At 62.2% G+C, this 57,671-nt stretch carries 51 protein-coding genes and 1 tRNA gene (2 of these 52 cut by a window edge); 13 read left to right on the top strand and 39 right to left on the bottom strand.

Going from position 1 to position 57,671, the window contains the following annotated elements:
• The 4 genes from recJ to IB267_RS01135 all read right to left on the bottom strand — a co-directional run.
• A protein-coding gene (gene recJ, locus IB267_RS01150) for a single-stranded-DNA-specific exonuclease RecJ (protein ID WP_192446082.1) crosses the window boundary here: on the bottom strand, positions 1 to 367 show its beginning. Its footprint begins 1,436 nt before the window's first position; only the first 367 of its 1,803 coding nucleotides appear in the window; its start codon is at positions 365 to 367; the stop codon falls past the left edge of the window.
• 237 nt (positions 368 to 604) lie between these two features.
• Positions 605 to 1,927 carry a homoserine dehydrogenase gene (locus IB267_RS01145; protein WP_043611645.1) on the bottom strand — a complete coding sequence of 441 codons (1,323 nt, stop codon included), beginning with the start codon at positions 1,925 to 1,927 and terminating at the stop codon, positions 605 to 607.
• An 87-nt stretch (positions 1,928 to 2,014) separates the two neighbouring features.
• Positions 2,015 to 3,232, bottom strand: coding sequence for an LL-diaminopimelate aminotransferase (locus tag IB267_RS01140; RefSeq protein WP_034796568.1), 1,218 nt, complete (start codon positions 3,230 to 3,232; stop codon positions 2,015 to 2,017).
• A gap of 126 nt (positions 3,233 to 3,358) precedes the next feature.
• A complete protein-coding gene (locus tag IB267_RS01135) occupies positions 3,359 to 3,667 on the bottom strand; it encodes a hypothetical protein (RefSeq protein ID WP_043611643.1) in 309 nt (102 codons plus the stop codon).
• Between the two features lie 109 nt (positions 3,668 to 3,776).
• Here IB267_RS01135 and phaC point away from each other — a divergent pair, with 109 nt between their 5' ends.
• The 4 genes from phaC to radC are packed head-to-tail and all read left to right on the top strand — an operon-like array spanning position 3,777 to position 8,011.
• Positions 3,777 to 5,615, top strand: a complete 1,839-nt coding sequence (phaC, locus tag IB267_RS01130) for a poly(3-hydroxyalkanoate) polymerase subunit PhaC (RefSeq protein WP_192446081.1) — start codon at positions 3,777 to 3,779, stop codon at positions 5,613 to 5,615.
• Between the two features lie 21 nt (positions 5,616 to 5,636).
• Positions 5,637 to 6,356 (top strand): DNA/RNA nuclease SfsA, encoded by a 720-nt coding sequence (gene sfsA / locus IB267_RS01125; RefSeq protein ID WP_192446080.1) that lies wholly within the window; start codon positions 5,637 to 5,639, stop codon positions 6,354 to 6,356.
• Between the two features lie 30 nt (positions 6,357 to 6,386).
• Entirely contained in the window at positions 6,387 to 7,226 is an 840-nt protein-coding gene (map, locus tag IB267_RS01120) for a type I methionyl aminopeptidase (protein ID WP_192446079.1), read from the top strand.
• Positions 7,223 to 8,011 (top strand): DNA repair protein RadC, encoded by a 789-nt coding sequence (radC, locus tag IB267_RS01115; protein ID WP_192446078.1) that lies wholly within the window; start codon positions 7,223 to 7,225, stop codon positions 8,009 to 8,011. The genes map and radC overlap by 4 nt, the downstream gene beginning before the upstream one ends.
• A gap of 84 nt (positions 8,012 to 8,095) precedes the next feature.
• Here radC and IB267_RS01110 read toward each other — a convergent pair whose 3' ends face one another.
• Together IB267_RS01110 and IB267_RS01105 are read right to left on the bottom strand one after the other, a co-directional pair.
• Complete coding sequence (locus tag IB267_RS01110) at positions 8,096 to 9,274, bottom strand: putative zinc-binding metallopeptidase (RefSeq protein WP_192446077.1); 1,179 nt, start codon at positions 9,272 to 9,274, stop codon at positions 8,096 to 8,098.
• Positions 9,275 to 9,325: 51 nt separating this feature from the next.
• On the bottom strand, positions 9,326 to 10,315 hold the full coding sequence (locus IB267_RS01105; protein ID WP_246810527.1) for a magnesium and cobalt transport protein CorA: 990 nt from the start codon (positions 10,313 to 10,315) through the stop codon (positions 9,326 to 9,328).
• Between the two features lie 257 nt (positions 10,316 to 10,572).
• On the opposite strand from IB267_RS01105, the gene sthA reads away from it, so the two are divergent.
• Both sthA and IB267_RS01095 read left to right on the top strand, forming a co-directional pair.
• A complete protein-coding gene (gene sthA / locus IB267_RS01100; protein ID WP_192446075.1) occupies positions 10,573 to 11,988 on the top strand; it encodes a Si-specific NAD(P)(+) transhydrogenase in 1,416 nt (471 codons plus the stop codon).
• A 186-nt stretch (positions 11,989 to 12,174) separates the two neighbouring features.
• Positions 12,175 to 12,978 (top strand): endonuclease/exonuclease/phosphatase family protein, encoded by an 804-nt coding sequence (locus tag IB267_RS01095; RefSeq protein WP_192446074.1) that lies wholly within the window; start codon positions 12,175 to 12,177, stop codon positions 12,976 to 12,978.
• A 135-nt stretch (positions 12,979 to 13,113) separates the two neighbouring features.
• Here the strand turns inward: IB267_RS01095 and tig are convergent, their stop codons facing one another.
• The 4 genes from tig to IB267_RS01075 form a co-directional block, all read right to left on the bottom strand.
• Positions 13,114 to 14,592, bottom strand: coding sequence for a trigger factor (gene tig / locus IB267_RS01090; protein ID WP_192446073.1), 1,479 nt, complete (start codon positions 14,590 to 14,592; stop codon positions 13,114 to 13,116).
• 179 nt (positions 14,593 to 14,771) lie between these two features.
• Positions 14,772 to 14,856 (bottom strand) — tRNA-Leu (locus IB267_RS01085).
• Between the two features lie 185 nt (positions 14,857 to 15,041).
• Positions 15,042 to 15,623, bottom strand: a complete 582-nt coding sequence (locus IB267_RS01080; RefSeq protein ID WP_192446072.1) for a GDYXXLXY domain-containing protein — start codon at positions 15,621 to 15,623, stop codon at positions 15,042 to 15,044.
• Positions 15,620 to 16,729 carry a DUF2157 domain-containing protein gene (locus IB267_RS01075; RefSeq protein WP_192446071.1) on the bottom strand — a complete coding sequence of 370 codons (1,110 nt, stop codon included), beginning with the start codon at positions 16,727 to 16,729 and terminating at the stop codon, positions 15,620 to 15,622. The genes IB267_RS01080 and IB267_RS01075 overlap by 4 nt, the downstream gene beginning before the upstream one ends.
• A gap of 934 nt (positions 16,730 to 17,663) precedes the next feature.
• On the opposite strand from IB267_RS01075, the gene IB267_RS01070 reads away from it, so the two are divergent.
• From IB267_RS01070 to trmFO, 3 genes are all read left to right on the top strand, one after another.
• The gene (locus IB267_RS01070; RefSeq protein ID WP_065376908.1) at positions 17,664 to 17,807 is read left to right on the top strand and encodes a DUF1127 domain-containing protein; all 144 of its coding nucleotides are present in this window, start codon (positions 17,664 to 17,666) and stop codon (positions 17,805 to 17,807) included.
• 430 nt (positions 17,808 to 18,237) lie between these two features.
• On the top strand, positions 18,238 to 18,381 hold the full coding sequence (locus IB267_RS33840) for a DUF1127 domain-containing protein (RefSeq protein WP_064816989.1): 144 nt from the start codon (positions 18,238 to 18,240) through the stop codon (positions 18,379 to 18,381).
• Between the two features lie 100 nt (positions 18,382 to 18,481).
• On the top strand, positions 18,482 to 19,900 hold the full coding sequence (trmFO, locus tag IB267_RS01060; RefSeq protein ID WP_192446070.1) for a methylenetetrahydrofolate--tRNA-(uracil(54)-C(5))-methyltransferase (FADH(2)-oxidizing) TrmFO: 1,419 nt from the start codon (positions 18,482 to 18,484) through the stop codon (positions 19,898 to 19,900).
• 88 nt (positions 19,901 to 19,988) lie between these two features.
• Here the strand turns inward: trmFO and IB267_RS01055 are convergent, their stop codons facing one another.
• The 5 genes from IB267_RS01055 to yajC form a co-directional block, all read right to left on the bottom strand.
• Complete coding sequence (locus IB267_RS01055) at positions 19,989 to 20,456, bottom strand: hypothetical protein (RefSeq protein ID WP_192446069.1); 468 nt, start codon at positions 20,454 to 20,456, stop codon at positions 19,989 to 19,991.
• Positions 20,457 to 20,596: 140 nt separating this feature from the next.
• The gene (locus tag IB267_RS01050) at positions 20,597 to 21,439 is read right to left on the bottom strand and encodes a phytoene/squalene synthase family protein (protein ID WP_192446068.1); all 843 of its coding nucleotides are present in this window, start codon (positions 21,437 to 21,439) and stop codon (positions 20,597 to 20,599) included.
• A gap of 20 nt (positions 21,440 to 21,459) precedes the next feature.
• The gene (locus tag IB267_RS01045) at positions 21,460 to 21,846 is read right to left on the bottom strand and encodes an Mth938-like domain-containing protein (protein ID WP_034796607.1); all 387 of its coding nucleotides are present in this window, start codon (positions 21,844 to 21,846) and stop codon (positions 21,460 to 21,462) included.
• A 1-nt stretch (position 21,847) separates the two neighbouring features.
• Entirely contained in the window at positions 21,848 to 24,415 is a 2,568-nt protein-coding gene (gene secDF, locus IB267_RS01040; protein WP_192446067.1) for a protein translocase subunit SecDF, read from the bottom strand.
• Between the two features lie 46 nt (positions 24,416 to 24,461).
• Positions 24,462 to 24,797, bottom strand: coding sequence for a preprotein translocase subunit YajC (gene yajC / locus IB267_RS01035; protein ID WP_034796611.1), 336 nt, complete (start codon positions 24,795 to 24,797; stop codon positions 24,462 to 24,464).
• A gap of 302 nt (positions 24,798 to 25,099) precedes the next feature.
• Between yajC and IB267_RS01030 the strand changes: the two genes are divergently transcribed.
• Positions 25,100 to 25,969 (top strand): ATP-binding protein, encoded by an 870-nt coding sequence (locus IB267_RS01030; protein ID WP_192446066.1) that lies wholly within the window; start codon positions 25,100 to 25,102, stop codon positions 25,967 to 25,969.
• 118 nt (positions 25,970 to 26,087) lie between these two features.
• On the opposite strand, the gene IB267_RS01025 is transcribed toward IB267_RS01030, so the two are convergent.
• The 13 genes from IB267_RS01025 to IB267_RS00965 all read right to left on the bottom strand — a co-directional run bounded on the left by IB267_RS01025 (position 26,088) and on the right by IB267_RS00965 (position 39,379).
• The gene (locus tag IB267_RS01025; protein ID WP_192446065.1) at positions 26,088 to 27,641 is read right to left on the bottom strand and encodes a LysM peptidoglycan-binding domain-containing M23 family metallopeptidase; all 1,554 of its coding nucleotides are present in this window, start codon (positions 27,639 to 27,641) and stop codon (positions 26,088 to 26,090) included.
• Between the two features lie 188 nt (positions 27,642 to 27,829).
• Complete coding sequence (locus tag IB267_RS01020) at positions 27,830 to 28,474, bottom strand: biotin biosynthesis protein BioC (protein ID WP_192446064.1); 645 nt, start codon at positions 28,472 to 28,474, stop codon at positions 27,830 to 27,832.
• A 194-nt stretch (positions 28,475 to 28,668) separates the two neighbouring features.
• Positions 28,669 to 29,322 carry a protein-L-isoaspartate(D-aspartate) O-methyltransferase gene (locus IB267_RS01015; RefSeq protein WP_192446063.1) on the bottom strand — a complete coding sequence of 218 codons (654 nt, stop codon included), beginning with the start codon at positions 29,320 to 29,322 and terminating at the stop codon, positions 28,669 to 28,671.
• The gene (gene surE, locus IB267_RS01010; protein ID WP_192446062.1) at positions 29,319 to 30,089 is read right to left on the bottom strand and encodes a 5'/3'-nucleotidase SurE; all 771 of its coding nucleotides are present in this window, start codon (positions 30,087 to 30,089) and stop codon (positions 29,319 to 29,321) included. Before surE ends, IB267_RS01015 begins: the two co-directional genes overlap by 4 nt.
• Positions 30,090 to 30,115: 26 nt before the next feature.
• A complete protein-coding gene (gene serS, locus IB267_RS01005) occupies positions 30,116 to 31,399 on the bottom strand; it encodes a serine--tRNA ligase (RefSeq protein ID WP_192446061.1) in 1,284 nt (427 codons plus the stop codon).
• 46 nt (positions 31,400 to 31,445) lie between these two features.
• Positions 31,446 to 32,288, bottom strand: coding sequence for a twin-arginine translocase subunit TatC (gene tatC, locus IB267_RS01000; RefSeq protein ID WP_034796629.1), 843 nt, complete (start codon positions 32,286 to 32,288; stop codon positions 31,446 to 31,448).
• Positions 32,285 to 33,007: a Sec-independent protein translocase protein TatB gene (gene tatB / locus IB267_RS00995; RefSeq protein ID WP_192446060.1), complete on the bottom strand. Its 723-nt coding sequence runs from the start codon at positions 33,005 to 33,007 to the stop codon at positions 32,285 to 32,287. The genes tatC and tatB overlap by 4 nt, the downstream gene beginning before the upstream one ends.
• 74 nt (positions 33,008 to 33,081) lie before the next feature.
• On the bottom strand, positions 33,082 to 33,288 hold the full coding sequence (locus IB267_RS00990) for a twin-arginine translocase TatA/TatE family subunit (protein ID WP_192446059.1): 207 nt from the start codon (positions 33,286 to 33,288) through the stop codon (positions 33,082 to 33,084).
• Positions 33,289 to 33,379: 91 nt separating this feature from the next.
• Positions 33,380 to 34,492: an ABC transporter ATP-binding protein gene (locus tag IB267_RS00985; RefSeq protein WP_192446058.1), complete on the bottom strand. Its 1,113-nt coding sequence runs from the start codon at positions 34,490 to 34,492 to the stop codon at positions 33,380 to 33,382.
• 82 nt (positions 34,493 to 34,574) lie between these two features.
• Positions 34,575 to 35,303, bottom strand: coding sequence for an SMC-Scp complex subunit ScpB (gene scpB, locus IB267_RS00980; RefSeq protein WP_192446057.1), 729 nt, complete (start codon positions 35,301 to 35,303; stop codon positions 34,575 to 34,577).
• Positions 35,296 to 36,162 carry a ScpA family protein gene (locus IB267_RS00975; protein WP_371742481.1) on the bottom strand — a complete coding sequence of 289 codons (867 nt, stop codon included), beginning with the start codon at positions 36,160 to 36,162 and terminating at the stop codon, positions 35,296 to 35,298. The genes scpB and IB267_RS00975 overlap by 8 nt, the downstream gene beginning before the upstream one ends.
• A 53-nt stretch (positions 36,163 to 36,215) precedes the next feature.
• Positions 36,216 to 37,232, bottom strand: coding sequence for a beta-N-acetylhexosaminidase (gene nagZ, locus IB267_RS00970; protein WP_192446056.1), 1,017 nt, complete (start codon positions 37,230 to 37,232; stop codon positions 36,216 to 36,218).
• 155 nt (positions 37,233 to 37,387) lie between these two features.
• Positions 37,388 to 39,379 carry an SPOR domain-containing protein gene (locus tag IB267_RS00965; protein ID WP_371742480.1) on the bottom strand — a complete coding sequence of 664 codons (1,992 nt, stop codon included), beginning with the start codon at positions 39,377 to 39,379 and terminating at the stop codon, positions 37,388 to 37,390.
• Positions 39,380 to 39,409: 30 nt separating this feature from the next.
• Between IB267_RS00965 and IB267_RS33175 the strand changes: the two genes are divergently transcribed.
• Complete coding sequence (locus IB267_RS33175) at positions 39,410 to 40,396, top strand: hypothetical protein (protein WP_246810525.1); 987 nt, start codon at positions 39,410 to 39,412, stop codon at positions 40,394 to 40,396.
• A gap of 6 nt (positions 40,397 to 40,402) precedes the next feature.
• Here IB267_RS33175 and argS read toward each other — a convergent pair whose 3' ends face one another.
• Both argS and IB267_RS00955 read right to left on the bottom strand, forming a co-directional pair.
• Positions 40,403 to 42,163, bottom strand: a complete 1,761-nt coding sequence (argS, locus tag IB267_RS00960; RefSeq protein WP_192446054.1) for an arginine--tRNA ligase — start codon at positions 42,161 to 42,163, stop codon at positions 40,403 to 40,405.
• A 96-nt stretch (positions 42,164 to 42,259) separates the two neighbouring features.
• The gene (locus IB267_RS00955; RefSeq protein ID WP_192446053.1) at positions 42,260 to 43,477 is read right to left on the bottom strand and encodes a deoxyguanosinetriphosphate triphosphohydrolase; all 1,218 of its coding nucleotides are present in this window, start codon (positions 43,475 to 43,477) and stop codon (positions 42,260 to 42,262) included.
• Between the two features lie 212 nt (positions 43,478 to 43,689).
• Here IB267_RS00955 and erpA point away from each other — a divergent pair, with 212 nt between their 5' ends.
• On the top strand, positions 43,690 to 44,022 hold the full coding sequence (gene erpA, locus IB267_RS00950; protein ID WP_043611569.1) for an iron-sulfur cluster insertion protein ErpA: 333 nt from the start codon (positions 43,690 to 43,692) through the stop codon (positions 44,020 to 44,022).
• Positions 44,023 to 44,081: 59 nt separating this feature from the next.
• Here erpA and IB267_RS00945 read toward each other — a convergent pair whose 3' ends face one another.
• A complete protein-coding gene (locus IB267_RS00945; protein ID WP_192446052.1) occupies positions 44,082 to 45,545 on the bottom strand; it encodes a phosphatidylserine/phosphatidylglycerophosphate/cardiolipin synthase family protein in 1,464 nt (487 codons plus the stop codon).
• A 207-nt stretch (positions 45,546 to 45,752) separates the two neighbouring features.
• Here IB267_RS00945 and xth point away from each other — a divergent pair, with 207 nt between their 5' ends.
• Positions 45,753 to 46,550, top strand: a complete 798-nt coding sequence (gene xth, locus IB267_RS00940; RefSeq protein ID WP_192446051.1) for an exodeoxyribonuclease III — start codon at positions 45,753 to 45,755, stop codon at positions 46,548 to 46,550.
• A 78-nt stretch (positions 46,551 to 46,628) separates the two neighbouring features.
• Here the strand turns inward: xth and exoR are convergent, their stop codons facing one another.
• The 8 genes from exoR to exbB form a co-directional block, all read right to left on the bottom strand.
• Positions 46,629 to 47,435: an exopolysaccharide production regulator ExoR gene (gene exoR / locus IB267_RS00935; protein WP_043611562.1), complete on the bottom strand. Its 807-nt coding sequence runs from the start codon at positions 47,433 to 47,435 to the stop codon at positions 46,629 to 46,631.
• A 467-nt stretch (positions 47,436 to 47,902) separates the two neighbouring features.
• The gene (locus IB267_RS00930; protein ID WP_192446050.1) at positions 47,903 to 49,180 is read right to left on the bottom strand and encodes an outer membrane protein transport protein; all 1,278 of its coding nucleotides are present in this window, start codon (positions 49,178 to 49,180) and stop codon (positions 47,903 to 47,905) included.
• Positions 49,181 to 49,675: 495 nt separating this feature from the next.
• Positions 49,676 to 52,516, bottom strand: a complete 2,841-nt coding sequence (locus IB267_RS00925) for a valine--tRNA ligase (protein WP_192446049.1) — start codon at positions 52,514 to 52,516, stop codon at positions 49,676 to 49,678.
• Between the two features lie 121 nt (positions 52,517 to 52,637).
• Positions 52,638 to 53,447 (bottom strand): PopZ family protein, encoded by an 810-nt coding sequence (locus tag IB267_RS00920; RefSeq protein WP_192446048.1) that lies wholly within the window; start codon positions 53,445 to 53,447, stop codon positions 52,638 to 52,640.
• A 208-nt stretch (positions 53,448 to 53,655) separates the two neighbouring features.
• Positions 53,656 to 55,023: a TolC family outer membrane protein gene (locus IB267_RS00915; protein WP_192446047.1), complete on the bottom strand. Its 1,368-nt coding sequence runs from the start codon at positions 55,021 to 55,023 to the stop codon at positions 53,656 to 53,658.
• 288 nt (positions 55,024 to 55,311) lie between these two features.
• Complete coding sequence (locus tag IB267_RS00910) at positions 55,312 to 55,977, bottom strand: protein-L-isoaspartate O-methyltransferase (protein WP_043611551.1); 666 nt, start codon at positions 55,975 to 55,977, stop codon at positions 55,312 to 55,314.
• A 205-nt stretch (positions 55,978 to 56,182) separates the two neighbouring features.
• Entirely contained in the window at positions 56,183 to 56,608 is a 426-nt protein-coding gene (gene exbD, locus IB267_RS00905; protein ID WP_192446046.1) for a TonB system transport protein ExbD, read from the bottom strand.
• 3 nt (positions 56,609 to 56,611) lie between these two features.
• Positions 56,612 to 57,671: the 3' portion of a tonB-system energizer ExbB gene (gene exbB, locus IB267_RS00900; RefSeq protein ID WP_246810524.1), read on the bottom strand. Its footprint extends 23 nt past the window's final position; only the last 1,060 of its 1,083 coding nucleotides appear in the window; its start codon lies beyond the right edge, outside the window; its stop codon occupies positions 56,612 to 56,614.

The following is a 57,671-nucleotide window of genomic DNA, read 5'->3' as shown; positions in this document are numbered from 1 at the left end:
GCAGGAAACGCGCCATCAACGCCGAAGACGCAGCACCGTCGACATCATAATCACCGAAGACCACCGTCTTTTCCCGGCGCTTGATAGCCGTTGCCAGACGCTCTGCAGCCTTGCGGCAATCGGTCAGTTTGTCCGGGTCCGGCATCAGCGAGCGAAGCGTCGGATCAAGAAAACTTGCGGCATCGTCTAGCACGACGCCACGGCCGGCAAGCACGCGCCCGAGCAGGTCGGAGTAGCCGTGGACCTGGCTGATGGCGAGCGCCCGGTTCTGACCCGCCTGGTCGAGGCGCGACACCCATCGCTGGCCGCTGACCGACCGCTCGACGTTCAGAAAGGCCCGCTGTACCGGATCCACCAATTCTTCCATGCTCGTCCACCCGCTTGGCGCTTCATTCCTCTTAGCGCATAACCCTGGAAATCGTGACCGTTTTCAGAACGGCATACACAGAGATCCACGTTTCGCAGGGATCTGCGCTGCTATCGGCGCCCAAGGCATAAAGAAAGAAGCCTCGCCGGCTTGCTTGCACGGCGAGGCTTCCAATCTATCGGCGGCAAGCAGCGCTGGGCACTGCCATGCCGAACGGCTCGAAGGCACCTGTCGCCCTCAGTTTGCCTTCGGACGTTCGATGCGGATGACCTGCGGTTCGCCGACGAGGTAGCCCTCGCCCTTGATCGCCTTGATCGCATCGCGAACGGAGTGCTCCGATGTCGCATGCGTGACCAGGATGATCGTCTGCGGTTCGCCCGTGTCCATCAGCTGCTTGGAGTGCTGCATGATCGATTCCAGCGAGATGCCGTTGTCGGCCATGCGGGTCGCGATGCTGGCAAACACGCCGGTGCGGTCGACGACCTTCAGGCGGATGAAGTAGCCGCCCTCGTGGCTCTGGATCTGCGCACGCTTGTAGGGAAGCAGTGCATTGGTCGGACGGCCGAAGGCCGGGACGTGCTGGGCGCCCGGGCGGCTCTTGGCGATGTCGGCGATATCGCCAAGCACGGCCGAAGCTGTCGCGTTGCCGCCGGCACCGGGGCCGACCATCAGGAGTTCGCCAAGAATGTCGGATTCGATCGCAACCGCATTGGTCACGCCATCGACCTGAGCGATGACGGAATCATAAGGCACCATCGTCGGATGGACGCGCTGCTCGATGCCGCTTTCGGTGCGCTGGGCGACGCCGAGAAGCTTGATGCGGTAGCCGAGATCGGCGGCCGCATGAATGTCGTCGATCGAGATGTTGGTGATGCCTTCGAGGTAGATGTCGTCGGCCGCGATCGCCGTTCCGAAGGCAAGGCTCGTCAGGATCGACAGCTTGTGCGCCGTGTCGTTGCCCTCGATGTCGAAGGCCGGGTCGGCTTCGGCGTAACCGAGGCGCTGGGCTTCCTTCAGGCAGGCTTCGAAGGACAGCTGTTCCTTCTCCATCTTCGTCAGGATGTAATTGCAGGTTCCGTTCATGATCCCGTAGACGCGCGAGATCGTGTTGCCGGTCATGGATTCGCGCAGCGCCTTGATGACGGGGATACCACCGGCAACAGCCGCTTCGTAGTTGAGCAGCGCGCCCTTCTCCTCGGCGATCTTGGCAAGTTCGATGCCATGGGCAGCCAGCAACGCCTTGTTGGCGGTGACCACGTGAATGCCGCGTTGCAGCGCCGCCTTGACGGCCGAATAGGCCGGATCGCCGGAGCCGCCCATCAGTTCGACGAAAACGTCGATATCGGCGTCACGCGCAAGCGAGATGGCGTCGTCGAACCAGGCGGTCTTCGAAAGATCAACGCCGCGATCCCTGTTGCGGTCGCGCGCCGTTACGGCCGTGGTCTCGATTGCCCGTCCGCACGTTGTCGCAAGCATCTCGTGACGATCCTGGAGGATTCGCACGAGCGAGGCACCGACGGTACCCAAGCCCGCAATGCCGATTTTGAGGGCATCTGCCATAGCCATTTCCTAACATGTAGAGGGCGCACCGCGAGAACAGCGGGGCCAGTGTGGAAGGAGGCGCGCGTCAAAACGCCTCCCGACTTCTTACCTATGAGCGTTCAGCGAGATGACGTTGTGCATCGTCTCGTCGGCGGTCGACAGGAACTTCTTGATGTTGCGCGCCGCCTGACGGATGCGGTGCTCGTTCTCGACGAGAGCGAGACGAACGTAGTCGTCGCCCTGCTCGCCGAAGCCGATACCGGGAGCGACCGCGACATCAGCCTTCTCGACGAGGAGTTTTGAGAATTCGAGCGAACCGAGATGACGGAACTTCTCCGGGATCTTCGCCCAGGCGAACATCGTCGCAGCCGGCGGCGGCACTTCGAAGCCGGCCTTGCCGAAGCTATCGACCATCACGTCGCGGCGGCGCTTGTAGATGTTGCGCACTTCGGCGATGTCGCTGCCGTCGCCGTTCAGCGCCTGGGTGGCGGCCACCTGGATCGGCGTAAAGGCGCCGTAGTCGAGGTAGGATTTCACGCGCGTCAGTGCCGCAATCAGCCGTTCGTTGCCGACGGCAAAGCCCATGCGCCAGCCCGGCATCGAGAATGTCTTCGACATCGAGGTGAACTCGACCGTGCAGTCGATCGCGCCCGGAACTTCCAGCACCGACGGCGGCGGCGCGTCGTTGAAGTAGATTTCCGAGTAGGCGAGATCGGACAGCACGATGATGTCGTGCTTCTTCGCAAAGGCGATCACGTCCTTGTAGAAGTCCAACGTCGCTACCTGCGCCGTCGGGTTCGACGGATAGTTGAGGATCAGCGCCAAGGGCTTCGGGATGGAATGGCGAACGGCGCGTTCCAGCGGCCCGAAGAAGGTTTCGTCCGGCTCGACCGAGATCGAGCGGATAACACCGCCGGCCATCAGGAAGCCGAAGGCGTGGATCGGATAGGTGGGGTTCGGGCACAGGATGACGTCGCCAGGTGCGGTGATCGCCTGCGCCATGTTGGCGAAGCCTTCCTTCGAGCCAAGGGTAGCGACGACCTGGGTATCCGGGTTGAGCTTGACGCCGAAGCGGCGGGCGTAATAGGCGGCCTGGGCACGACGCAGCCCGGGAATGCCCTTCGACGACGAATAACGATGCGTGCGCGGGTCCTGAACGGCCTCGCAGAGCTTGTCGACAATCGACTGTGGTGTGGGTAGATCCGGATTGCCCATGCCGAGGTCGATGATGTCAGCACCGGCCGCTCGCGCGCTTGCTTTCAAACGGTTGACCTGTTCGAAAACATAGGGCGGCAAACGCCGGACTTTGTGAAACTCTTCCATCTCCAAACCTCGTTTGGCGCACGCTCCCGCCAGCGGCTCAAGCCTTTGCGAAACCGTGCGCTGTGGTGAACGGCCGTCCATGCGGCCATTGAACGCTTTGCGTCCAAATCACCGGAAAGGCAAGCGCTAATTCTGGATCTCTTTCAGCGTGTCCGTGCCGTGCTGTTCGGCGAGCGCGCGCATCTCCTTCAGGCGCCGCTGGTACTCCGCTTCGGAGATCGCGCCGGACTTGCGCGCAGCGCCGAGCGAGCTCAGGCGCGCCTGCATATTGGTCGCTTCTTCGTTGGTCATCTGCGCCGTTGCGGCCGGCTTCTGGCCATAGACCGACGGATAATTCTCGAAGTTAGTCCCCTGGCTGTTGCAGCCAGCAAGCGTGCCTAGCAGAACGATCCCGGCAACCCAGGTGATGGAACGCTGTTTTCCGACGGCAAGCATACTGGAGACGACCTCTATTTTGATGGCGCGACGATGCGCTAGCCCTTGTAATCATTTTCGGGCAGAATGTAAAAATACAAAACAAACAAGATGCTGTGGAGGACGCCGGGTGACAGCAGAGAGGAATGCGGAAGGCAAGGACGGCTACGCAGGCTTCGATCCCAAATCCGTCGAACCTTATATCGTCAAGGATCCGGAAAGCCTCGCCGTCAACCTCGCCCGCGCCATGGAACAGCTTGGCAAGGCGGCCTCTGCCTGGCTGGCGCCGCGGGAATCGGGCCAGAAGTCCGATACCTTTGCCGAGCCCGTCACCGACATGGTCAAGACGCTGTCCAAGGTCTCGGAGTACTGGCTCTCCGACCCTCGCCGCACGCTCGAAGCGCAGACTCACCTGATGGGCAGCTTCTTCGAGATCTGGTCGCGCACGCTGCACCGCATGTCCGGCGAAGAGACGTCCGCGCCTGCCGCCCTCCAGCGCAACGACAAGAGATTTGCCGACGAGGACTGGGTGAAGAACCCGTTCTTCGACTTCATTCGCCAGGCCTATTTCGTAACGTCGGACTGGGCCGAACGCATGGTCGAGGACGCCGAGGGGCTCGACGACCACACGAAACACAAGGCTGCCTTCTACGTAAGGCAGGTTTCGAGCGCGTTGTCTCCGACGAACTTCGTCACCACCAACCCGCAGCTCTACCGTGAGACCGTTGCCTCGAGCGGCGCCAACTTGGTCAAGGGCATGCAGATGTTTGCCGAGGACATCGCCGCCGGTCGCGGCGACCTCAAGCTCCGGCAGACGGACACCAGCAAGTTTGCGATCGGCGAGAATATCGCGATGACACCGGGCAAAGTCATTGCCCAGAGCGACGTCTGCCAGGTGCTGCAATACGAGGCGACGACGGAGACCGTGCTGAAGCGGCCGTTGCTGATCTGCCCGCCCTGGATCAACAAGTTCTACGTGCTCGATCTCAACCCGCAGAAATCCTTCATCAAATGGGCGGTCGACCAGGGGCACACGGTCTTCGTCATCTCCTGGGTGAACCCGGACGAGCGGCACGCGACCAAGGATTGGGAAGCCTACGCCCGCGAAGGCATCGGCTTTGCGCTCGATATCGTCGAGCAGGCGACCGGCGAGCGCGAAGTCAATGCCATCGGCTATTGCGTCGGCGGCACCCTGCTTGCCGCAACGCTGGCATTGCACGCTGCCGAGGGCGACGACCGGATCCGTTCGGCGACACTGTTCACGACGCAGGTCGATTTCACCCATGCCGGAGACCTCAAGGTCTTCGTCGACGAGGACCAGATCAGCCAGATCGAGCAGAACATGAGCGTGACCGGCTATCTCGACGGCTCGAAGATGGCGACCGCCTTCAACATGCTGCGCGCTTCGGAGCTGATCTGGCCCTACTTCGTCAACAACTACCTGAAGGGCCAGGAGCCCCTGCCCTTCGACCTGCTTTACTGGAACTCCGATTCGACGCGGATGCCGGCGGCCAATCATTCCTTCTACCTGCGCAACTGCTACCTCGATAACAAGCTTTCGAAGGGCGAGATGGTGCTTGCCGGAAAGCAGGTGTCGCTCGGCGACGTGAAGATCCCGATCTACAATCTCGCGACCAAGGAAGATCACATCGCGCCGCCACGCTCTGTGTTTCTCGGCAGCGCTTCGTTCGGCGGCAAGGTCACCTATGTTCTCTCGGGCTCGGGCCACATAGCCGGCGTCGTCAACCCGCCGGACAAGGGCAAGTATCAGTTCTGGACCGGCGGCGCGCCCAAGGGTGACTTCGACGATTGGTTCAAGGCGGCCAAGGAAACACCGGGATCCTGGTGGCCGCACTGGCACCAATGGATCGAGAAACTCGACAAGCGACGCGTTGCGCCCCGCAAGCCGGGCGGGCCGCTGAACTCGCTCGAGGAAGCGCCGGGCTCCTACGTGCGCGCCCGCGCCTGAACCATTTTTGCAGGACCTGCCTTGTTCTTCGATCCTCCGCTGACGACCGCGATCCTCGTGCAGCGCTACAAGCGCTTTCTCTTCGACGCCCTGTTGCCGGATGGCACGGCGATGACTGGATCCTGCCCCAATACCGGTTCGATGCGCGGGCTGACGACGCCAGGTTCGCGCATCTGGATGTCGGAACACGACAGCCCGACGCGGAAATACCGCCATATGCTGGAAATCGTCGAAGCCGACGGGACGATGGTCGGCATCAACACCGGCCTGCCCAACCGGCTTGCGGAAGAAGCCATCGGGCTGGGACTCGTTTCCGACCTGCATACCTATGAACACAGTGCGCGCGAGCAGAAATACGGGCGCAACTCGCGCATCGACATTCTCCTCAGCGATCCCGAGCGCGGCCGTGCCTATGTCGAAGTCAAGAACGTGCATTTCAGCCGCACGCCCGGTCTTTCCGAATTTCCTGACAGTCCGACAACGCGCGGTGCGAAACATCTCGACGAGCTCGGTGATATGGTCGAGGCTGGTCACCGTGCGGTGATGATCTATCTCGTGCAGCGTGATGACTGTGACCGGTTGAGGATCTGCCGCGAGTTCGATCCCGCCTATGCACGCGCGTTCGACCGCGCGATGTCACGTGGTGTCGAGGCCTACGCGGTCAAATGTCAGGTTTCGCCAACGCAAATCCGCCCGACCGGATTGATGGCAGTGGACGAAGCGGCCCTCGCTGCTCTATGAAATCCGACTGGAACAACTGAAAGCTTTGGAATGGTGACTTACATCGAGGCAGGGTCTGCGCCCTACAAGAATACCGGCGTTATCCGGCTCTACGGACCGGAAGGTTTCGAGGGCATGCGAAAAGCCTGCCAGGTGACCGCGCGTTGTCTGGACGAGCTCGTCTCGCGGGTGCAGCCGGGCGTCACCACCGACGAGATCGACCGGTTCGTCTTCGAGTTCGGCATGGACAATGGCGCGCTACCGGCGACGCTCAACTATCGCGGCTACACGAAATCGTCGTGCACCTCGATCAACCACGTCGTTTGCCACGGCATACCGAACGACAAGCCGCTGCGCGAAGGCGATATTGTCAACATCGACGTCACCTATGTCGTAGATGGCTGGCACGGCGATTCGAGCCGGATGTATCCGGTCGGCGAGATCAAGCGTGCCGCCGAGCGACTGCTCGACGTCACCCATGAAAGCCTGATGCGCGGCATTGCCGCCGTGCGCCCCGGCGCCCGCACTGGCGCCATCGGCGAAGCGATCCAGGTCTATGCCGAAGCGGAGCGCTGCTCCGTGGTGCGCGATTTCTGCGGCCACGGCGTCGGCAAGCTTTTCCACGATGCGCCGAACATCCTGCACTATGGCCGCGCCAATGAAGGCCCGGAGCTGCGCGAGGGCATGATCTTCACCATCGAGCCGATGATCAATCTCGGCCGCCCGCATGTGAAGGTGCTCTCGGACGGCTGGACCGCGGTCACCCGTGACCGGTCGCTGTCGGCGCAATACGAGCACACGGTCGGCGTCACCGCCGATGGCTGCGAGATCTTCACGCTTTCGCCGGCGGGCCTGTTCAAGCCCGGCGTCAGCACGATCGGCGCCGCATGACGAAACGTCCGATCTCCCCTGACGGCGACTTGGCGCCATCCGCGGACGAGAGGACGTTTTTTCCGCAGTTGCAGCTGGACGGGAAACCGGTGACGAAGAAGGCGCCGGAACCCGAGGCGCACTATCACGGTCATCGCGACCGGTTGCGGACGCGCTACCGGGAACAGGGCGACTCGGCGCTTGCAGATTACGAAATCCTGGAGATGCTGCTCTTTCGGCTGATCCCGCGCAAGGATACCAAGCCGATCGCCAAGGCCCTGCTCGCCCGCTTCGGCACGCTCGCCGGTGTCTTCGGCGCCCCGATCGCGCTGTTGCAGGAAGTGAGCGGTATCGGCGAAGCGGTTGCCCTCGACCTCAAGCTGATCTCCACGATCGGTCACCGAACACTCAAGAGCGAACTTCGCCAGAAGCAGCTTCTCTCGTCCTGGAGCGCCGTCATCGACTATTGCCACGCGGCGATGGCCTACGAGACGAAGGAACAGTTCCGCATCCTGTTCCTCGACAAACGCAACACACTGATTGCCGACGAAGTGCAGCAGAAAGGCACGATCGACCACACACCGGTCTACCCGCGTGAAGTCGTCAAACGAGCACTCGAACTCTCGGCAACGGCGATCATCCTCGTTCATAACCATCCATCCGGCGACCCGACCCCGTCGCGCGCCGATATCGACATGACCAAGCTGATCGTCGAGACGGCCAAACCGCTCGGCATCGCCGTGCACGATCACATCATCATCGGAAAAGACGGACACGTTAGCCTGAAGGGCCTGCGACTGTTCTGATCACGCCGGCACCCAGCCGTTTCGCACGGCGGAGGCACCAGCCCGGTAGTGGCGCCACTCTGCCGCAAACAGTGGCGAAAGCGGTCACCCCGAAAGGCCGGATTCGACAGACTCCGTCCCCGCCGAGCGAGAAGCCTCGACGACCATATGCACGAACTGCAGTTTCGCCACTGACGGCTTCGACATCACGAATGGGTAGAAGTCCGGCTGGCCCATGCTGCGCGCCAGCTCGTTGAGCACCATCGTCATTTCAATCCAGGAGTTCAACAGCGACAGAAACCCGTCGGCGCCGGTGTCTTCGGGCGCATACAAGGCGTCGCGCTCAAACGGCTCGATAATCGCTTCAAGATCTTCTGCATCGAGCCCAAACCCGAGCGCTGTGCCAAGGCTATCGATCATATGCAGATAGTGTGCCCAGGTTTCCGCCCAGTCTTCCCAGGGATGTGTGGAAGCATAGGCGCTGATGTATCGGTCGGCCCAGTCTACGGGAGGGCCATTCTCATAGTTCGCCTTCAATGCCGCCGCATAGTCGGCGCGCTCATCTCCGAAAAGCGAACGAAAGGGCTCCAGCCAAGGGCCGTTGAGAATAAGCCTATTCCAATAGTAGTGACCGACCTCGTGTCGCAAGTGACCGAGCAGCGTGCGATAGGGTTCATGCAGTTCGAGCCGCATCTTCTCTCGCTGAACAGAATCCGCTTCCTCGATGTTGACCGTAATCAAACCGTCAACGTGCCCGGTCAGCACGCGCGGCCCGTTCTCCGGCGAACGCAGGAAATCGAACATCAGACCGTGCTTCTCGTCCTCGTCGACCTTTGACTTCACCGGCAATCCGAGCGACAGCAGCTGCGAAACGAGTCGTCGCTTCGCAGCCTCGATCAGCCCCCAGTGACGGGCATTGTCCTCACAATCGAGATTCGGAATGGTCCTGTTCAGACGGCAGGCAATGCAAAGGGACCTCGGCTCGCTCGCCGTCAGCATCCAGTTGCACAACGCGGCAGTGTCACGATTGCTGCAATACTTCAGCAACTGCCGCCCGCCACCCGCGTCCCACGTGTCCGGCTGCGGACCCGGTTCAAGCGGTATCAGGACGCCTTCACCCGGCAGATATCCGAGCGGCGCCTGGCAGCTGTTGCAAAGGGTATTGCCGAAGAAGATGTGACTGCCACAGCGGCAGACATAGGTTCGCGAGTACCGCTTGGCCACGTCGCGGCGCTTCCAGTTCGTACCGATCAGGTCCCCAAGCGTTTCCAGAAGGCTTGCCACGACGTCCTCCAAGTCCGGAACTGGCAAAGTCGGCCTGATTGGCGCTCGGGCCTAAAGCCATTTCGCGCGGCGGAAGAAGCGGTAGAGCGTGCCGCACAGTCCGATGATGACAGCCAGCACGACGAAGTAGCCATAGCGGAACTTGAGCTCCGGCATGTCGTCGAAGTTCATTCCGTAAATGCCGGCAATCGCCGTCGGCACCGCGAGGATCGCCGCCCAGGACGCGAGCTTGCGCGAAATCTCCGTCTGCTCGGATTGCCCGACCATCAGGCTCGCCTCGAAGGTGAAGGCGAGCACTTCACGCAAAGCGTCGATATCCTCCTGAACGCGCCGCACGTGGTCGGTCACGTCACGGAAGAGCGGCTGCAGTGCTGCATCCATGCCCGGCAGATCGATGTGCTCATGCCGTCGGCAGACGTCGACCAGCGGCACGACCGCGTTTCGCAGGCGCAACAGATTGCGCCGCAGCAGATACAGGCGTTCGATGTCGCCCTTGACCAACCGCTCGCGCAGCAGCCGGTCCTCCAGTTTCTCGACTTCCTCGTGGATCGCCTCGATCACCGGCATGTAGTTGTCGACGATGAAATCGAGGATCGAATAGAGGATGTAGTTCTCGCCATGGGCAAGGGCTGCCGGCGAGGCTTCGCAGCGCTGACGCACGGCCATGTAAGAGGTCGACGCGCCGTGCCGGACCGAGATGACATAACCGCGCCCCACGAACAGATGCGTCTCGCCGAAGGCGATCTCGTCGCCGACCATGTGCGCGGTGCGGGCGACGACAAAGATCGAATCGCCATAGATCTCCAGTTTCGGCCGCTGATGCGCCTTGCAGGCGTCCTCGATCGCCAGGTCATGCAGATCGAATTCCTGCTGGATCTGCCGCAACAGTTCGGCATCGGGCTCATGCAGGCCAATCCAGACCACCGCACCTGGACGATCGCGCCACTTGCCTGCGTCTTCGATGCGGATATCGCGGACGCGCACGCCGTTCTCGTAGACCGCGGCCGCAACGACGCCGGCGCGCGGCTGTGAATGCGGCATGACGGCTTCACCGTCAGACTGTGGCAAAACCCTGTTCGTCAGCTCCAATCCCATCGTCAGCCTCCCAGGCAAATACGACACCGACGGGCTCCGGATGTCTTAACGGAACCAAGCATACGCGCACTCCCTTATATATTCTCATCCGGCTGTTTCGGCTATGAAAACCACTTCATCAAACCGTGCCATTGACGGTATAGAGGCTTGCGAGCGAGAGTTTTCGCAACGCACAACGATTCCACCTTCTAACGGACACGCCTATGAACCAGTTCGATCTCATCGTTGTCGGAAGCGGACCTGCCGGCCGCCGCGGCGCCATCCAGGCAGCCAAGCTCGGCAAGAAGGTCCTCGTCATCGAACAGGGAAAACGCGTCGGCGGCGTTTCGGTTCATACCGGCACGATTCCCTCCAAGACGCTGCGCGAAACGGCGCTCAATCTTTCGGGCTGGCGCGAGCGCGGCTTTTACGGACGCTCCTATCGCGTCAAGCAGGAGATCAGCGCCGACGACCTCCGGCAGCGCCTGATCATCACCCTCAATCATGAGGTCGAGGTTCTCGAACACCAGTTTGCGCGCAACCGCGTGCAGCAGATGCGCGGCAAGGCGAGCTTCGTCAATCAGACCACACTGGAGGTCGTCAAGGACGACGGCGAGACCATGCTCGTGTCCGGCACCAGCATCATGCTTGCCGTCGGCACCAAGCCCTTCCGCCCGGATTACATGCCGTTCGACGGCAAGACCGTGCTCGACAGCGACGAACTGCTCGACATCGAGACCCTGCCGCGTTCACTGGTGGTGATCGGCGCCGGCGTCGTCGGCATCGAATACGCCACGATCTTCAGCGCGCTCGACACCCAGGTAACGGTGATCGACCCGAAGACAACGATGCTCGATTTCATCGACAAGGAAATCGTAGAAGACTTCATCTACCAGCTGCGCGACCGCAACATGAAACTGCATCTCGGGCAGAAGGCCGAAACGGTCGAAAGGCTCGAGGATGGTAAGGTGCTGCTGACGCTCGACAACGGCCGCAAGATCACGACCGACATGGTGCTTTTTGCCGCGGGCCGCATGGGCGCGACCGATACGCTCAACCTTCCGGCCGCCGGGCTTGAAGCCGACAGCCGCGGGCGTCTCAAGGTCAATCCCGAGACCTTCCAGACCTCCGTGCCCAACATCTATGCCGCCGGCGACGTCGTCGGCTTCCCGAGCCTCGCCTCGACATCGATGGAACAGGGCCGCATCGCCGCCCGCGTCGCCATCGGCGCGATCGCGATGGAGCCGCAGAAATACTTCCCCTACGGCATCTATGCCGTGCCTGAGATCTCCACCTGCGGTCTCTCGGAAGAAGAGGTCAAGGAACGCGGCATCCCCTACGAATGCGGCATCGCCCGCTTCCGCGAGACCTCGCGCGGCCACATCATGGGGCTCGATTCCGGCCTTTTGAAAATGATCTTCTCGCTGAAGACCCGCCGCCTGCTCGGCGTGCATATTATCGGCGAAGGCGCGACGGAGCTGGTGCATATCGGCCAGGCGGTGCTGAACCTCAAGGGCACGGTCGAGTATTTCGTCGAAAACACCTTCAACTACCCGACGCTGGCCGAAGCCTACAAGATTGCCGGCCTCGACGCCTGGAACCGCATGGGTGAGATCAAGCAGGAAGCACCGAAAGCGTAAGCTTCCAGCGACAGAGCCGGCCGTCGTCAACGATGACGGCGGCGGCCAAACGCCCGAAGGGCACCGATGGTGGCTCCGCGCTACGGCCGGCCTCTCCCGCCCGTCCCTCAAAACCGTCATCTGAAATGCGCGGGACGCCGGCGAATCGGCTAGCTTCACCTCTCCCGATCAAGAGAGCCGAACACCATGCGCATCCTTTCGCTCAATGCCTGGGGCGGCAAGCTCCATTCGCCTTTGATGAAGTATCTCGCCGATGTCGACGCCGACGTCCTGTGCCTGCAGGAGATCGCGCGATCACCGACGACCGAGGCCGAATGGCTGAGCTATCGCGATGCGGACGTGGAACTGCCGCAACGCGCTAACCTCTTCAACGAGATCGCCGCCGTACTTCCAGGACATGACGGATTCTTCTGCCCGACGGCGCGAGGGATTCTCTTTGCCGGTGACGCGCCCGTGGCATCGGAGTTCGGCCTGGCGACCTTCGTTCGGCGGGGCTATTCCGTCATTGGCCAGGCACTCGGCTTCGTGCATGGCGGCTTTTCGCCCGACGGTTGGGGGCCGCATCCGCGTGCGCGCAACGCCCATTGCATCCGACTGTTCGATCACGACGCTGGCACTCCCATCACTATCGCGCAGATGCACGGGCTGCGGGAGGTCGGCGGCAAGAACGACAGTCCGGAACGCCGCGCGCAGGCCGACGCGCTGGTGGGTCTCATCCACCAGGTCTGGCCCGGCGACGAGCGGCTTGTCGTCTGCGGTGACTTCAACGTGCTCCCGGACAGCCAAACGTTTCAGACGCTGGGGCAGCTGGGCCTCGTCGACCTCGTCGTTTCCCGCGGCCACACGGACACGCGCACCTCGCACTATCGAAAGAGCGGCCGCTTTGCCGATTACATGCTGGCGAATGGCGCAGTCACCGTCGCTCGCTTCGATGTCGTCGCAGCGCCCGAAGTCTCCGACCACCGCGCCCTCCTCCTCGACATCGCTTAGTCCGTCGCGCGTTCGGCGGGGCCAAAAATCGGCTCCCGGTCAGCGCTTCGACAGGACGATGGGTTTGCCGAGCCACAACGAAAAAGGCCCTGCCGCAAGCGGCAGGGCCTTTCGATTCCTAAGGCTTCGATCCGATTACTCGGCGCTGTCGTCAGCGGCCTTCTTCTTGGCCGGAGCCTTCTTCTTCGGAGCGGCAGCTTCTTCGCCTTCGGCGGCTTCAGCCTTGGCAGCGGCCTTCTTCTTGGCCGGAGCCTTCTTGGCAGCCTTGCCTTCGGTCTCTTCGTCGTCAGCCGTCAGCTCTTCCTTCGAAACCGTCTTGTCGGTTACCGAGATTTCGCCGAGCAGGTGGTCGACGACCTTTTCTTCGAACAGCGGAGCGCGCAGCGAAGCAGCGGCGCCCGGGGTGTTCTTGAAGTAGTCGAGGATCTGCTTTTCCTGGCCCGGGAACTGGCGCAGCTGTTCGAACAGCGAACGCTGCAGTTCGTCGTCGCTGACCTGAACGCCGGCCTTCTCGCCGATTTCCGAGAGAACGAGGCCGAGGCGAACACGACGCTCAGCGAGCTTGCGGTATTCAGCGCGGGCTTCTTCTTCGGTGGTTTCTTCGTCAGCGAAGGTCTTGCCGGCCTGCTGGAGGTCAGTGTTGATCTGGCGCCAGATGTTTTCGAATTCGGCTTCGACGAGACGCTCCGGCGTTTCGAACTGGTAGAGTTCGTCGAGCTGGTCGAGGATCTGACGCTTGACCTTCTGACGGGTCAGGTTGCCGTACTGGCTTTCGATCTGGCCGCGGACGATTTCCTTCAGCTTGTCAGCCGATTCGAGGCCGAGCTTGGTGGCCAGTTCGTCGTTGATTTCGATGTCCTGGGCGCCAGCCACGTCCTTGACGGTGATGTCGAAGGTGGCTTCCTTGCCAGCAAGGTTTGCAGCCGGGTATTCAGCTGGGAAAGTCACGGTGATGACCTTCTCGTCGCCAGCCTTCAGGCCAACGAGCTGTTCTTCGAAGCCCGGGATGAAGCGGTTGGAGCCGAGAACCAGCTCAGCGTCTTCGTCCTTGCCGCCGTCGAAGGCAACGCCGTCGACCTTGCCGAGGTAATCGATGGTGACGCGGTCGCCGTTGGCGGCCTTGCCCTTCTTCGATTCGTAGCTACGAGCGCTTTCGGCGATCTTGAGGATCTGCTCGTTGACTTCGTCTTCAGCGATCTCGACGACTTCGCGGGTCACCTTGATGCCGCTGACGTCCTTGAGCTCGATCGCCGGGATGATTTCGTAGGCAACGGTGAACTCGAGGTCGGCCTGAGCGTTGAGGATCTTGTCGGCTTCTGCCTCGTCCTCGGTCATCGCGATTTCCGGCTGGGTCGCCGACTTTTCGCCACGGCCCGAAAGAATCTCGGTGGGCTTGTCGCGAACGATTTCGTTGACGAGGTCAGCCATGATCGACTTGCCGTAGATCTTCTTCAGATGCGCGGCCGGTACCTTGCCCGGACGGAAGCCGTTGATCTTCACACGGTCCTTCACTTCGGCCAGACGCTCGTTCATACGAGCTTCCATGTCCTTGGCCGGGATAACGACCTTGAGTTCGCGCTTCAGCCCTTCAGCGAGCGTTTCGATAACCTGCATGTTCAAACCTTCATTTCACGTTGACTGTGCTCTTCCCCTTCGAAAGGTCTGGCGAGCACGTGAGCCGATCCATTTGCCGGGAGTGGCTTTACGCAGTTCTGCAACCGTTTTGCAAGCAAAATGGCACTCCAGCCCCCTTCATCCCTGCAGAATCCGGACTTCGGGCGCGATCGCTGTTCTGGTGCGGGTAGAGAGACTTGAACTCCCACGCCTTGCGGCACCAGAACCTAAATCTGGCGTGTCTACCAATTTCACCATACCCGCGTTCAGACAATCGCACCGCCTGTTCGTATTCCCGCAAGTCCAACCAGCGGAATACCGCGGATACAAAGGGCATGCTGAAAAGTTCAGGGCTTTCCCGAGCGCGGCGTCTCTATATCACTCGTTCTCGCGGGATCAAAGGGAAAATGCGGGAATTCCACCACCGATCCGGCAGGGGACGGCGCAGCTTAATAGAGAGGCTCTTCATAGACCGGGCTGCCATTGACTGCGATCTCGCGGATCTGGGCCTTTCCCTTGGCGTCCACGCGGATATTGACGGAGAGCGCCTCGGCGTTGCGCGCCTCCTCCAGCGTCCGCCCCTCGCCTTCCGGCACATAGAAGCGCTCGATCCCGTATTCCACACTGACGGACGAGAGCGCGGACGAAGGATAGTAGATAAAGGGCAGCGAGCGAAGGACGACGCTGTCGCCGGCGAGGCCAAGCGGCTGGAAGGACGCTTCGGTCGCCGCCCAGAAACCGTCGAGTTGCTTTTCCAGCCGAACGTAGATCTGCGCCTCTTCCGACTGCTTCGGCGTATCGCCCTTGAACAGTTCCGGCTGGAGCCTGGAAATGTCGTAGCTCAGGATCACGTAGTCACCCCGAAGCAGATCGCGGGGATCGACGGGCACGGTCTTCAACAGCACGTCACGGCCGCTTCTAAGGATCGATGCCCTGCTCTCGATCATATAGCCAAGGGCCGCCGTCTGTACGCCCGCAACCAGCAGGGCCGCCAGAAATGGGTTCAGCCAACGGGTCTTTGCAGCGGTCATTGTGGCGCCTCCGTCCCGCGCGCATTTGCCAAGTGCCCCTCGATGCGGATGACGAGCCAGGCGATGCCAGCAACCACCAATCCGGAGATAAGGAAGAAACCGGAGGTGCCGAGCATAGAGCCGAGGGTCTCGAAGGCGAGGTAGAGAAGCTCGCCGGCGAAGGCGACGTAGCCGAGATAGCGCACGGCGCCGTTCTGCGCCCCGGCAAGCGCAATGCCGAGGAGCGCCACCAGCAGCGTCCCTGCCCCGGTCGCGACCTCCGTCGTCACTCCGACGGCTTCATATTGGAGAGCGGTAAAACCGAGCAAGGCGAGCGCGAAGGAATAGAAGGTGGGTGCCGAACCGGCATCGACCGCAAGCGCGCGAAGCGGCGAGCCGGGCAGCGTCGCCGCGAGAAAGGCCACGAGCCCGCACGCAGCGAGGCCACCGGCAAAGGCGAGCGATGCATTATCGAGATAAAGCCAGGCGAGCCACGACAGGACGAGCAGATAGGCGAGATGACGAACCCTGTCGGCGGTCGTGAAACGCACCAGCAGCACGACGATCACGGCAAGCGTCGGAACGGACCACATGCGCCAGTCCGGCGTCGCACTGAACCCGTCGTCTTTCAGCACCGTTGCGAAATAGAACCAGGCGAGCCCGCCGGTAACCGCGGCCATGGCTGCGGAGCGAAACGCCACGGCAGAGAGTACGGCGCCAGCAAACCACAGCAGCGCGGCGTCGGCCGCATCGCCGGACAGATGATACATCTGCCCGATCAGGGCGATGCCACCGCCAAAGGCAGCCGCCCCCAGAACGAGCGCGGCAGCGGCGAGCGTTGGGCGTCCGGTGCGGATCAGCCAGGCGGCGGCAAAGTGAAAGCCCCAGACCAAGGCGACGATGCCGGCCACGCGGGCAAGACGCGGCAGCGCCTCCCAGTTGGCGGCAACAAGCAGCAGGATTGAGGCGGACAAAAGTAGCGCGGCGAGAATGAGCAGGACGCGCCCGGCCCGGAACGTCGACTCGCGACCGTCATATTCGGCGAGCATGGCACGCGCCGCATTCTCCTGCAGCAGCCCCTTGTCGACCCAATGCTTGAAGTCTCGTTCGAGACGCGCGCGGTACATCCTGCCCCCAGCCTAGAATCCGATGCTTGAATTGGTTCCGTTCAGTCCCCAACTAACCACGTATCGGCGCGGAAACACAATCGCCCTGCGGCAGTTGCGCACCAAACCGATAGGGACGAATGAACGGCTTGCGCAATGCGCATATCTTCCATGCGGATATTGCACTGCACAAATCGATTGAAAGGTCCTATATTCAAATCATCAAAGGCGAACGAAGGCATGAAGCCAGACGGTCGCCAGCGGAAATGGCCAACCGCCTCAGTTTGCTGAGAAAGGCCCGGGTAAAACCGACGGAATTCGGACGAGCGCACTCCTCCTCCCAGCGCTCTTCCGATCAGATTGGCAACACTCCTCCTCCCAGTTGCCAATCACTCCTAATGACGCTCGCTGGACCTCCTCCCCCAGCGGGCGTTATTCTTTTCAGCCCTCCTCTCCACAAAGAAGCCTGCGTCTGCGCAGCTGCACAATATTCGTGCATAATTTCGCTGCGCTCGCCCCACGCCATGCATTGGATGCATAGGTGCCATTCTGGAACAGCGCTACCCTTCCACCCGCCTGCGTACTATCTTCAACTCATCGATCGGGGCGGCGCACTCCTCCTCCCAGCGCCCCTCGATTTGGATCGGCGACACTCCTCCTCCCGGTTGTCGATCAGAACAAAGCGACGCTCGCTGGATCTCCTCCCCCAGCGGGCGTTGTTTGTTTCTGGCCCCTCACATTTCGGGCAGCTTCCAGCCACGACAAGTCGATTGTGCCGCGCGTTTTAGACGCCTGCCGCAAACGCGCCATCGCACAGAGGCTTGCACGGCCTGCATGGGTGCGATGCAGCATTGTCTCTGTAACTTCTGCTCAAAACGATTATATTCCAGAGCATCAGATGACGGCCAGCAAGAGAGATTAAGCGCTGGCACACGACCCTAGAAAGGATAGGATCATGAACCTCGCACGCTCTTTCAACAATTGGCGCAAGTATCGTCAGACCTGCAACGAACTCGGCCGCATGAGCGACCGCGAACTGTCTGACCTCGGCATCGGCCGTGGCGACATCCCGTACGTTGCTCGCCAGGCGATCAAGTAATTCAGGCTGCGCCTTACGCGCAACCGACCTCCAGTAGACGCCCTCCGGTTCATTCCGGGGGGCGTTTTCTTTTGGCGCCGCCAGTACGATCCAGGTGACGCCTTCGCACTTGCGAGAGACACCGGATGCTCCGCCATCTGCCACTGCCCATGCAACGGAACCGGGCTTACGAGAGGTGCTTCGTCGTCTCTCGCCATCAGCTCGTAAATACGTTTGAAAACAGTCTCTTATCGGCGGACAATTAAGACTTTAATCAATCCTTAATCGATGCCGCCTTTTGAAGCGGTGCCCATCTATGCGGCGATGCACTGCACAAATGCATAGCAGCTGCATTTTCTTTGCACTCCACCTTCTAATTAGACAAGCGTATAAGAACCTCAACGACGCAGACAGATGGCTGTCGCGACAACCTGATTTTGAGGAAAAGACCATGAACCCGATTCGTATCGCAAAAAGCTGGATCAACTACCGCCGCACTGTCAGCGAGCTCGGCAACCTGTCGAACCACGCTCTCAATGACATCGGCATCACCCGCTACGACATCCGCAACATTGCGGCCCGCTCCTTCCGTTAATCGGAACGAACGACCAGGACTTCCAAGACGGCGCCTTCAGGGCGCCGTTTTCGTTTATAGGCGTTGGAACGAAAGGCCGAGCCGTGATAGGAAGCCGGCCATGAGCAAAGACACTTCTTCCCACTCCCCCATCCACGTCATCGGCGGCGGCCTTGCCGGATCGGAAGCCGCCTGGCAAATCGCCGAAGCCGGCGTACCGGTCGTCCTGCATGAGATGCGCGGCGTGCGCGGCACTGACGCCCACAAGACCGACGGCCTCGCCGAACTCGTCTGTTCCAATTCCTTCCGCTCGGATGACGCGACCAGCAACGCGGTCGGCGTTCTGCACGCGGAAATGCGCCTTGCCGGCTCGCTGATCATGAAATCGGCCGATGCCAACCAGGTGCCGGCCGGTGGTGCGCTCGCGGTCGATCGCGACGGCTTCTCCGACGCGGTCAGCGCGGCGATCGCCGCCCATCCGCTGATCACGGTGGTGCGCGAGGAAGTCACCGGCCTGCCGCCGAAAGATTGGGATCTCGCCGTCATCGCGACCGGTCCGCTGACCGCACCCGGCCTTGCCGAGGCGATCCGCGCAGAAACGGGCGCCGATGCGCTCGCCTTCTTCGACGCCATCGCACCGATCGTCTACACCGAGACCATCGACATGGACGTCTGCTGGTTTCAGTCGCGCTACGACAAGGTCGGCCCCGGCGGTACCGGCAAGGACTACATCAACTGCCCGATGACCGAGGAGCAGTACAATGCCTTCGTCGATGCGTTGATCGCCGGCGACAAGACCGGCTTCAAGGAATGGGAAGGCACGCCCTATTTCGACGGCTGCCTGCCGATCGAGGTGATGGCAGAACGCGGCCGCGAGACGCTGCGCCACGGGCCTATGAAGCCGATGGGCCTCACCAATGCCCATAACCCCACCGTCAAGCCCTATGCCGTCGTACAGCTGCGCCAGGACAATGCGCTCGGCACGCTCTACAACATGGTCGGATTCCAGACGAAGCTGAAGTATGGCGCTCAGGCCGAAGTCTTCCGCATGATCCCGGGCCTGGAGAATGCCGAATTCGCCCGTCTCGGCGGCCTGCACCGCAACACCTACATCAACTCGCCGACACTGCTCGATGGAACGCTGACGCTGAAGTCGCGGTCGGGCCTGCGCTTTGCCGGACAGATCACCGGCTGCGAAGGCTATGTCGAAAGCGCGAGCATAGGCCTGCTCGCCGGCCGCTTCGCCGCCGCCGAGCGCAAGGGCGAGACTTTGGTCCCACCGCCGGCGACCACCGCCTTCGGCGCGCTGCTCAATCACATCACCGGTGGGCATATCGTCTCCGACGATGAACCGGGCAAGCGCTCGTTCCAGCCGATGAACGTCAACTTCGGGCTGTTCCCGCCGCTCGACCCGGGCGCGATCGTCAAGCCGGAAGGCGTCAAGCGCTTCCGCGGCAAGGAGAAGGCGGTCGCCAAGAAGCAGGCGACGGCGTCGCGCGCACTCGCCGATTGCGCCGCCTGGCTCGGCAAGTCCGCCTGACGGCTCGGAAACGCATCAAGGAAACGACAAAAGGCCCGCTTGCAGCGATGCAAGCGGGCCTTTTCCTATAGCAGTGCGCGGAGAGAGCTTACTCGGTCGCCTGCGCCGTGTGCGGCGGCTCGATCGCCGGCTGTTCGAATTCCGATTTCGGGCTGAAGCTGCCGAGCAGCCAGAGCGAAACCTCGGCGGCCTCGCCGGCACTCTGAAATTCGAAGTCGTTGTCGAGATAAGCAAAATCGGGGAAATGCACGATCAGGCCTCGGCCGGTCTCGGAGCTATTGACCCGAACCTTTCCGGGCTGGATCACGTGGCAGACATAGTGGGTGCCGTGCGACTGGATGAAGCCGGCCTTGCCGTCATGCAGCCGCAGGAAGATCGCCGTGCGGTCCGCCGTCGAGTGCAGCGCCCGGATCGCCTCGTCCGGAAAGGCACGGCCGAACTCCACCATCGCAGAGCCGGCATCGGGATTGTCCCAGTCCCGCTCGGCGCGGGCGTTCATCCACATGTAGAATGCGCCGACCAAAACGATGACGGCGATGAGCAATAACCAAAGCATCCGCGGGCGCTCCCCTTCGCTCGGCATGACGCCGATAAAGCGTTTCTATACGCTGCGAGGCTTGTGCCAATTTGTCGTCTCGGCAAACGCGCCCGCGAATGCCTGAGCAGACCGAACCTCTGGTCGATCGTCCGGATCGATCAGAAGCGACGGCGGCGTGCGGCACGCCACATCCACCATTGCCGTTGCCATTGGGCCGGGCGGATGGGTTTCTGCAGAAGCCCGGCGCCCGCAGCCTCCGCGCGGTTAAGGATAGGCTCGACAAGCGCAAGCGGTATGAAGGCGGGGAAATTCGACGGCGCGATCGCTGCCATCTGCGCACGCGCCTTGGCGAGATGATCCCGCCCGAAGCCCGCGAAAGCCCGGATCGCCTGGCCGATCGCCGCGCTGTCTTCACCGGCGATTAGCGTTTCGCGATCGAGACCGGTGGCGCGCAGCAACTCGGCCGGCAGGTAGACCTGGCCGCGGCGCAAATGCAGCGGCAGCAGCATGAGCAGGCCTGCGACCGTCTGCGCGACACCCCCATGCCCGGCGACTTCGGCCGATTTCGCAGCATTGTCAGGATCAAGCACCAGGGACGAGAGCTGGATCAGCGCCGAGGCGGTCTCGCCGGCATAGCCCTCGAGCGCCGAGCGGTCCTCCATCGGATCGTCGTAGAGATCGAAGATCCGTGCATCGATCATGTTCTCGAACACGGAGACCGGCAGGCGGTGCATACGAATGCAGCCAAGAAGCGCTTCAGCGAGCGGATGCCCTTCCCCGGTCGACGCGTCGTTGCCGATGAGGTCTCGCCACCATTGCATGCGGATCTCGCCCGGGATCGGCCCGTGCACGAGATCGCGGATACGCGCAATCTCCGCGTTGAAGGCATAGAGCGCGGCAAGGGCTGGCTGCTTGTCGGCCGGCGCAAGCAGGCAGGCGAGATAGCGGTCGCGGTCGGTGTCCCTGAGGTCAGCCAGAATCTGGGCAGAATTGTCGTGCACGTCGTCTTCCCCAGGCTCGATCAGACGGCGATCAGTGCGACGGCGACTGCGCGCGATTCGGCCAGCATCACATTGTAGGTGCGGACAGCGGCCCCGGTACTCATGGGATCCGACGATATGTTGGCGGCGCGTAAAGCTGTCTTCACATCGGCCGGCAGCGGGCGAATGTCCTTGCCGGTGCCGACCAGCAGCACCTCAATGTCCTTCGCCTCATCGACGACCTTGTAGAACTTCTCGACAGTCAGCGCATCGCCCTCCGCGACGTCCCATGCATAGACTCCCGAGGGCAGCATCAGGATCGAGCCACGATGCGACATGTCTGCGAAGCGAAAGCCACCATTACCGTAGGCATCGATGGGCGCACGTCCCGGAAAATGGGCTTCGCGAATTTCAATTCCCTTAGGCATTTCAAACAGCAACCTTTGCCGCGCCCGCCGCACCCGTATCCGCGCCGGAGGCGTTCTCGTCCCCCGGAATGTGGTCGGTGCGCTTTCTGAAGAGGATGAGGATCGGCCCGGCGATGTAAATGGACGAGATCGTTCCGACGATAACGCCAAACAGCATTGTAACACTGAAGGCGCGGATAAGGCCGCCACCGAAGAGATAAAGCGCTGTCAGTGCAAGAACGGTCGTCAGCGCTGTCAGGATGGTGCGCGACAGCGTCTGGTTGATCGACGTATCGATCAGCACCGACAACGGCATGCGCTTGTAGCGCGCAAGGTTTTCGCGGATGCGATCGTAAATGACGACCGTGTCGTTCAGCGAGTAGCCGACGATCGTCAGAACCGCGGCAATGCTGCCGAGATTGAACTCGATGCCGGTCAGCACCAGGAAACCGATCGTCAGCAGCACGTCGTGCGTCGTGGCGATGATCGCGCCGACGGCGAAGCGCCATTCGAAACGCAGCCACACATAGAGCAGGATCGCCAGGAACGAAACTGCAAGCCCGATGGTGCCGGCACGCGTCAGTTCGCCCGACACGACGGGGCCGACCACCTCGACCCGGCGGAAATCATACTCGTCCGAAAGTTCCGACCGGATGACGCCAGCGGCCGTCTGCTCGGCGTTGTCGCCCGCTTCCTGCGACGGCACCCGAACGAGAACGTCTTCGCCCGAGCCGAGCTGCTGCACCTGGACCTCGCCGAAATTCAGCTCGTCGAGGCGCGCGCGAAGATCGGCGACCTCGACCGGTCCGCCCTTGGAATGCAGCTCGATGATCGAGCCGCCCTTGAAGTCGACGCCGAGATTGAGCCCGATGCCGGCAAGCAGCAGGACAGAGGCAAGCGACAGGGCCGCCATCAGGATGAAGACCGGGTTGCGGATCCGCATGAAGCGGATGTCCAGGTCGCTGAAGCGGCCAGTCCGAATACCCTTCGGCAGGCGCTCCGACTTCCAGTGGCGCAGCCAGCGCTTCACGATCAGGCGGGTCACCGTGAAGGCGGTGAAGAGCGTCGTCACGCTACCGATTGCGAGCGTCACGGCAAAGCCGCGTACCGATCCGGAGCCAAGATAGAAGAGAATTGCGCTCGCAATCAGCATCGTCAGGTTGGCGTCGAAGATGCTGCTGAACACGCGCGAAAAGGCGTCGTTGATCGTGCGCCGCAGAGGCTCGGCGCCGCGAACCTCTTCCCGCAGGCGCTCGTAGATCAGCACGTTCGAATCGACCGCGACGCCGATCGTCAGAATGATGCCGGCAATGCCCGGAAGGGTCAGCGTCGCGCCCGAGAGGGAGAGCGCCGCGATGATCAGGACAATGTTCAGGGCAAGCGCAATGACGGCAAAGACGCCGAAGACGCCGTAGAAGAAAATCATGGAAGCGGCGACCGCGATGGCAGCAACCAGGCCGGCCTTCAGGCCATCGGCGATGGCGTCGCCACCGACGCCGGGGCCAACCGTCCGCTCTTCGACAAAGGTCAGGGGCGTGGGAAGCGGTCCCGTGCGGACGAGAGCGGCAAGGTCGGTCGCACCTTCGGTCGGCAGGTCCGCAGAGATGCGCAAGGTATCGCCGTTGACCGCCTCCGACAGCTTGAGCGTCGCGATGACCTGTCCGTCGAGAACGATCGCTGCGTCCCTTGGCGGCTGCGCCGCAAGGGCGGCAACGCGTTGTTGCGACGCGGCATCGATCTTGATGGCAACCGACGCGCTTTCGCCGGAAGCATCAGGTTCCGGCTGGGCCGAAACATAATTCGCCGCGGCAAGCAGCGGTGCCTTTTCGACGAGATAGGGCACCGGCGGGTCGTCGAAGGAATAGAGGACTTCCGTCCCGGACGGCGGCTGCCCCTCGACGGCCCGTTGCACGGGCACGGAGGTGTCGAGCATCCGCAGAGCCAGATTGGCCCTCTGGCTGAGCAGGTCCTTCAACCGCTGCGGATCGCCGAGGCCGGGCACCTGCACGATCAGCCGGTCGTCGCCGCGACGCTGGATCAGCGGATCGGTGGCGCCGACTTCGGCAACGCGGCGGCGCACGACATCGATGGACTGCGCCACGGCCAGCGAGAGCCGGTAGTCGATGCCTTCGTCCGTCAGGCGCAGGCGAACCAGCTCATCCGGTTCCGCACTGTCGAACACAACCTCGGAAATCGGCTCGGAGCCGAAGCCACCGATCTCGACAGGCGCCGTCAGCGGCTTCAGCCGCTCGCGAGCGGCTGAAAGTTGCGACCGGTCGCGAACGCGGAAGGTGATCGACTGGCCTTCGCCGGAAAGGCCGATATAGGCGATATCGGCATCGCGCAGTGATTTGCCGACCTCGTTGGCGATCGTCTCGAGCCGTTCGGCGACAATGTCGCTACGCGCAGCCCGCAGCATGAAATGGGAGCCGCCCTGGAGATCGAGCCCGAGTGCCACCTGGCGGTGCGGCAGCCAAGCCGGAAGCTCGGCTGCCTCTTCCCGGGTCAGAACATTCGGCAGCGCAAAGGCTATGCCGGCAAGCGCCACCAACCAGACGAGGATACGTTTCAACGGCGGTAATCTGCGCATGCCTCAAACGCTCCAATTGCTTGGCTGGGGGGTGACTGTTCCTGCCTTATTCCTTGACAGGCTCGCCCTTGACGCGAACTTCCGACACGCCGCTGCGGACGACACGGATCTTCACGCCATCGGCGATTTCGACTTCGAGTTCGCTGTCGTCGACGACCTTGGTAACCTTGCCGACGATGCCGCCGCCGGTCACGACCTGGTCACCGCGACGGATGTTCTTGAGGAGCTCCTCGCGGCGCTTCATCTGAGCGCGCTGCGGACGGATGATCAGGAAATACATAACGACGAAAATCAGCAGGAACGGCAGGATGGACATGAGAATGTCCGCGCCGCCGGCGGAAGGGGCGCCGGCAGTCTGCGCAAAAGCTTCGGTAATGAACATCGATCACTCCTTGAGTTCAAATATCGGCGGTTCCTCCGCGCCAAATCGGCCGGAATATAGGGACGCCCGGCCGCTCTGCAAAGCCGCGGGCACCCGTACCCGTTCCTGTGCCTCTGACACAATTTACACAAGAGGAGAACCCCTCGCGCGGGCCTTGGTGACCTTTTCCAGCGTAAACCTGCGTGCTACCGGGTTTCTGGTGGGACCAGGCCGCGACGCGGTTACGGTAAACACCAGGGCCACGCCGCCTCGAATCAGGACGGTACGGCCAAACACCTGATTCAGCGAGTGGAGAGAGACATATGCCGGAAGCAAAGATCGACGTACTCATCAGGGAAATGCAGAAGCTTTCCGCGGCGATCGAGCGCATGGCAGGGCCAGCCGCCGCAGCCAACGACTGGACCGCTGCCGAGTGCTTCGTCTGGGCACCGGCGACGCACCATCTGCAGCCGGTCGCCAAGCCGAACCGCATCGAACTGTCCCTGATCACCGGGGTCGACCACGTCCGCGACATCCTGCTCGACAACACGCTTCGCTTTGCGGAGGGTTTCACGGCCAACAACGTGCTCCTCTGGGGCGCGCGCGGCATGGGCAAATCCTCGCTGGTGAAATCGGTCCATGCGCAGGTTGCGCGCGACACCGGCGTTGCGGTGAAGCTCGTCGAGGTCCATCGCGAAGATATCGCCACCCTGCCGGCGCTGATGGACATTCTGAAGACCGCGCCGGTCCCGGTGATCGTGTTTTGCGACGACCTGTCCTTCGATCACGACGATACGTCCTACAAGTCGCTGAAGGCCGTGCTTGACGGCGGTGTCGAAGGACGGCCCTCCAACGTGCTGCTCTATGCCACCTCGAACCGGCGGCACCTGCTGCCGCGGCACATGATGGAGAACGAGCAGTCGACGGCCATCAATCCGTCGGAAGCGGTCGAAGAGAAGGTATCGCTGTCCGACCGTTTCGGCCTGTGGCTCGGCTTCCACAAATGCAGCCAGGACGACTATTTGGCGATGATCGACGGCTATGCCGAGCACTATGGCTTCAAGCGCGATCGCGAAACCCTGCATGCCGAGGCGCTGGAATGGGCAACGACCCGTGGCGCGAGATCCGGCCGCGTCGCCTGGCAGTTCATCCAGGATCTCGCCGGGCGCCTGCGCCACAGGATCGACGGGTAACCGAGCGCGTTGCGAGCGACGCACTCCACCGATATCGTGAAACAGAAAGCACCGCCTGCCCAAAAGGACAGGCGGTGCCATAACATCGGATCCGGGTCGGCTCTGCGACCGATCGAGACTATTCGAGGAAGGTCGCCGGGTTTACCGCGGTGGCATTCTTGCGCACCTCGAAGTGAACCTGCGGCTGGCTTGCCCGGCCGGTCATGCCGGAGGCCGCGAGCGTCTGGCCGCGCTGAACCTTCTGGCCGCGCTGAACCTTGAGTTCGGACGCATTGCCGTAGACCGTGACCGTGCCGTCGTCGTGACGGACCAGGACGGCGTTACCGAGTTCCTTCAGGCTGCTGCCCGAATAGATGACGACACCATTTTCGGCGGCCTTGATCGGCGTGCCCTCCGGCACAGAGATGTTGATGCCGTCGTTGCGGTTGCCGTCGACATTGGCGCCGTAGCCTGCGACGACCGCGCCGCGCACCGGCCAGCGGTACTTGCTGATGCCGGTCGACTTCGGCGAATCTTCGCCCATGTCGGTCGACTTGCTGGCGACTTCGCTGACGCTCTGCTTGGCAACCGGCGCCTGGTATTCGGCCGGCTTGTTCTTGTCGAGCGAAGCGACCTGCGGCTGCTCTGCCTTCTTCGGAACGGAGGCCGTCTTGACCTGGTCCGGAGCGGCACCATTTGCAACGGGCAGCTGCAGCGTCTGGCCAACACGGATCGATTCGGCCGTCAGGCCGTTCGCCTGCTTGAGGGCGGCAACAGAGACACCCGTCGTCTTGGCGATACGGTTGAGCGAGTCGCCCGGCTTGACGGTGTAGGATCCGCCGCCGGCACCCTCGCCGTTCGTTGCCGGCTTGCCCGCAACGACGTCGGACTTGCCTTCGCCCTTTTCGCGGGACTGGGCCGAACCCGGCAGGATCGCGACGTCGCGCTGGTTGACCGGCAGCGGCGACGGCTGGCGGTTGCTGCCATCGAGACCAGCGATCGAGTTGGTGGCAGCCGCCTTGGCAGCGCTGCCTGCGACGCCGAAGGTCGGGATGACGAGACGCTGACCGGTCTCGACCTGCGCTGCGGACTGCAGACCGTTGGCTTTCAGGATTTCCTTTTCCGGGACACCAAAACGCTTGGAGAGAACGGCGACATTGTCACCCGGGCGAACCATGATCGTCGGAGCGTTCTGCGTCGTCCAGCCGCTCTTGCTTGCGGTTTCCTTGACCGTTGCGGGAAGCGTCTGCTGCGTGGCGAGTGCGGCCTGCTGGCGTGCTGCCGGGAACGGCTGGGCTTCGGCGCGCTGGTTTCCAGCAGCGCTCGGGTCAGCCAGAGTGGTGCGCTGAACGGAGATCGGGGTCGAGGCGACGCGGGCGTTGGATACGGGCGTGGAGGCCGTGTTTACCGGATCGTAGGCACCCTGCCCGGCTGCCGCGGGATAGGGCTGACCGAGGGCTGAACCACGGTTATCAACCGGCGCTGCCGCCATCTGACCGACGGACACATCGCCGCGCGGAACCGGCGTTGCGTCTCGGGGGATGGAATTTGTGGTGATGTTGTCGGACCGGGAGAACAGGCCGTCAAACCGGCTTGCATCCGAACTGCAGCCTGTTGCGACGCCTGCCAGCAGGACCGCCACGCAAAGGCGGATCGTCGACTTTCCAACCCCGGGAGATACAAACTTACGCATGACGCTTACCCACTCCGAACGCAACTCGATGTGGATTGATTAAAGCGTATTAGAGTTACCGCGTGGTTAAGGTAGACCCCACCAAAGGACTAATTTGACCAAATGCTAACCATAGGCCGACCGCCGCCCATCAAGCGCATGTTAGCAGCAGCCGCCGCAGCGGCCGCCCGGGCAGGAAAAGCGTAACGCTAGATCAGTTCGGAATAGAGGCGCTCGATCTCGGACACGGACCGGCGTTCCGTCTGGTCCTCTTCGTAGCTGATGCTCGTCAGGTCCCAGGCAAAAATCTGCCGACCGGCCGGCTGCGCCAGGGTTTCGGACTGGGCCGTCTTGTCTTCCTCGAGCAGGACGCTCACCAGCGTCTGGAAGGCGGTATCTCCGTCCGCGCCGCTTGCTTCTTCATATTCGAGCGACCGCAGGCCGGCAACGGCCGCTTCGCGTGTCCCGAAATAGCGCAGACTGTTCTGGTCCTCCGGCCGAAGACCGTCGTAGTAGTCGATGAAGCTCTTGTAATAGGCCTGGTGATCGCCCGAATCGAGAAACTTGCCGAAGGCCTGGTACTCGCGCGAGGCCAGCTGCGGCGACAGGCGATTGTTCCATTCCTCGCGGGTGAGCGCCGGCTGGCCGTCGGAGGCCTTCTTGGTCTGACCGAGATAAAGCAGGGCATCGGCCGAAAGCGAGATGCGTGGCGTCGGATCAAAGAAAGTCGCGGCGAGCGCCTGTGCCGCCTGCTCATCCTTGCCCGCGGAATTCGTCTGGCCGGCATTGCGCCCGGCAAGATTGTTCAGCCCGTCGCCGGATGCTGCCGCCGTCAACCTGTTCGCGATCTGCATGTGCCGTCTCCGTACCTCGCGACCGGTGTCCGCCGACGTCGCAAGGCAAGCGACGACTCGCAGGCGGAACCCTGTCCGTGCACGGCAGGCGTATGGCGCGAAGCTTGCGCGAGACTGGAGAAAGTTAAGGGGTCGTTAATAGTCGACGCCGGCGCAACCGGCGCTCCTCACCCGCGCGGACGGGAATTCAATATTTAGAGAAACGACGCCAGCTGCTGCACGATCGGAAGGTAAGGCGCGTCGAACAGATCCTCGCGATCGAAGCGGCTGCCCGTACGGCTGACGCGCACGACCCGGCAATGGGTCTCGCTCATCATGATCGGAACCAGCAGGGTGCCGCCCGAAACGAGGTGATCCGAAAACATGCGCGGCAGACTGTTGAAGGCGGCCGTGATCAGGATCCGGTCGAAGGTGCCCTCACCCGGCACGCCGGCACTGCCGTCGGCATGCCGGACGATGACATTGCGAACACCTGTTTTTTCGAGGTTCTTCTGGGCGATGCCGACCAGCGTCTGATAGCGGTCGATCGTCAGCACGCGCTCGGCGACGCGTCCCATGACCGCGGCGGTGAAGCCGCTGCCGGTGCCGACTTCGAGAACACGCTGGCCGGATTTCAGATTGAGGCTGTGCAACAGACGGACCGCAAAGTCGTACCCCTCCATGAACGAACCGCAATCGAGCGGGATCGTTCGCTGCGAATGGGCTTCGGCCTGGTACTGCGGCGGCGCGAAGTAGCTACGCGGCGTCTGTTCGACGGCCTTCAGCAAGTCATGGTTGATAATGCCTTCGGCGCGCAGCCGCAGCACCATCTTGGCAAAGCCTTCCTGTTCCGACACCCGCGCGCTCAATCAACGGCTCCCTCGTTGAGCGCCCGCGCCAGGCGATCCTGGACACTGTAGTCGGTGAGGTCGAGTTTAAGCGGCGTGACCGAGATCATGTTTTCACGCAGGGCGTGAATGTCGGTGCCGGCGCGGAAATCGCCGAAGCGTTCGCCGAAACGCAGCCAGAAATAGGGAAAGCCGCGACCGTCGGTTCGCTCGTCGATCGACAGGCCGAAATCGAGCTTGCCTTGCGACGTCACTTCCGTGCCGGCGACGGTATCCGCCGAGCAGTTCGGGAAGTTGACGTTGAGCAGCGTGCCGTCAGGCAGGTCCACCTTCATCAGCTTGCGGATCAGGGCCGGCGCATGGGTTTCAACAACATCCCAAGGTACCGTCTTTCCGACCGTGTGATTGTAGGCCTGGCTCAGCGCGATCGAGCGGATGCCCTGCAGCGTTCCCTCGATGGCGCCGGCGACGGTGCCGGAATAGGTCACGTCGTCGGCCATGTTGGCACCGATGTTGACGCCGGACAGCACGAGATCGGGCTTGCGATCGAGCACCTTGCGGACAGCCATGATGACGCAATCGGTCGGCGTGCCGCGAAGCGCAAAGCGCTTTTCCGCGATCTGCCGCAGCCGCAACGGCTCCGACAACGTCAGCGAATGGGCAAGGCCGCTCTGGTCCGCTTCCGGCGCGACGACCCAGACGTCATCCGAAATCGTCCGGGCGACCCGTTCGAGCACCGACAGCCCCTCGGCGTGAATACCGTCATCGTTTGTCAGCAGGATCCGCATGATGCCGTACTCCCCTCGACGTTCGCTCAGGCAACCTTTTCGATGCGCGTCTGGCCGCCCATGTAGGGAACCAGCACCTCCGGCACCGATATCGAACCATCGTCATTCAGATAATTCTCGATGACGGCGATGAGCGCGCGGCCGACAGCAACGCCCGAGCCGTTCAGCGTGTGAACGAAGCGGGTTCCCTTGTCTTCCTTGGTGCGATAGCGGGCATTCATGCGGCGTGCCTGGAAATCGCCGCAGACCGAGCACGACGAAATCTCGCGGAACGTGTCCTGCCCCGGCAGCCAGACCTCGAGGTCATAGGTCTTGCGGGCGCCGAAGCCCATGTCGCCGGTGCAAAGGGTCATGACGCGGTAATGCAGGCCGAGGCGCTTCAGCACCTCCTCGGCGCAGGCGGTCATGCGCTCGTGTTCGTCGATCGACGATTCCGCATCGGTGATCGACACCAGTTCGACCTTGTTGAACTGGTGCTGGCGTAGCATGCCGCGGGTGTCGCGACCGGCAGAGCCTGCTTCCGAGCGGAAGGACGGCGTCAGCGCAGTGAAGCGCAGCGGCAGCTTTTCGCCTTCGAGGATCTGTTCGCGAACGATGTTGGTCAGCGGCACTTCCGCGGTCGGGATCAGCCAGCGGCCGTCGGTGGTGCGGAAAAGATCCTCGGCGAACTTCGGCAACTGGCCGGTGCCGTACATCGCATCGTCGCGCACGAGAAGCGGCGGCTGCACTTCAGTGTAACCGTGTTCCTGGGTGTGCAGGTCGAGCATGAACTGGCCGAGCGCGCGCTCGAGCCGCGCCAATTGCCCCTTCAGGATCGTGAAACGCGAGCCGGAAATGCGGGCCGCGCCCTCGAAATCCATCAGGCCGAGTGCTTCGCCGACTTCGAAATGCTCGCGCGGCTGGTGGTTCCAGCTGGGCTTCTTGCCAACCACGCTCTTGACGACGTTGCCGGTCTCGTCCGCACCGACGGGTACATCGTCCAGCGGGATGTTCGGAATGCGCGACAGGGCGTCGTTGAGCTCGGCCTCGATCTTGCGGCTGTCCTCTTCGAGCGCCGGCATGGCGTTCTTCAGGTCGGCAACCTCGGCCTTCAGCTTATCGGCGAGCTCGGCATTCTTCTGCGCCATGGCCGCGCCGATATCCTTCGAGGCCGCATTGCGGCGCGACTGCATGTCCTGCAGCGCCTGAAGGTTCGTACGGCGGCGTTCGTCGAGCGCGATCAGAGATGCCGACAAAGGCTCCGCGCCCCGCTTCGCCAGGGCGGCGTCCAGCATCTCGGCATTCTCACGGATCCATTTGATATCAAGCATTTTCGTTCCACGCGTTGGTCAGATCACGGCGCGAAATCTCGAATGCTCAGCCCTTGGCGGGGCCGACCTCTCCGGAAGATCCTTCCTGCGACTCAGCAGCCTCGCTCTTGAGCGCGTCCGCTGCCCGCTGCCTTTCGACGAGTCGCGCCGTATAGATCGAAATTTCGTAGAGAAGGATGGCTGGCAGCGCAAGGCCGATCTGGGAAATCGGATCGGGCGGCGTGAGCACGGCCGCGACAACGAAGGCGATCACGATCGCGTATTTGCGCTTCTCGGCAAGACCCTGCGAGCTCACGAAGCCGACGCGGGCAAGAAGCGTGGTGATGACCGGGAGCTGGAAGACAAGGCCGAAGGCGAAGACCAGCGACATGATCAGGCTCAGATACTCCGAGACCTTCGGCAGGAGCTGAATGGCCACCTGCCCTTCGCCACCGCCCTGCTCCATGGCCAAGAAGAACCACATCACCATCGGGGTGAAGAAGAAATAGACAAGCGCGCCGCCAAGCAGAAACAGGAGCGGTGACGCGACCAGGAATGGCAGAAACGCTGCGCGCTCGTTCTTATAGAGCCCAGGTGCCACGAACTTGTAGATCTGTGCAGCGATTACCGGAAAGGCGATGACCAGCGCACCGAACATCGCCACCTTAATCTGGGTGAAGAAGAACTCCTGCGGCGCCGTGTAGATGAGCTCGACATTGCGATGGTTGAGGCCCGCCCAGCTCACGGCCCATTTGAACGGCAGCACCAGCAGGTTGAACAGGCCCTTGGCGAAGTAGAAGCAGACGAGGAACGCAGCGAAGAACGCGCCGATGGCCCACATCAGGCGCCTGCGCAATTCGATCAGATGCTCGATCAGCGGCTGCGGCCGGTCCTCGATATCGCCGCTCATGCTTCACCTTTCTTGCGCGCGCTGGTGCGCGGCTTTGACGTCTTGGCAGCAGGCTCTGCCACTGTCGGCGTCACTTTTTTCTTTTCAGCGGCCGGCTTCGCGGGCGCTTTGGCAGAAGACTTCGCCGCGGCCGTGTCCGCCTTGGGCGTGGGTGCTGCGGCCTTGGGCGCTGTCGTTGCCGACTTGGGCGCGGCCTTCGTTACGGCCGGGGCCGGATCGGCTTTCGCCTTGGCCGCACGTTTCGGCTTTTCTGCCGGCGCGGCGGCGACCTCTGCGCGCTCGATCTGGCGATTGGCCGAACCGATTGCCGCGGCGGCAACCGCATCTGCAGGCTTGGTTTCGACCGCGGCCGGCGCAACGGGCGGTTCGACGGCGGTCACCGTATCGACGCTGCTCGGTGTCGCAGGCTGGTCGGGTGTGGCCGCCTTCTGCAGGTCCGCCTTGATATCGTTGCCCATCTGGCGCAGCGGATTGATTGCATCGCGCAACGCATTGGCCGGATTGAGACTTTGCGCGTCGCTGATGGTCTTTCGAACCTCGTCAAGGTCCGCTTCGCGCAGCGCTTCATCGAACTGCTGACGGAATTCCGATGCCATGCCGCGCATCTTCGAGGTCATACGGCCGAAAGCCCGCAACATTGGCGGAAGGTCTTTCGGCCCGACAACCACGATCAGAACGATTGCGATAACGACGAGCTCGGTCCAGCCGATATCAAGCATGCGATATGTCCTGCAAACCCTTGATGCCGCCAGCCCGGTATGGACACCGGACAGGCTTCACCGACACCAGACTGTTAGCGAACTTCGTCAGACTTGTGGTCAACGGTCTTGCCGTCGAGCGTCTTGTCGGTAGCAGCCGCCTCATCGTCGGACATGCCCTTCTTGAAACTCTTGATGCCCTTAGCAACGTCACCCATCAGTTCGGGGATCTTACCGCGACCGAACAAGAGCAGCACCACGACCAGAACGATCAGCCAGTGCCAAATGCTTAACGAACCCATGCTCTTACTCCTCTGAGCCTTCCCCGATTTAGGCTCTATCACATGTCAATTTTCAGGCGTGCCTCAAGCACGCGTCTCGTTGTGACAGACCCTAAGATGCCGAACTGCTTTTTTCAAACAGTAATATATCCCGCTCGTTAACTGAAAGCATTACATCACGCAATCCATGCGGCAATCGGTCCGCCCTGATGCGCGCCCGGACCACCTCCTCACAACGCGGCACGGCAAGCTCCAGAAGCTCGACCACGCCGATGAAGCGACGGGAGAGAATGCGGGCGGGAATGTCGCCATCCTCTTCGCCGACGCGCACTCCAGACAGCCTGACGGCCACCGAGAGGCGCTTGCCTTCCGGATGGGCGCCGGCTGCAACGCTTCCGACCGGCGTTTCGACGCGGCCGCCACGAACCTGGGCATCGAAGACGTTGAGCTCCGAGAAGAAGCCGGCGGCAAAAAGGTCCCTCGGCTCACGGTAGAGTTCGTCGGCCGTCCCGACCTGAACGAGGCGCCCGTCCTTCAGGAGCGCGATGCGATCCGCCATGCGCATCGCCTCTTCAGCGTCATGCGTGACGACGATCGCCGTAGCCCGGGTCTCCCTGAGGATCGCGAGGGTGTCGGCACGGATGGAATCCTTGAGGCGCGAGTCGAGGCCGGAAAAGGGTTCGTCCATCAACAGCACCGCCGGACGCGGCGCGAGCGCGCGGGCAAGCGCCACGCGCTGCTGCTCGCCGCCGGACAGCACGTGCGGATACTGATCGGCATAGTGCGACAGGCCTACACGCTCGAGGGCCGCATCCGCCTGGATCAGGCCTTCCTTCTTGGGGATCGCCGTCAGACCGAAACGGACATTGTCGCGGATCGTCATGTGCGGAAAAAGCGCAAAGTCCTGAAACATCAGCCCGACGCCACGCTTTTCCGGGGGCAGGAAAACAGAGGGACCGGAAATTTCCTGGCCGTTGAGCATCAGACGCCCGGCGCTCTGCCGCTCGATGCCCGCGGCGATGCGCAGCAGGGTCGTCTTGCCGGATCCCGAAGGCCCGAGCAGGCACAGGACCTCGCCGGCCTTTGCTGCCAGGCTGACGCCCTTGATCGTTTCCTTGGCGTGATAGCTGTGATGGATATCTTCGAAGGTCAGGCTCGCCGCGAAGGAGACACCCGCTGTCCGTCGCGTGGTCATGACGGGAGCGTCCTGCGGATCTGAAACCATGCTCTTGCATTCCTTGACACCAGTGGCGCAGGGCCAGCAGAGCCCGACACCATGGAAAGCCGATATCTATAATCAGGTTTTTCTAATCGGCTTCTTCGCCCTTCGGTGTCAAGAGCCCCAGCTCCTCCAGGTCGAGCTGGGTGATCGGATCCTCGTTCTCGGCAAGTTCGTCATCGCCGGTCGGAACGGGGATGTTGAGGTTCGAAGGCACGCGGCCGGAGAGCAGCCCGGCGCCCTTCAATTCCTCGATGCCCGGCAGGTCGCGCAGTTCCTCAAGCCCGAAGTGATCGAGGAAGTCGCGCGTCGTGCCGAAGGTCACCGGACGCCCCGGTGTGCGCCGGCGCCCGCGGAACCGGACCCAGCCCGCCTCCATCAACACGTCGAGCGTACCCTTCGAGGTCTGCACGCCGCGGATATCCTCGATCTCGGCGCGGGTCACCGGCTGATGGTAGGCGATGATCGACAGAACCTCGAGGGCGGCTCGTGAAAGCTTGCGGACCTCCTGTTCGTCGGTCTGAACGACGAAGGAGAGGTCGGCGGCCGTGCGGAAGGCCCAATGGTCGGCCACCTGAACGAGGTTGACGCCGCGCGTCGCATAAAGGGCCTTCAGCCGCAGCATGATCGCGCGCACATCGGCGCCCCCCGGAAGCCGGCTCTCGATATAGGCCTCGGACACCGGCTGCGCCGAAGCGAACACCAGGGCTTCGGCGATACGCTCGGCTTCCTGCTCAAGCCGTGGATCGAAGGATGCCGCTTCGATCTCGTCCTCCTCGTCGGGAACGCCAGGCAGGTACTTCTGGGCTTCAGCCACGGGCTGCCTCCATTTCGGCAAGGGTCTCCGCATCGATCGGATTTGGTCCGCGTCGAAGATAGATCGGCGCGAAGGCTTCTTCCTGGCGAATTTCGAGGCGGCCCTCGCGAACCATTTCGAGCGACGCGGCAAAGGAGCTGGCGATTGCCGTTGCCCTCTCCTTCGGCGTCGTCATGTAGCGCACCAGAAAATGATCTAGCGCCGTCCAGTCGTCGAGACCGCCGATCATACGGGCCAGGATCAGCCGCGCATCGGACAGCGACCAGACGTGGCGCTTTTCGATCGTCACCTGGGTTATCGCCTGTCGCTGGCGCAGGCCCGCATAGGCGCTCAGCAGATCGTAGAGCGAAGCGTCGAAACCGGATTTCCTCTCGGTGACGATATGCTCCGGTGCGCCTCGGACGAAAACGTCCCGGCCGAGCCGGTTTCGGTTGATGAGCCGCGTCGCCGCCTCGCGCATCGCTTCCAGCCGCTTCAGCCGGAAGGCCAGCGCCGAGGCCATCTCCTCGCCGGTAGGACCATCATCCTTCGCCTGCTGCGGGATCAGCAGCCGCGACTTCAGATAGGCGAGCCACGCCGCCATGACGAGGTAATCGGCCGCAAGCTCGATGCGGATGCTGCGCGCGCGTTCGATAAAGGCGATGTACTGTTCGGCGAGCGCCAGGACGGAAATGCGAGAAAGGTCGACGCGTTGGCTTCGGGCGAGATGCAGCAGCAGGTCGAGCGGACCTTCGAAGCCGGCGATATCGACCACCAGCGCTTCCTCATGCAGTCCGCGCTCGGCAGTCTCGTCCTGCCACAGCGGGTCCATCGGCGCCTTCGACGCAGGCTTGCCTTGTCTTTCGCCCGCATTGCTCACTGGCAGCCCGCCCCTTTCCTTCAGTCTCTGTTTGCCTTCAGTCTTCGTTTGCCTCAGACCGTTGCAAACAGGGCGTTGAACTCCGCCCGCAAATCGACTTCGCTCGCATCGTCGGGCGCCCGGAACGCGGCTTCTGCGGCCCTCGCCCGGCGCAAGCTCTCACCGGCCAGAACCGGCACGACATCCGCGACGGCCTTCATTTCCTCCATTATGCCATGACAATGCAAGACGAGATCAAGTCCCGCGGCAATGATGTTGCGCGCGCGGGTGGTCATGTCGCCGGCAAGCGCGTTCATCGACACGTCATCCGACATCAGCAGGCCGTTGAAGCCGATATGGCCACGAATGATCTCGCGCACGACCTTCGCGGAGGTGGTGGCCGGATTGTCCGGATCGATCGTTGTGAACACCATGTGCGCCGACATCGCCATTACCTCGTCCTTCATCGCAACGAAGGGCAGGAAGTCGCTCGCGGCAAGCTCATCGAAGGTGGCGCTGACGACGGGCAGATTGTGGTGTGAATCGACGAAGGTGCGGCCGTGGCCCGGCATGTGCTTCATCACCGGCAGCATGCCGCCGGCCTTCAGCCCCTCGCCCATCGCACGGCCGATGGCCGTGACGGTCTCCGGATCGTGCCCGTAGGCGCGGTTGCCGATGACGTCATGGCTGCCGGGCACCGGCACGTCGAGCACCGGCAGGCAATCGACGGTGATGCCGAAGCGCATCAGGTCAAAGGCATGCAGACGCCCCATCAGCCAGGCGGCCCGCAGACCGCGCTCCGCGTCGCGGCGATAGATCTCGCCGATCGCCGCGCCATTCGGATATTGCTGAACGAGCGGTGGGCGGATGCGCTGAACGCGCCCACCTTCCTGGTCGATGAGCACGGGCGCATTGGGATTGCCGATGCTGTCGCGAAGGGCTGCCACCAGATCCGAGATCTGCTGCGCCTCGCCAATGTTGCGCCCGAACAGGATGAAGCCCCAGGGGCGTTCTGCCGCGAAGAAATCGCGCTCGTCGCTCGTGAGGGAAAGGCCCTTGCAGCCGGAGATAAATGCTTTTGATTCGCTCATCCCAAAAGCATAGAGCGCGGGCTGCCCGGCGCGAAGTCACAAAGACAGGGCACCCCCACTCATTTCACAAGGTCATGGGGCAATCGAAAGCCCGAAAACGCGAAAGGCGCGGCCTCCTCGGCCGCGCCTTTCGTTAACTCGATCACTATGCCCGTTTACTTGGTAACCAGGCAGCTTCCGCCGGCGCCCTTGTACTTGGAGCAAAGGGCATTGGCCTCGTCCTTAGAACCGGCCGGGATACGGACGCGGTAGTAGGTCCCCTTGCCGGCGATTTCCGCCTTTCGGATGTCGACGCCGCGGCCGCCAATGACGCTTCCGAACTTGTTCGACAGGCTGTTGTAGGACTTCTGCGCCTCGGCTTCGGACGGCAGAGATGCGACCTGGATGAAATAACCACCGGCCGGAACCGATGCGGTGGCAACCTGCTGTGCCGGCTGCGTCTCAGCCGGGAGAGCGGCCTGCTCTTGCGCCGGGCGGGCGTTTTCCACCGGCTGTGCGGCCGGGCGAGTCTGCGGCGTCGGAGCCTTTTCGCCACCGGCGGAAGCCGTCGTCGTAACGCTGCGCACCGGAACCTGCTCGATGTTGACGTTGCCCGTTGCGGCGAGCGCGACCTGGTCGGTGCTGGCCGAAGCCTGACCTGCAGCCGCGACGTCGTTCGAAGGCGTTGCGGGCAGCGGCTGGGTCGTGCCGGCGACATCGGTCGCCGGTGCTGCAACCGGCTCTTCGCGAGCGACCAGCGTTCCATCCGGCTTGACGATCATCGTGCGCACCTTCCTCGGTGCGACGGCCGGCGTCTTGTCTTCTTCCTGGGCCGCGGTCTCGCTATTGCCACCGTCCGGCAGCAGGCGATCGCCGTCCTCTTCGTTCGGCAGAGCCGTCTGAAGGGTTTCGGCCTCGTCGCTGCCTTCGAGCGGCAGGGTCTCCGGCGTCAGCGTCCTTTGGACGACATCCATCGGCTCCTCGGTCGAAGAGACCAGAGCTTCCTGCTGCGGCGCGCCAGCCTGAGCACCGGCAACGCGGTCATAAACCGCCTTGTCCTGGTTCGGCACGGTCTTGCCGCCCTTCTCCTCGGGCACGACCTTGACCGGGGCCTTGTCCGCCAGAATGATTTTCGGGCCTTCGGCCGAGTTGACCGCACCGCTACCGCCCATCCAGGCGTAAACAGCAGCGCCACCAAGGATGATGACGCCGGCAACGCTTGCCGCCAGCAACATCGTGCGCTGCGAGCGACGGCCGGTGCCATATTCGCGGTATTCGCCGGCATCCTGCTGGCCCTGCGCGGCGGAAAGCCGTTCGGCATCGCGGGCGACGGCAGGGCGTTCGACGATCGAGCGGCGGAAGTCTTCTTCCATCGCCTTTTCAAATTCGTCGAAATCGTCAAGCGAGCCCTGACCCAAGGCCGGAGCAGCGGCAACAGCCGGCGCCGGACGGGCCGGTTCTACCTTTTCGACGGCAGCCGGACGGGTTTCCTTGACCGGAGCGGGCGTTCCGAAGAGCTGGGCCATTTCCGCATCGATATCGAGATCGTAGTCGGCCGGATAGGCGACCGGCTTCTCCGTCTCGATGACCGGCAGCTGCGGCACGTCCATGTCAGCGATCGGCGCGACGCCGTTCTCGGCTTCCGAAATCATCGACGGATCGAAGGGCAGCGTGCTCTCGGGTTGTGCTTCCTGGCGCTCGACCGGCGCAGGGGCGACGTAAGGTTCGACGAACCGCTCCGGCTCGCGTTGCGGAACGGCGGCCTGCACGACCGGCTGCACCGGTGCTTGCGGTACGACGGCGGCAACGACCGGCTCATCGACAACAACATCAGCAAAGTCGAGCTTCAGCGCCTCGTCGGAGAGCTCCATTTCGAAGTTCTCGATGTCGAAGCTCGGCTCGTGCTCCGGCTGCGCAACTGGCTTGGTCGCCTCGACCACGGGTTCCGCGACCTGAACTGGGGCAGCAGCGACGGCAGCAACCGGCGCAGCAACAGCGGCGACAGGTGCTGCGACCGACGATACCAACGGGCCGGCAAAGGCACGCTGCTGGCTGGCACCCGAGGCGGATGCAACCGGCGTCGCCCGGCTGAAGGTGGGCGTAAAGGGATAAGGGCTCTTCTTTATCGGAGCGGCAGTGGCAGCCGCTGGCGTGACCACCGGTGCCACGACAGGCTGCGTTTCCGAATGAAGGGCGGGATGCGATTGGACCGCGGCGGCAACCATCGCGGCAACCGGCGGAACCGGGAACCGTTCGATGTCGGCCAAGAGATCGTCGCGAGCGACATCCTGCTCGACGACTGGTTGAGCTGCAATCAGGTCTTCCTGATAGGAAGGCTCAATCTGATAGGAAGGCTCAATTTCGCGCTCTTGCTCCACCACATCGAAGCGCGGCTGTTCAAAGGCCGAAAACGCCTCTGCAACCGGAGCCGGCTCGGCCCAGGCCGAAGCGGCTTCGACGGCCGGCGGCTGCCAAGCATCGACGATCTGGTCAAGTGCATCGCTTTCCTGCGGCTCGACGTGAGGAGCAACCTCGGCAACATCGGCAACATCGTCCGACAGCAGATCGGCTTCGCCAAGCGACAATTCGAGTTCGCGTTCAAGATCGAACGACGGCTCATCGACGTAGGCCTCAGTGTTGCCGGCTTCGGCAACCTGCGGCGCGACGGAGAAGGCATGAACCTCGGCATAGTCCTCGTCAGCGACGGGGGCTGGCGCCGCCTCGACGCGTTCGGGCTGGAGGAACATCGGCTCTTCAAGCTCGGCAACGGGCTCCCCCACCGGCTCTTCGTGTACGACGACGTGTTCTGCTACCGGATCGAACCGAGGTCCTTCTTGTTCGGCTACAGCCTCGAAGCGGGGCTCTTCGATCGGAGCCGGCTGGACTGCAGCCGGCTGCGGCACGGATCGCGGCGCGTCGTAGCTGTCGAACGCGCGAAGCAGTTCGTCTTCGAGATCGAAGGCGGGGTCTTGACGCACCGCCTCCTGGTGTCGCTGCAGTTCCTGCAACTGCTGGACGGCCGGCCGGGCATCGTAACCGACGATCCGGGCGAGTTCGGCCAACGGATCATCGTCTGCCAATACATCGAATTCAGCCGGCCCGCTTCGTGCGAATTGTTTGTCTGCCATGCTCTCCACTCACAATTGCCTGTATCGCTGTGCCAGTGCATTGTGGGAAAATGGTGACAATACTTATCGCATTTCCTCCGGTGCGGAGGTGCCTGTAATAGACAGGCCGGATTTCAATACCGAAGCGACAGCATGCACCAGCCCGAGTCTGGCAGTACTTAATTCTCTATTTTTATCGTTAACAAAACGTAATTCTGGATTCTCTTTACCTTTGTTCCAATGACCGTGGAAGGCGGCGGCAAGATCATACAGGTAAAACGCGATGCGATGCGGCTCCTGAGCCTGTGCCGCAGCCTCGATAACTCGCGGATATTCTGCGAGCTTGGCAACGAGCTGCAGCTCCGCCGGATCCGAGATCTGACCCAGAACGGCACTGGCGAGATCGACCGATTCGAGGTTCAGGTCCGGGAATGCTTCCGCAGCCTGGCGGAAGACCGAGCGGCAGCGCGCGTGCGCATACTGCACGTAGAAGACCGGGTTATCCTTCGACTGTTCTGTTACTTTAGCAAAGTCGAAGTCGAGCGGTTCCGAGTTCTTCCGATAGATCATCATGAAGCGCACCGGATCGCGACCGACTTCATCGACGACATCGCGCAGCGTGACGAAGTCGCCGGAGCGCTTCGACATCTTCACCGGCTCGCCGTCGCGGAAGAGCTTGACCAGCTGGCACAACAGAACCGTAAGCTTCGACGAACCGCCGGAGACGGCGCGCGCCAGCGCTTCCAGGCGCTTGACGTAGCCGCCATGGTCGGCCCCGAGCACATAGATCATCTCGTCGAAGCCACGGTCGAACTTGTCCTTGAAGTAGGCAACGTCGGCGGCGAAGTAGGTATAGCTGCCGTCCGACTTGATCAGCGGCCGGTCGATATCGTCACCAACCTCGGTCGAGCGGAACAACGTCTGCTCGCGATCTTCCCAGTCTTCCGGCAATTGCCCCTTCGGCGGCGGCAGCGTGCCCTTGTAGACGTGACCCTTGAAGGTCAGGTCGTTGATCGCGGTGCGGATGGCGGCAGCGCCGTTCGCGTGCAGCGTGCGCTCGGAGAAGAAGACGTCGTGATTGACGTTCAGCGCCGCGAGATCCTCGCGGATCATTGCCATCATCGCGTCGATCGTCCGGTCCTTGACGAGCGGCATCCACTTGTCTTCGGGCATCAGCCGAAGGCTGGTGCCGTATTCGTCGGCGAGCGCCTCACCGACCGGCACGAGATAATCGCCCGGATAAAGGCCCGGCGGGATCTCGCCGATCTCTTCGCCCAGCGCCTGGCGATAGCGCAGGAATGCCGACCGTGCGAGAACGTCGATCTGCGACCCCGCATCGTTGATGTAGTATTCCTTCGTGACCTCATAGCCGGAGAAGGCCAGAAGGTTGGCCAGCGCGTCGCCGACAACGGCGCCACGGCAATGGCCAACATGCATCGGGCCGGTCGGATTGGCCGATACGTATTCGACGTTGACCTTGCGGCCACCACCGACTGCGCTGCGGCCGTAGTCGACGCCCGCACGCGCCATGTCCGACAGCAGCTTCTGCCAGTAGGAAACCGAAAGGCGGACGTTGATGAAGCCCGGACCGGCAACGGAAACGTCGGTGACTTCCGGGTCCTGCTTGAGCTTCTCGACGATGAGTTCGGCAAGCGCGCGCGGGTTCATGCCGAGCGGCTTTGCCAGCACCATCGCAGCATTGGTCGCAACATCACCATGACTCGGATCGCGCGGCGGCTCGACGTTGACACGGCCGAAGTCAAGCTCGGATCGCTTTTCTCGAACGCTTTCAAGCGTTTCGAGAATGTCCTTAATTCTTGATTCGAAGTCCGTGAAGAGATTCATCTGATCCGTCCGCTTTTCCCGGCCACGAGTGACCGGCGCAAAACTCAAAAAGGAGGCTCGGTTCGGCCGAACCGTAAGCCTCCGGGCGGGGCGTCCCTAGCGCAAATCGGGCGTATGGTCAAACAAGCGCTTGTGCACGCTGATCGCAAATGTGTCAGTCATGCCGGCGAGGTAGTCTCCGACGTGCCGCGCCCGCGCCGGCTCCGCCATGCCGGCAATCTGGTCGATCCAATAGTGCTCCCGCATCAGCTGCGGGTCGTCCATGAAGGCATGGTAGAGATCGCAGACGATCGAGGCGGCATTTTCCCGTACACGCATGACTTCCGGGTGCCGATAGATCCGGGTCATCAGCAGGCGCTTGATCTGCTTGTCCGTCTCGCCCATCTCCTCGGAGAAGGTCGCCATCACGGTGCCGGCCTGGCGCACATCGGCGGCGCTCTGCGGGCGTATCTCGCCGATGCGCTGTTGCGCAATGCCGATCACGTCCTCGACCATCGCCGTGATCTGCCGGCGCATGATCTCATGCGTGAAGCGGCTGCTTTCCAGACCGGGATAACGGTCGTGAACCTCGCGCATCAGGCGCGCGAGAAACGGCACGTCCTCGAGCATTTCAAAGGTGAGATAGCCGGCCCGCAAGCCGTCGTCGATGTCATGGGTGTTGTAGGCGATATCGTCGGCGATGGCCGCGACCTGCGCCTCGAGGCTCGCAAAGCTCGCCAGTTCCAGATCATGCAGCGCGCAATAATCAAGGATCGGTTGCGGTACCGGCCCACGGGCGCCCTCACCGTTTGCATTCAGCAACGGCCCATTGTGCTTGACGAGGCCTTCCAGGCTTTCCCATGTCAGGTTCAGCCCATCGAACTCGGCGTAGCGCCGCTCGAGCTTGGTGACGATGCGCAGCGACTGGGCATTGTGATCGAAGCCGCCATAGGGCTTCAGCATGTCGTGAAGGGCATCCTCGCCCGTATGGCCAAAGGGCGTGTGGCCGAAATCGTGCACGAGAGCGACGCCTTCGGCCAGATCTTCGTCGAGCTTGAGCGCGCGCGCCAGGGCCCGGGCGATCTGCGCCACCTCGATCGTGTGCGTCAGGCGGGTGCGGTAGTGATCGCCGTCGGCGGCAATGAAGACCTGCGTCTTGTGCTTCAGGCGGCGAAACGCCGTGGTGTGCACGATGCGGTCGCGGTCGCGCTGAAAATCGGAGCGCGTCGCGCTCGTCGCTTCGGGAAAGAGCCTGCCGCGTGTCATCCAGGGATTCGACGCGAACGGCGCATGTTCACCATAACCGAAGCCGAGCGCATTTTTGTCGAATGTCATCTTCCACCTAATTCGTCGTCCCATTGACGGGGCATTCAAGCCTTCATACCTATAGTGAAAGCTACGGAAACGCGTGATGCAAGATCGACCGATTCCGCAAGCGGAAGCAACGGCTTGGCCGCCGGTCTTGAATAAAGCCCCGAAACCGGCCAGATCGCGTGCTTGAATATAGGGCAATTCTCTCCGGTTCTTGACCCCGGCAGGAGGCAGATATGACGCATGAAACCGTGACCCTCTCGGATGCTGCAGCGAAGCGGATCGCCACGATCCTGCGTTCCGACAGCCACAACAACGCCATGAGGGTGTCCGTCGAGGGCGGCGGCTGCTCGGGCTTTTCCTACAAGTTCGACCTGGTCGACAGCAGCAATGACGACGACCTGGTCCTGGAAAAGCACGAGGCCAAGGTGCTGATCGACAGCCTGTCGCTTGTCTATATGGGCGGCTCGGAAATTGACTTCGTCGACAACCTGCTCGGCCAGTCGTTTCAGATCAAGAATCCGAATGCGGTTGCAAGCTGCGGATGCGGAACGAGTTTCTCCATCTGACGCCAGCGCCCCACGCCTTCTAGCCGGCTCCGCTTGAACCACGAACGGGGCCGTTTGCGTCAGAGATAGGGCGATCCCAGCCAGAGAATGCGGTTCGCCAATCGATCCGCGAACGACTTCTTGCGCAGCCTTTCGAGCGTGACTGGTTCGGCTGAGGCGAGAATGTCGGAGATCGTGCCATTGATTGCCTCGGCGAACCCGTGGTCTAGAACCTCAAGGTCGAACTCGAAATTAAGCCGCAAGGAGCGTGGGTCGAGATTGGTGGACCCGACATAGGCCCAGCGGTCGTCCACGGTCAAAAGCTTGGAGTGGTTGAAAGCGCCCTTCGCCCGCCACACACGACAATGGCCCTTCAGCACCTGATCGAACTGCGCAGTCATCGCCCTGTCGACCAGCAGCAGATTGTTGACCGCGGGAACGATGACATCCACCTCGACGCCGCGGCGCGCGGCCGTGACGAGCGCGCTGATGAGCTCGCGGTCCGGCAGGAAATAGGGCGACATTACCCGGATGTTCTTCTGCGCGACCGAAAACGCCCCCATGAGCATCTTGTGATTGGTCTCGTTGGTGGCGTCCGGCCCGGATGGCACGGCGCGCATCAACACCGACGGCGCATCCGCCTGCAGTGGCGCCTCTTCGATCGCCCAGGCGGGGCCCGCCAGAACCTCGCCGCTTGAGAATTGCCAATCTTCGGCCGAGACCTGGAAGATATCGGCGACCACCGGCCCGAGCATGCGGAAATGCGTGTCCTGCGCCGGCGACTGACCGGCGATCTCACTGGTGAAGCCCACCCGGATGTTCATGCCGCCGGCAAAGGCAACCTGACCGTCGACCACGAGGATCTTGCGGTGCGTGCGCAGGTTGGCATAGGGCAGCCGTAGCCCCATGATGATGTTGCCGTTGAACACCGCCGTCGGAACGCCTGCCGCCTCCAGGTAACCGACAATGCTCGGCACAGAGTAACGCGCGCCAACGGCGTCGATCAGCACCCGCACCTCGACGCCGCGCGCCACGGCCGCGATCAGGGCGTCGGCAAAGCGCAGGCCGATGACGTCGCGATCGAATATATAGCTTTCGAGCAGGATCGAGCGCCGCGCGCCAGCGATCGCGTCTAACATCGCGGCATAGGCGGCATCGCCGCCGGCGAGCACCGATATGCGATTGCCCGTGCACATGCGATGGCGCGAAACGCGGTCGCCAAGGATCTTCATCGCCGCAAACCGGTCGCCGAACCGCACCTTTATGTCAGCGCCCGACACGTCGAAGCGGCCGAACTGATCTGGCCCCTGCCCGCGCAACAGCGCGCGCTGCGAGCCGATCGAGGAGCGCCTGATGCGGTTTATGCCGCCAACGGCGTAGATCAGTGCGCCAACGATCGGCGAAAGCAGGACGACACCGACCCAGCCGGCCGCGGCGCGCACGTCGTCCTTCGTCATCGCGGCATGAATGGCCGCGGGGATGCCAAGCGCGAAGGACAGGAGCGCCAGGATATGCGGCCAATAATTCTGCACGAGATCGATCATGGGCGGGACTATAGCCGGCCATCGGGCGGAATCAATTCGGCGCCTGAAGCGTATACCGTATCGACCGCCGCTGCTCTGATAAGAAGCGCCGGCGCGCTTCGCATGCGCTGTTGAAAACCCGCAGGTAGCGGATTTGTCAAAAGAATCCGGAGCGGCTAGAAATGAGCCCGCCAAGGACTTAACCGACATGGAAGGGCGTTTCGAGCCATGAAGATTGCCACCTGGAACATCAATGGCGTCAAGGCGCGAATCGACAGCCTGTTGGCCTGGCTGAAGGAAAGCGGGCCGGATATCGTTTGCCTGCAGGAAATCAAATCGGTGGACGACGGCTTTCCGCGCCTCGAGATCGAAGCGCTCGGCTACCATGTCGAAACACACGGCCAGAAGGGATTCAATGGCGTCGCGCTGCTTTCCAAGCTGCGGCCGGACGAGGTCAATCGCGGCCTGCCTGGGGACGATACGGACGAACAGTCACGGTTCATCGAAGGTGTCTTCTCGGTCGAAGGCGGCGTGATTCGCGTCTGCTCGCTCTACCTTCCGAACGGAAATCCCGTCGACAGCGAGAAGTACCCCTACAAGCTCGCCTGGATGCGCCGGCTCGAGGGCTATGCGAAGCAGCGCCTGTTGCTCGAAGAACCCTTCATCCTTGCCGGCGACTACAACGTCATCCCTGAGGAACACGACTGCTGGGACATCAGGGTCTGGCAGAACGACGCCCTCTTCCTGCCGGAAACGCGCGCGGCATTTCGCCGGCTGCGCAATCTCGGCTTCACCGACGCGGTGCGCGCGACGTCGGACGTTGTGCCGCTCTATACGTTCTGGGATTATCAGGCCGGCTGCTGGCCGAAGAATTTCGGCATCCGCATCGACCATCTGATGCTGTCGCCGGAGGCAACCGACCGCCTGGTGTCGACATCCATCGACAAACATGTCCGCGCCTGGGAGAAGCCCTCGGACCACGTGCCCGTGATCGGAACGTTTTCGTTCGCGCCCGCTTCAGCCTAAGGCGCGTTGTTCCAGATCTTACTATGTGGAGAAATGATCCCTGGGCCGGGCCGGTTTGGGGATCGTCCGACGAAACAATCAGTCGTCGTCGCCCTGCATATGCAGGTTCTGCGACAGTGCGATGGCCGTGCGCCGGTCGTCTTCGCTGGCAAGCGAAAAGGCCTGCTCCTGCATCGACTGCATCCAGGGCCTATCCTTCGGCGAACACTGATCGAGCGCCGCAGTCATGAACGCAAGACCACGAACGGTCTGGCCTTCCTGGAAAATCACGTTGCCAAAGACACCCATGGCGCCGGCGTGACCGCTCTTGCGCGCACGGTTGAGCCACTTCTTGGCCTGCTGAACGTTCACGCTACCGCCCTCGCCCGACAAGAGCATGCGTGCGAGCTGGAACTGCGCCTCGGCGACGCCGAAGGTCGATGCCGCCTGGAAATAGAGCTGGCGCGCCTGGGACATGTCGGACTTGATCGGGCTGTCGGGAATACCACGGCGATAATAGCCGGCAAGGGAGATCAACGCGTTGACGAAGTAGCCGGTGTCTTCCGAGCCCGGCTCTACGCCCTGCTGGGCGATTTCGCTGTAGATCTTGAAGGCTTCGAGGTCGTTCTCGGCGACACCGTCGCCATAGGCGTACATGTTGGCGAGAGCCCAGCGGGAGCCGGTGTGGCCCTTCTCGGCCGCGTATTTGTAAGCTTCTACGGCCTCGTCCTTGCGGCCATTCTTGTAGGCGGAAAACCCGAACTTGAAGAGGGCGAAAGGACCCGATTCCTTGGTGACGCCCGCACCGGGATCAAAAGCGTAGGCCGGCATGGCGAGGGTCCCACAGACCGCCAGCGACACACCGAGTATCGCAACCTTTAGTGACTTTAGTTCACCCGCAAGCATCACAGTCTAATTCTTCCGTTCCAGCCGGCCACGCCGAACCCATCACCGCTGCAAACACACAAGCCCGGACGACCCGCCGCCGCGAACTTCACCAACTTCGCCGACAAAGCCGACGCAACCTTTCCACAATGAAACTTAGACATAGTTCCCGAAGCCGTCATTTTAATGGACCACTTGCACTGGCGTGCCAGAGGGCACATCTGTCATGACGGTCGTCGATCCAAGTTTCATTTCACCCCAAACGCTGCAGGTATCACACTCACATTGCAGGCTTGTTCCTATATCGCTGCTCCCTGTTTGTGGCGGGAAATGGACATAGCCGGAACGAGTCTGATCCTAGCAAACTCTAGCATTAAAAGTGTTGCTGAATCGTCACATTGCGGGACAGTGCGGACGCGTGGTTAAGAGGCTCCACACATAAGAAAGGCCCGGTAAAACCGGGCCTTGCAGGATCAGATGACGAAGGATCAGAACTTCACTTTGATCGATGTCGAAATGGCACCGACAAAGTCGTCGTCGAAATCGTAGGAAACGTCGTCACCAATGACGTCGTCGCCATACTTGACCGCGCCGGAACTGCCGCCGGTCATGATGCCGACCGCACCGGCAAGACGGAACTCAAGATTTTCGGTCGGCGTGTAGGAAACACCGGTTCCCAGCGTCCAGGTGTCGGTCTGCGTCCCATAACCGTGGCTGGTGCCGCGGTCCCAGGTCAGACTGACGGCGCCGCTCCATTGATCATTGAACTTGTGGCCGACACCGCCGGTGATGGTCCAGCCGTCACGGTAGAGAAGATCAAGGCTCGTGCATGGCGTAGTACGGGAGACCGTGGCGGGGCAGAATTTCAGGACCTGAAGCTGGCTCCAGTCCGTCCACTTCACCGAGCCAAATGCCGCCCAACCGGGTGCAAAGCCGCTCTGCAGCTTGAGTTCCAGCGAGTCCGGCATCGAAGCCGCACCGTTTACGTCGTATTTCGTACCGGTCACAAGGCCCACGCCCGGTACAACGAAGCCCAGCTGGCGAAGGTCGATGAAGCCCGAGAGGTTATCCAGATCGACAGCACTGTTGTACACGAGGCTCGCTCGCAAGGCATACTCGGGGATTTCGTAGGCAGCACCTGCGCGCCAGCCCCAGCCATGCCCTCCAAGCTCGAGCCTGCCAATGCCGGTAAAGGCACCAGCGAGCGGCGTGCCTGTATAATCCTGAACCAGCCGTTCCTTGAAGCCGTTGACTTCCTGATAGAAGACGCCGCCGATCACACGGAACTGGCCTGGCCCCATGTCCCATTTGTAGGAGCAGGTCGCGGCATAGTTGTCGCTCTCTACCTTCGTTTCGATATTGCTGTTGGCACCGGCCCAGTTCTGCCCCGGATTGGTGTGGGCACCCCAGGGCTGGGAGTAGTCAGCCATACAGTCGACGCTGTCACCAAAGGCCGCCTTAACGCCGACGCGCGGAACCCAGTAGCTCTCGGTGTCGTCAGCAGTATTCGGTCTGTTGTTGAGATTGCCGCCACCAAAAGTCCCGGTAAGAATGTTGGTGTTCCCGGTATCGGTATCACGGACGTTCTTCAATTCGCGCTGCGGATTGACATAGGTCGCCGACGCTTCCCCCGCATAATCCGACGGATCGAACAGCAGATCGATGTTGTAACCGCCGCGTTCAAGGCCGCCCGCGTGCGCGGCGGAGGCAAACAGCAAACCCGCTGCTACCGACAGAACACCCCGCTTAAAATTCATGTGAGCCATCCAGCTCCTCCCCCTGCACTGCAAACTGCGACATTCCACCTCATGTCGTGTGGGCCGAAGTATTCTCACGATCCCGTGAAATCGCAAATGCGAGATCTAGCAGGTAGCACGCCCGATCGGTCACAGAATTTACGTAAGATTCTCATGATTTAGCCACAATGGCGCCAGATTGGAACCATTTTCTAAAATCATGGATTAAATCCACTAAATTAGAATGGATTTCCAAACCATCGGAAACCTGTGTCACCGGAACAACATTATCGCTTTTTGCGGTAGAACGACGAAAAACTCCGTTGAAGTTCCGTTCAAACACCACGCGCGCTTAATCGCTCGCCCAGCGGATTCAACTGATCGAATCAATGCCAAATCTCGATAGGCGGAAGTTTATCTTGATTTTCTAAAATAAAAATCCGCGGCATTTCTGCCGCGGATTTCGATTCTTGACGGTCGCGCATTCTCTTGAACGCCCGCGTCGTTCCCAGCGAATTTCTCGCCTCAGCCGGCCTCGGCGACGCGCGTCAGCGCAACGCTCAGCGATTCCTTCTGGAGATCGAGTTCGACGAGTCGCTCACGTTCCGCTTCGACCAGCTCCGGCTTGGCGTTGGCGACAAACTTCTCGTTTGCCAGCTTGCCGAGGATACGCTCGCGCTCTGCTTCCACCTTGGCGATCGCCTTCTCAAGCCGCGCTTTCTCGGCCGAGAGGTCAATCAAGTTGCCGAGCGGCAGGCAGGCCGTTGCCTCGCCAACGACGATCTGGGCGCTGCCGCGCGGGGCGACAGTGGCGTGATCGATATGTTCGACACGCGCCAGGCGACCGATCGCCTGGGCATGCTGCTGCAGGCGCTCGCGCGTCAGGTTGTTGGCGCCGACCACGATCAGCGGTGCCGTTGCCGCCGGCGGAACATTCATCTCCGAACGGACCGAGCGAATGCCCGAGACCAGATCGATCAGCCAGTTGATCTCGTCGGCCGCCGTGTCATCGGCATAGGACGGCGCCGGCCATTCGGCGTGGCACAGCAACGTCGAACGCTCCTGCCCCTCACCCGCCGTCTGCGCCCAGAGTTCTTCCGTCATGAACGGCATGAACGGGTGCAGCAGCTTGTAGATCTCGTCGAGAACATAGGCGACGCAAGCTTGCGACTCGCGCTTTGCCGCTTCGTCCTCGCCGCCGAAGATCGGCTTCAGCAGCTCGAGGTACCAGTCGCAGAACTGATTCCAGACGAACCGGTAGAGGCTGCCGGCGGCGTCGTTGAAGCGATAGGCATCGAGCGCCTCGGTAACGTCCCGGATGGTGCGCGACAGTTCCGTCAGGATCCAGCGGTTGACGGTGAGCGACGAGGCTTCGGGAATGAAGCCATCGCTGCTGGTAACGCCATTCATCTGAGCAAAGCGCGTCGCGTTCCACAGCTTGGTGCCGAAGTTGCGATAGCCGGCGATGCGCGCCGGGTCGAGTTTCACGTCGCGCCCCTGGGCGGCCATGATCGCCAGCGTGAAGCGCAGGGCGTCGGCGCCGTATTCGTCGATCAGTTCGAGCGGATCGATGACGTTGCCCTTCGACTTCGACATCTTCTGGCCGTTCTTGTCGCGAACGAGCGCATGGACATAGACCGTATGGAACGGCTCGACCGGGGTGCCGTCGGCATCCTTCATGAAATGCAGGCCCATCATCATCATCCGGGCGACCCAGAAGAAGATGATGTCGAAACCGGTGACCAGCACGTCGGTCTGGTAATACTTCTCCAGTTCCGGCGTCTCGTTCGGCCAGCCGAGGGTGGAGAACGGCCAGAGCGCCGAGGAGAACCAGGTGTCGAGAACGTCTTCGTCACGCGTCAGGATTTCGCCCGGCTTGAAGTTCTCGAGCAGGTCCTCGACATAGGCCTTCATCGGGCCTTCATGCGCCAGATAGTGCTGGATCGCGGCGTGCAGCGCCTCTTCCTCGGTCTTCTCGACGAAGACCTGACCGTCCGGACCGTACCAGGCCGGAATCTGATGCCCCCACCAGAGCTGACGGGAAACGCACCAGGGCTGGATGTTCTCCATCCACTCGTAATAGGTCTTCTCCCAGTTCTTGGGAACGAAGTTGGTCCGGCCTTCCTTGACCGCGGCGATCGCCGGCTTCGCCAGCGTCTTGGCGTCAACGTACCATTGTTCCGTCAGGCGCGGCTCGATCGGCACGCCACCGCGATCGCCATGGGGAACCATGTGCTTGTGCGGCTCGATCTTGTCGAGCAGGCCTGCCTCTTCGAAGATACGAACGATGATCTTGCGCGCTTCGAAGCGGTCCTTGCCTTCGAGTTCGTCCCAGGCGCCATGCAAGGCAGCCGGATCGCTGAGCCCTTCGAGGAAATCCTCGTTGTCCTTGATGGTGATGCGCCCTTCGATCGTCATGATGCTGATCGCACGCAGACCGGCGCGCTTGCCGACGTCGAAGTCGTTGAAATCATGCGCAGGCGTGATCTTCACCGCGCCGGTACCGGCGGTCGGGTCCGCGTAGTCGTCGGCAACGACCGGAATGCGGCGACCGACGATCGGCAGGATGACGTGCTTGCCGATCAGCGGCTTGTAGCGCTCATCCTCGGGATTGACGGCGATGCCGCTGTCTCCGAGCATGGTTTCCGGACGGGTGGTGGCAACGACGAGATAATCGCGCTTTTCCCACTCGGTCGCCTTGCCGTCTTCATCGAAGGCAACCGGATAGTCGAAGGTGACGCCGGGCTCCAGCGGGTAGCGCAGATGCCAGAGGTTGCCGTTGATCTCGTGCTGCTCGACCTCCAGGTCCGAAATCGCGGTCAGGAGCTTCGGGTCCCAGTTGACCAGGCGCTTGTCCTTGTAGATCAGGCCTTCCTTGTAGAGCGAAACGAAGACCTCGAGAACGGCTTCGGACAGCCCTTCGTCCATGGTGAAGCGTTCGCGTGACCAGTCGCAGGACGCGCCGAGCCGCTTCAACTGGTTGAAGATGAGGCCGCCCGATTCGGCTTTCCATTCCCAGACCTTCTCGATGAAGGCTTCGCGGCCCATCTGCCGGCGGTGCTGCTGGCTCTCCATCAGCTTGCGCTCGACGACCATCTGGGTCGCGATGCCGGCATGGTCCATGCCCGGCTGCCACAACACGTCCTTGCCGCGCATGCGTTCGAAGCGAACCAGCACGTCCTGAAGCGTGTTGTTGAGCGCGTGGCCCATGTGCAGCGAACCCGTCACGTTCGGCGGCGGGATCACGATGCAGAAACTGTCGGCGCCGGGCTTGGCACCCGCCCCTGCACGAAACGCGTTTTCTTCGTCCCACTTCTTGGCGATACGCGGGTCGACGGATGCGGAATCGTAGGTCTTATCAAGCATTTTGGAGCCAATTTACGAGATTGATGTCAGCGTCTTGTAAACCGGAACGGCCGGCGCAAGTCAACACGAACGCAAAAAGCCGCGACGACAGCGCGGCTTCTTTCGTGTTCGGCTTCGGCTTTTAGCGCCGGGGGCCGCGCGCGACCCGCTCGATCTCCTCGCGGACGAGCCGCTCGACAAGCGTCGGCAGATTGTCGTCGAGCCATTCCTGCAGCATCGGCCGCAGCATCGCCTTGGCAATTTCATCAAAGGAACGTCGCGATCCCTGATCCACTGCGTGGGCAAGATCGCCGAAGGACTGAGCGACCTTGCGGCCGACCTCCGGGGAGACGATCGCCGCAAGTGCCGTCTCCGGCGCGGGCGCATCCAGCGCGACGGCTGCCACGGGCGGAGTCGCGCTTAAAACTTCCGGTAGTTCGACTGGCGGCGGCGCGGCGGCCTCTGGCTCGGCCAGCGCCTCAACCTCGGCAACCGGCTCGATCACCGGCGCTTTCGGGGCAGAAACCGCGGCCATGCGCGAGGTGACGACAGGACTGTCCTGAATGGCGACGACCTGCGGCGCTGGTTGAACCTCCCGTGCGGGAAAACCCGTGGCATGACGCTCGGAGGCGGCCCGAACCCGCGCCGCGACATCGGCCAGCGAAAGCGGCGGCTGTGCTGCCGACGACGGCTCAGTCTGTACCGCCGGGCTTTCCACGGCCGGCGCGACGGAGGCCGACTTCGGGGGCTCGTCCCGCTCATCGCGTCGGCCAAAGGCGATGGTCTCGATCTCGCTGTCGATGGTCAATTCGATCTCGTCGCTAGCCTCGTCCTCGAACTGCTCGTGCGGCGCGAACCCGGCTTGCCCGGGTTCGTTGCTCTCAATGATCTTGCGAATGGATGCCAGGATTTCATCCATCGACGGTTCACGCGCGACATTGAGCTGTGCCATTTCCATCCTCGTTTGACTCGGCAGACATGTGTTCCAAAACTGGACATGCGCCGATTTCCGACAAACCTTAAGTGAGTTCGCGGACGAAACAAACGCCACGAATCAGTCCCCCGGATTCTTGCACAGATTTGTTTTCAGGGGAAAAAATAGAAACGCCCCGGGGATACCGGGGCGCTGCTGCAATATCTGGAAAGACGAGAGGACGCTCTTAGCGACCGTCCACGGTCCGCAAGCCGATCCACTTGTCCTTGACCGCCTCGTAGTGCTCCTCGGAGCGATATTCCGCGACCTGAAGCCCCTGGTCCTTGACCGTCAGCCGCGCGGAGGCCGCAAGCAGCGAATAGCTGGCGACGACGGCATCGCGTTGCGCCAGAGCGAGGAGTTCCTGCGCCTGAAGCACGTCCTGCTGCGAATCGAGTACGTCGAGGGTCGTGCGCTGGCCGACCTTGCGCTCCTCGATCACGCCATCGAGCGCCAGCTTGGCAGCGGAAATCTGCGCCTTGTTGGCAGATATGCGCGCAATCGCGGCTTCCAGCTGAGCATAGGCCGAAACGATTGTCTGCTGCACCGAAGCGCGGGCGGAATCGACGAGGATGCGCTGCTGGCCGAGGCGTTCCTTGGCCTGGCGGATCTGGCCGTACTCGGCACCGCCCTGATAGATCGGAACCTCAAGGCGAGCCGTGATGCTCGATGCATTGCTATCGAACTGGCTGGCATTGCCGGTGGTGCGGCCAACCTGGCCCTGCAGCGTCACACCGGGAAGCATCGTGCCTTCCGCCGACTTGACCTGATAGCCGGCCGAATCAACGGAGTACTGTGCCGACAGAATGATCGGGCTTTCCCGCAGACCGGTCGCGACGGCCTGATCGAGCGTGCGCGGCAGGCTCTTGGAAGCCGGCGAGGCCTGCTTGATGCCCCGCGGCACGTCGCCGACGATCTGCACATAGGTCGCTTCGCTCTGCTTCAACTGAGCGACGGCGACGATAAGCTGCGACTGGGCGTTGGCGAGCGAGGCTTCTGCAAGGCTTACGTCGGTACGGGTACCCTCACCCACGTCCAGACGGGCCTTGGCCGCGTTCACCTGCTCCTGAAGGAACGCGATGTTCTGCTTGCGGATCGATACGAGCTGCTGATCGCGCGCGATGTTGGAGTAAATCGTGGCGGCCGAAAGGAGAATGGAAATCTCGTTGGCGCGCAGCGATTCGCGGGTTGCAAACACGTTCGATTCGGCGGCGCGAACATTGTTCAGCGTCTGAAAGCCGTCAAACACCATCTGGTTTACGGTGATGCCGACCTGTCCCTGGTGGAGGTCTTCGCTCAGGGTCTTTTCCCGGTCGATGGTCGAAAGCGTTCCGGACGCGAAGGCTGCCACCTGGGGGCGAAAGCCGGACTTGGCGATCGGCACACTCTCATCGGTCGCCCTGAGGCCGGCCCGCGCGGCATTCAGGTCAGGGTTGTTTGCGTAGGCTTTGGCCATTGCGCCGAAGATCGTCTCGGCCAGTACTGCTTGCGGTGCAAGCAGCAAGCTTGTCGAAACGGCGGCCATGAGGGCCGCTTTGCGGACAATCGACACCATTACTTCTCTCTCCGATCGGGGCGGCAGAGCCTGCCCTCTATTTCCGCGGCGCCGCTCTTTTTGCAAAAAGCGACCCCAACTAGACACGGCGATGAAGCGCTCACACCGCCCACTGGTGAGCAAATCACTACCACTGCACTCTTTGAAACCCGGAATCAGCATTCCGACAACTGGGCAGCCATACTCTGCGCAGCCATTTCAAAAAGAAACAAGTACCCCGTTGCGAATTGGCAACATTGTTATTTTAGCAGCGCATTTAATTGTTGATATCCCTCAATAAGTGGGACCTCAAAAAACAAATTCCTGTGCACGACGGAAGCCGGGGAGCGGCTTGACCGCGGTGTTGAAATCGGGGCGCTCGGACGTCTTTCCGTGCTCGTGCACGTAGAGTTTAGCGCGAGAAGCATTGCCAAATCCTTCAACGACCACGAGCCGCCCGCCATCGCGCAGCTGCCCGAACAAAGCGGTCGGCAGGACTTCGACCGAGCCGTGGACGAAGATCACGTCGTAGGGTGCCTCGGCGGCGTATCCCTTCTCGAGTTCGCCGGTTACCACGGCGATGTTGTCGTAACCGAGGCGGGACAGCGTTTCGGTCGCGGTGGCAGCGAGGCCTTCATCGCTTTCGAGCGCGACGACCGAACCTGCAACCTGCGACAGCAGTGCGGATGCATAGCCGGTGCCGCAGCCGATCTCCAGAACGACATCGGACTTGGCGATTTCGGCCAACTGGAGAAGCTTGGCGAGCGGCGACGGCTCCATCAGGAAGCGCGGCGCGTTGCCGTTGGCAACCTCGAGCGCGATATCCGTATCGATGTAGGCGAGCTCTTTCATCTTGGCAGGCACGAATTCCTCGCGCGGGACGCTCAGGAACGCGGACAGGATCGAGTGGGACGTGACATCCGTCGTGCGGATCTGGTTGTCCACCATCTTGGTGCGCGCTGCTTCGAAATTCATGGTAGTGCCCTCGTGGTCCGGATAGGCGCGGCGCCCGGTTTCGGGCAAGCACGCACGATCGTCTACTGGCTCCCGTCGGAAAGCCTTTGAGGTAAGCTCATAAATCGGCGACCGGCCGGTTTCAAGCGACAGCGGCAATTTGCGCCGGAAAAACGGGAGGGAATTGCACCGCGAACAGCGGAGGCGACACGATAGCCGGCCGGGATCAGCGTCCCGGCGCGCCTTCCAGCCCGACGAGGGCAATCTTGGTGTAGCCGGCATTCTGAATGAGGTTCATCACCGTCATCAACTCGCCGTAGTCGACAGCCTTGTCCGCCCGCAGCAGGACGCGTGTCTCGGTATTGCCTTCGGTCAGGCGCTTCAACTCGTCGGCAAAGCTCTCGCGTGCCGTTTCATCGTTGCCGATCGCCAGTGCCAGATCGGCCTTCAGCGTCACGAAGACCGGCTTGTCGTCCCGCGGGACCGGTTTGGCGGCCGATTGCGGCAGGTCGACCTTCATGTCCACGGTGGCAAGCGGCGCCGCCACCATGAAGATGATCAGCAGCACCAGCATGACGTCGATGAAGGGAGTAACGTTGATCTCGGCGTTTTCGTCGAGATCGCCGCCGCCGTCGCTGATTTTTCCAGCCATGTGTCACCCGATCCGTGCGATGGTCGTCTCGGCGTGACCGAAGTCCTGGCGGCGCGGCTGCGCCTTGCGGGCCAGGCGATGGTCGAGGTCGCGGCTGACGAGCCGCTCAACGGCTGCAGCGGCATCGGCGAGAATCACCTTGTAGCCACCGACCGAGCGGGCAAAATAGTTGTAGATGACGACGGCCGGGATCGCCGCGACCAGGCCGATGGCGGTCGCCAGGAGCGCCTCCGCGATACCCGGCGCCACGATCGCCAGGTTGGTCGTCTGCGCCTTGCTGATGCCGATGAAGGAATTCATGATCCCCCAGACCGTGCCGAACAGACCGACGAACGGGCCGACGGAACCGATCGAGGCCAGGATGCCGGTGCCGCTTGTCATGCGCTTGCCGGCGCGAACCTCGATGCGGGTCAGAAGCGACGAAACACGCTCCTTAAGGCCGCCCGTAGGCGCGTGATCGATCACCGCCTCCGAGCGGGCCATCTCGTCGATCGCCGCGACGACCATTTCGGGCGCCGGTCCCGACTTGCCATCGAAGGCCCCCTTGATGTCTGCCAGGCCGTTGGCGGCCGACAGCAGGCGAACCGCGCGCGTCAGGCGCGCCTTGGCGCCAAAGAGTTCCAGCAGCTTGACCACAAAGATCGCCCAGGTGGCGACGGACGCCAGCGCAAGACCAATCATCACGCTCTTCACCACCACGTCGGCGGCCATGAACATGCCGATTGGAGAAAGGTCGTGCGGCAGCACCGGGCTTGCTGCGCCCTCGCCCGTTGCAGGCGCGCTTTCAGCCGTCGTCGTGGTGCCTTCAACCGCGACCGGAGCCCCCTCGCCCGACGTAGCGGCTGGAGTTTGCAGTGCCGGCTGCGCCTGGGTCGCCGGGTCAACCGACGGAAAGGTTGCGGCCGTGCCCTGACCTTCCGCCACCGGCGCGGATGCGGACGGCGCGGTTGCGCCGCTCTGCGTACCGTCGACCACGGGTTCGGACGTTGTCGCTTGTGCCAGGGCGGCCGTCGGAGAAGCTGCGGAGGACAGGACCAGCATTGCGGCTGCCAGAAAATTGATC

It is taken from the genome of Ensifer sp. ENS09 (genome assembly GCF_014852425.1).
In the GTDB taxonomy this organism is placed as follows: domain Bacteria; phylum Pseudomonadota; class Alphaproteobacteria; order Rhizobiales; family Rhizobiaceae; genus Ensifer.
Note: the sequence above shows the minus strand (reverse complement) of the source record. Positions and strands in the feature narration are given on the sequence as shown.

Coding starts and splice junctions, on each gene's coding strand:
- IB267_RS00910 (WP_043611551.1), bottom strand. CDS start 55,977: ATGAATTTCGAAGCAGCGCGCACCAAGATGGTGGACAACCAGATCCGC.
- IB267_RS01105 (WP_246810527.1), bottom strand. CDS start 10,315: ATGCCGCATTCACAGCCGCGCGCCGGCGTCGTTGCGGCCGCGGTCTAC.
- xth (WP_192446051.1), top strand. CDS start 45,753: ATGAAGATTGCCACCTGGAACATCAATGGCGTCAAGGCGCGAATCGAC.
- IB267_RS01140 (WP_034796568.1), bottom strand. CDS start 3,232: ATGGAAGAGTTTCACAAAGTCCGGCGTTTGCCGCCCTATGTTTTCGAA.
- exbD (WP_192446046.1), bottom strand. CDS start 56,608: ATGGCTGGAAAAATCAGCGACGGCGGCGGCGATCTCGACGAAAACGCC.
- IB267_RS00945 (WP_192446052.1), bottom strand. CDS start 45,545: ATGATCGATCTCGTGCAGAATTATTGGCCGCATATCCTGGCGCTCCTG.
- IB267_RS01045 (WP_034796607.1), bottom strand. CDS start 21,846: ATGCCTAAGGGAATTGAAATTCGCGAAGCCCATTTTCCGGGACGTGCG.
- IB267_RS01055 (WP_192446069.1), bottom strand. CDS start 20,456: ATGCTTTGGTTATTGCTCATCGCCGTCATCGTTTTGGTCGGCGCATTC.
- IB267_RS00990 (WP_192446059.1), bottom strand. CDS start 33,288: ATGGGTTCGTTAAGCATTTGGCACTGGCTGATCGTTCTGGTCGTGGTG.
- map (WP_192446079.1), top strand. CDS start 6,387: ATGGTGACTTACATCGAGGCAGGGTCTGCGCCCTACAAGAATACCGGC.
- serS (WP_192446061.1), bottom strand. CDS start 31,399: ATGCTTGATATCAAATGGATCCGTGAGAATGCCGAGATGCTGGACGCC.
- tig (WP_192446073.1), bottom strand. CDS start 14,592: ATGCAGGTTATCGAAACGCTCGCTGAAGGGCTGAAGCGCGAACTCAAG.
- IB267_RS01095 (WP_192446074.1), top strand. CDS start 12,175: ATGCGCATCCTTTCGCTCAATGCCTGGGGCGGCAAGCTCCATTCGCCT.
- surE (WP_192446062.1), bottom strand. CDS start 30,089: ATGCGGATCCTGCTGACAAACGATGACGGTATTCACGCCGAGGGGCTG.
- IB267_RS01030 (WP_192446066.1), top strand. CDS start 25,100: ATGCCGGAAGCAAAGATCGACGTACTCATCAGGGAAATGCAGAAGCTT.
- tatB (WP_192446060.1), bottom strand. CDS start 33,007: ATGCTTGATATCGGCTGGACCGAGCTCGTCGTTATCGCAATCGTTCTG.
- IB267_RS01020 (WP_192446064.1), bottom strand. CDS start 28,474: ATGCAGATCGCGAACAGGTTGACGGCGGCAGCATCCGGCGACGGGCTG.
- IB267_RS33175 (WP_246810525.1), top strand. CDS start 39,410: ATGCGATTGGACCGCGGCGGCAACCATCGCGGCAACCGGCGGAACCGG.
- IB267_RS00955 (WP_192446053.1), bottom strand. CDS start 43,477: ATGACATTCGACAAAAATGCGCTCGGCTTCGGTTATGGTGAACATGCG.
- yajC (WP_034796611.1), bottom strand. CDS start 24,797: ATGTTCATTACCGAAGCTTTTGCGCAGACTGCCGGCGCCCCTTCCGCC.
- IB267_RS00930 (WP_192446050.1), bottom strand. CDS start 49,180: ATGGCTCACATGAATTTTAAGCGGGGTGTTCTGTCGGTAGCAGCGGGT.
- IB267_RS00985 (WP_192446058.1), bottom strand. CDS start 34,492: ATGGTTTCAGATCCGCAGGACGCTCCCGTCATGACCACGCGACGGACA.
- IB267_RS01075 (WP_192446071.1), bottom strand. CDS start 16,729: ATGTACCGCGCGCGTCTCGAACGAGACTTCAAGCATTGGGTCGACAAG.
- tatC (WP_034796629.1), bottom strand. CDS start 32,288: ATGAGCGGCGATATCGAGGACCGGCCGCAGCCGCTGATCGAGCATCTG.
- sthA (WP_192446075.1), top strand. CDS start 10,573: ATGAACCAGTTCGATCTCATCGTTGTCGGAAGCGGACCTGCCGGCCGC.
- IB267_RS00925 (WP_192446049.1), bottom strand. CDS start 52,516: ATGCTTGATAAGACCTACGATTCCGCATCCGTCGACCCGCGTATCGCC.
- IB267_RS33840 (WP_064816989.1), top strand. CDS start 18,238: ATGAACCCGATTCGTATCGCAAAAAGCTGGATCAACTACCGCCGCACT.
- nagZ (WP_192446056.1), bottom strand. CDS start 37,232: ATGAGCGAATCAAAAGCATTTATCTCCGGCTGCAAGGGCCTTTCCCTC.
- IB267_RS00920 (WP_192446048.1), bottom strand. CDS start 53,447: ATGGCACAGCTCAATGTCGCGCGTGAACCGTCGATGGATGAAATCCTG.
- IB267_RS01135 (WP_043611643.1), bottom strand. CDS start 3,667: ATGCTTGCCGTCGGAAAACAGCGTTCCATCACCTGGGTTGCCGGGATC.
- IB267_RS01080 (WP_192446072.1), bottom strand. CDS start 15,623: ATGACCGCTGCAAAGACCCGTTGGCTGAACCCATTTCTGGCGGCCCTG.
- argS (WP_192446054.1), bottom strand. CDS start 42,163: ATGAATCTCTTCACGGACTTCGAATCAAGAATTAAGGACATTCTCGAA.
- IB267_RS01070 (WP_065376908.1), top strand. CDS start 17,664: ATGAACCTCGCACGCTCTTTCAACAATTGGCGCAAGTATCGTCAGACC.
- secDF (WP_192446067.1), bottom strand. CDS start 24,415: ATGCGCAGATTACCGCCGTTGAAACGTATCCTCGTCTGGTTGGTGGCG.
- IB267_RS00915 (WP_192446047.1), bottom strand. CDS start 55,023: ATGGTGTCGATTGTCCGCAAAGCGGCCCTCATGGCCGCCGTTTCGACA.
- IB267_RS01145 (WP_043611645.1), bottom strand. CDS start 1,927: ATGGCAGATGCCCTCAAAATCGGCATTGCGGGCTTGGGTACCGTCGGT.
- exoR (WP_043611562.1), bottom strand. CDS start 47,435: ATGCTTGCGGGTGAACTAAAGTCACTAAAGGTTGCGATACTCGGTGTG.
- trmFO (WP_192446070.1), top strand. CDS start 18,482: ATGAGCAAAGACACTTCTTCCCACTCCCCCATCCACGTCATCGGCGGC.
- IB267_RS01025 (WP_192446065.1), bottom strand. CDS start 27,641: ATGCGTAAGTTTGTATCTCCCGGGGTTGGAAAGTCGACGATCCGCCTT.
- radC (WP_192446078.1), top strand. CDS start 7,223: ATGACGAAACGTCCGATCTCCCCTGACGGCGACTTGGCGCCATCCGCG.
- erpA (WP_043611569.1), top strand. CDS start 43,690: ATGACGCATGAAACCGTGACCCTCTCGGATGCTGCAGCGAAGCGGATC.